37 protein-coding genes and 2 riboswitches (2 of these 39 only partly in view) are annotated in these 57,671 nt (G+C 74.9%); of the genes, 22 read left to right on the forward strand and 15 right to left on the reverse strand.

Features of this window, described 5'->3' with window-relative positions; all coding sequences use genetic code 11:
• The 4 genes from NMK34_RS13285 to NMK34_RS13300 all read right to left on the reverse strand — a co-directional run.
• A protein-coding gene (locus NMK34_RS13285) for an IucA/IucC family siderophore biosynthesis protein (protein ID WP_318333631.1) crosses the window boundary here: on the reverse strand, window positions 1-1,301 show its 5' portion. Its footprint begins 484 nt before the window's first position; the window shows 1,301 of its 1,785 coding nt (coding positions 1-1,301); its start codon is at window positions 1,299-1,301; its stop codon lies off the left edge, out of view.
• Window positions 1,298-1,882: a GNAT family N-acetyltransferase gene (locus NMK34_RS13290; protein ID WP_412098952.1), complete on the reverse strand. Its 585-nt coding sequence runs from the start codon at window positions 1,880-1,882 to the stop codon at window positions 1,298-1,300. The genes NMK34_RS13285 and NMK34_RS13290 overlap by 4 nt, the downstream gene beginning before the upstream one ends.
• 65 nt (window positions 1,883-1,947) lie before the next feature.
• Complete coding sequence (locus NMK34_RS13295; RefSeq protein WP_318333632.1) at window positions 1,948-3,234, reverse strand: lysine N(6)-hydroxylase/L-ornithine N(5)-oxygenase family protein; 1,287 nt, start codon at window positions 3,232-3,234, stop codon at window positions 1,948-1,950.
• Between the two features lie 26 nt (window positions 3,235-3,260).
• On the reverse strand, window positions 3,261-4,817 hold the full coding sequence (locus tag NMK34_RS13300; protein WP_318333633.1) for an aspartate aminotransferase family protein: 1,557 nt from the start codon (window positions 4,815-4,817) through the stop codon (window positions 3,261-3,263).
• A gap of 226 nt (window positions 4,818-5,043) precedes the next feature.
• On the opposite strand from NMK34_RS13300, the gene NMK34_RS13305 reads away from it, so the two are divergent.
• Window positions 5,044-7,080 (forward strand): penicillin acylase family protein, encoded by a 2,037-nt coding sequence (locus tag NMK34_RS13305; protein ID WP_318333634.1) that lies wholly within the window; start codon window positions 5,044-5,046, stop codon window positions 7,078-7,080.
• On the forward strand, window positions 7,077-7,634 hold the full coding sequence (locus tag NMK34_RS13310; protein WP_318333635.1) for a GNAT family N-acetyltransferase: 558 nt from the start codon (window positions 7,077-7,079) through the stop codon (window positions 7,632-7,634). The genes NMK34_RS13305 and NMK34_RS13310 overlap by 4 nt, the downstream gene beginning before the upstream one ends.
• Before the next feature lie 13 nt (window positions 7,635-7,647).
• Here the strand turns inward: NMK34_RS13310 and NMK34_RS13315 are convergent, their stop codons facing one another.
• The 3 genes from NMK34_RS13315 to NMK34_RS13325 form a co-directional block, all read right to left on the reverse strand.
• Window positions 7,648-9,873, reverse strand: coding sequence for a hypothetical protein (locus NMK34_RS13315; protein WP_318333636.1), 2,226 nt, complete (start codon window positions 9,871-9,873; stop codon window positions 7,648-7,650).
• Window positions 9,874-10,118: 245 nt separating this feature from the next.
• A complete protein-coding gene (locus NMK34_RS13320) occupies window positions 10,119-11,084 on the reverse strand; it encodes an N-acetylmuramoyl-L-alanine amidase (RefSeq protein ID WP_318333637.1) in 966 nt (321 codons plus the stop codon).
• Entirely contained in the window at window positions 11,084-11,236 is a 153-nt protein-coding gene (locus NMK34_RS13325; RefSeq protein WP_013285768.1) for a hypothetical protein, read from the reverse strand. The genes NMK34_RS13320 and NMK34_RS13325 overlap by 1 nt, the downstream gene beginning before the upstream one ends.
• Window positions 11,237-11,446: 210 nt before the next feature.
• Here NMK34_RS13325 and NMK34_RS13330 point away from each other — a divergent pair, with 210 nt between their 5' ends.
• Window positions 11,447-12,700, forward strand: coding sequence for a glycoside hydrolase domain-containing protein (locus NMK34_RS13330; protein ID WP_318333638.1), 1,254 nt, complete (start codon window positions 11,447-11,449; stop codon window positions 12,698-12,700).
• A 55-nt stretch (window positions 12,701-12,755) separates the two neighbouring features.
• Here the strand turns inward: NMK34_RS13330 and NMK34_RS13335 are convergent, their stop codons facing one another.
• Window positions 12,756-13,646 carry an SGNH/GDSL hydrolase family protein gene (locus NMK34_RS13335; protein WP_318333639.1) on the reverse strand — a complete coding sequence of 297 codons (891 nt, stop codon included), beginning with the start codon at window positions 13,644-13,646 and terminating at the stop codon, window positions 12,756-12,758.
• Between the two features lie 399 nt (window positions 13,647-14,045).
• Between NMK34_RS13335 and NMK34_RS13340 the strand changes: the two genes are divergently transcribed.
• A complete protein-coding gene (locus NMK34_RS13340) occupies window positions 14,046-15,080 on the forward strand; it encodes a hypothetical protein (RefSeq protein WP_318333640.1) in 1,035 nt (344 codons plus the stop codon).
• Window positions 15,081-15,158: 78 nt separating this feature from the next.
• Here the strand turns inward: NMK34_RS13340 and NMK34_RS13345 are convergent, their stop codons facing one another.
• Window positions 15,159-16,187 (reverse strand): ribonucleotide-diphosphate reductase subunit beta, encoded by a 1,029-nt coding sequence (locus NMK34_RS13345; protein ID WP_318333641.1) that lies wholly within the window; start codon window positions 16,185-16,187, stop codon window positions 15,159-15,161.
• Window positions 16,178-18,574 carry a ribonucleoside-diphosphate reductase subunit alpha gene (locus NMK34_RS13350; RefSeq protein ID WP_412098877.1) on the reverse strand — a complete coding sequence of 799 codons (2,397 nt, stop codon included), beginning with the start codon at window positions 18,572-18,574 and terminating at the stop codon, window positions 16,178-16,180. Before NMK34_RS13350 ends, NMK34_RS13345 begins: the two co-directional genes overlap by 10 nt.
• 112 nt (window positions 18,575-18,686) lie before the next feature.
• A riboswitch (cobalamin riboswitch) is annotated at window positions 18,687-18,903 on the reverse strand.
• Window positions 18,904-19,023: 120 nt separating this feature from the next.
• On the opposite strand from NMK34_RS13350, the gene NMK34_RS13355 reads away from it, so the two are divergent.
• Window positions 19,024-19,839: a PrsW family glutamic-type intramembrane protease gene (locus NMK34_RS13355; RefSeq protein WP_318333642.1), complete on the forward strand. Its 816-nt coding sequence runs from the start codon at window positions 19,024-19,026 to the stop codon at window positions 19,837-19,839.
• A gap of 42 nt (window positions 19,840-19,881) precedes the next feature.
• Here NMK34_RS13355 and NMK34_RS13360 read toward each other — a convergent pair whose 3' ends face one another.
• The 3 genes from NMK34_RS13360 to NMK34_RS13370 form a co-directional block, all read right to left on the reverse strand.
• Window positions 19,882-20,505 carry a LysE family translocator gene (locus NMK34_RS13360; protein ID WP_318333643.1) on the reverse strand — a complete coding sequence of 208 codons (624 nt, stop codon included), beginning with the start codon at window positions 20,503-20,505 and terminating at the stop codon, window positions 19,882-19,884.
• A gap of 3 nt (window positions 20,506-20,508) precedes the next feature.
• Window positions 20,509-21,021, reverse strand: coding sequence for an acyl-CoA thioesterase (locus tag NMK34_RS13365; RefSeq protein WP_030268885.1), 513 nt, complete (start codon window positions 21,019-21,021; stop codon window positions 20,509-20,511).
• 129 nt (window positions 21,022-21,150) lie between these two features.
• Window positions 21,151-21,358, reverse strand: a riboswitch (cobalamin riboswitch).
• 30 nt (window positions 21,359-21,388) lie between these two features.
• The gene (locus tag NMK34_RS13370) at window positions 21,389-21,955 is read right to left on the reverse strand and encodes a DM13 domain-containing protein (protein WP_318333644.1); all 567 of its coding nucleotides are present in this window, start codon (window positions 21,953-21,955) and stop codon (window positions 21,389-21,391) included.
• Between the two features lie 101 nt (window positions 21,956-22,056).
• Here NMK34_RS13370 and NMK34_RS13375 point away from each other — a divergent pair, with 101 nt between their 5' ends.
• Together NMK34_RS13375 and NMK34_RS13380 are read left to right on the forward strand one after the other, a co-directional pair.
• The gene (locus NMK34_RS13375) at window positions 22,057-22,755 is read left to right on the forward strand and encodes a response regulator transcription factor (RefSeq protein ID WP_318333645.1); all 699 of its coding nucleotides are present in this window, start codon (window positions 22,057-22,059) and stop codon (window positions 22,753-22,755) included.
• A gap of 8 nt (window positions 22,756-22,763) precedes the next feature.
• Complete coding sequence (locus NMK34_RS13380) at window positions 22,764-23,780, forward strand: sensor histidine kinase (protein ID WP_162881604.1); 1,017 nt, start codon at window positions 22,764-22,766, stop codon at window positions 23,778-23,780.
• Window positions 23,781-23,789: 9 nt separating this feature from the next.
• On the opposite strand, the gene NMK34_RS13385 is transcribed toward NMK34_RS13380, so the two are convergent.
• Window positions 23,790-25,427 (reverse strand): ABC-F family ATP-binding cassette domain-containing protein, encoded by a 1,638-nt coding sequence (locus NMK34_RS13385; protein WP_318333647.1) that lies wholly within the window; start codon window positions 25,425-25,427, stop codon window positions 23,790-23,792.
• 295 nt (window positions 25,428-25,722) lie between these two features.
• Here NMK34_RS13385 and NMK34_RS13390 point away from each other — a divergent pair, with 295 nt between their 5' ends.
• From NMK34_RS13390 to NMK34_RS13440, 11 genes are all read left to right on the forward strand, one after another.
• Window positions 25,723-26,487, forward strand: coding sequence for a thioesterase II family protein (locus tag NMK34_RS13390; protein WP_318333648.1), 765 nt, complete (start codon window positions 25,723-25,725; stop codon window positions 26,485-26,487).
• Between the two features lie 161 nt (window positions 26,488-26,648).
• Window positions 26,649-27,653: a class I SAM-dependent methyltransferase gene (locus NMK34_RS13395; RefSeq protein ID WP_318333649.1), complete on the forward strand. Its 1,005-nt coding sequence runs from the start codon at window positions 26,649-26,651 to the stop codon at window positions 27,651-27,653.
• Window positions 27,650-30,304, forward strand: coding sequence for an amino acid adenylation domain-containing protein (locus tag NMK34_RS13400; RefSeq protein WP_318333650.1), 2,655 nt, complete (start codon window positions 27,650-27,652; stop codon window positions 30,302-30,304). Before NMK34_RS13395 ends, NMK34_RS13400 begins: the two co-directional genes overlap by 4 nt.
• On the forward strand, window positions 30,285-31,436 hold the full coding sequence (locus NMK34_RS13405; protein WP_318333651.1) for a potassium transporter TrkA: 1,152 nt from the start codon (window positions 30,285-30,287) through the stop codon (window positions 31,434-31,436). The genes NMK34_RS13400 and NMK34_RS13405 overlap by 20 nt, the downstream gene beginning before the upstream one ends.
• Window positions 31,433-32,788, forward strand: coding sequence for a DUF6002 family protein (locus NMK34_RS13410; RefSeq protein WP_318333652.1), 1,356 nt, complete (start codon window positions 31,433-31,435; stop codon window positions 32,786-32,788). The genes NMK34_RS13405 and NMK34_RS13410 overlap by 4 nt, the downstream gene beginning before the upstream one ends.
• Window positions 32,785-35,103 (forward strand): amino acid adenylation domain-containing protein, encoded by a 2,319-nt coding sequence (locus NMK34_RS13415; RefSeq protein ID WP_318333653.1) that lies wholly within the window; start codon window positions 32,785-32,787, stop codon window positions 35,101-35,103. Before NMK34_RS13410 ends, NMK34_RS13415 begins: the two co-directional genes overlap by 4 nt.
• Window positions 35,100-36,749 carry a beta-ketoacyl synthase N-terminal-like domain-containing protein gene (locus tag NMK34_RS13420; RefSeq protein WP_318333654.1) on the forward strand — a complete coding sequence of 550 codons (1,650 nt, stop codon included), beginning with the start codon at window positions 35,100-35,102 and terminating at the stop codon, window positions 36,747-36,749. The genes NMK34_RS13415 and NMK34_RS13420 overlap by 4 nt, the downstream gene beginning before the upstream one ends.
• Window positions 36,746-40,258, forward strand: coding sequence for an amino acid adenylation domain-containing protein (locus tag NMK34_RS13425; RefSeq protein WP_318333655.1), 3,513 nt, complete (start codon window positions 36,746-36,748; stop codon window positions 40,256-40,258). The genes NMK34_RS13420 and NMK34_RS13425 overlap by 4 nt, the downstream gene beginning before the upstream one ends.
• A complete protein-coding gene (locus tag NMK34_RS13430; protein WP_318333656.1) occupies window positions 40,255-42,570 on the forward strand; it encodes a lantibiotic dehydratase in 2,316 nt (771 codons plus the stop codon). The genes NMK34_RS13425 and NMK34_RS13430 overlap by 4 nt, the downstream gene beginning before the upstream one ends.
• Complete coding sequence (locus NMK34_RS13435) at window positions 42,567-46,916, forward strand: SDR family NAD(P)-dependent oxidoreductase (protein WP_318333657.1); 4,350 nt, start codon at window positions 42,567-42,569, stop codon at window positions 46,914-46,916. Before NMK34_RS13430 ends, NMK34_RS13435 begins: the two co-directional genes overlap by 4 nt.
• Window positions 46,913-52,213 (forward strand): non-ribosomal peptide synthetase, encoded by a 5,301-nt coding sequence (locus NMK34_RS13440; RefSeq protein ID WP_318333658.1) that lies wholly within the window; start codon window positions 46,913-46,915, stop codon window positions 52,211-52,213. The genes NMK34_RS13435 and NMK34_RS13440 overlap by 4 nt, the downstream gene beginning before the upstream one ends.
• Here NMK34_RS13440 and NMK34_RS13445 read toward each other — a convergent pair.
• Complete coding sequence (locus NMK34_RS13445; RefSeq protein WP_318333659.1) at window positions 52,181-54,403, reverse strand: lantibiotic dehydratase; 2,223 nt, start codon at window positions 54,401-54,403, stop codon at window positions 52,181-52,183. The two genes, NMK34_RS13440 and NMK34_RS13445, sit on opposite strands and share 33 nt — an antisense overlap.
• A 138-nt stretch (window positions 54,404-54,541) precedes the next feature.
• On the opposite strand from NMK34_RS13445, the gene NMK34_RS13450 reads away from it, so the two are divergent.
• The 4 genes in view from NMK34_RS13450 to NMK34_RS13465 are tightly spaced (each overlapping or abutting the next) and all read left to right on the forward strand, a layout consistent with a single transcriptional unit that may run on beyond the window.
• The gene (locus tag NMK34_RS13450; RefSeq protein ID WP_318333660.1) at window positions 54,542-55,552 is read left to right on the forward strand and encodes a 3-oxoacyl-ACP synthase III family protein; all 1,011 of its coding nucleotides are present in this window, start codon (window positions 54,542-54,544) and stop codon (window positions 55,550-55,552) included.
• Window positions 55,549-55,788 (forward strand): acyl carrier protein, encoded by a 240-nt coding sequence (locus NMK34_RS13455; RefSeq protein ID WP_018786864.1) that lies wholly within the window; start codon window positions 55,549-55,551, stop codon window positions 55,786-55,788. The genes NMK34_RS13450 and NMK34_RS13455 overlap by 4 nt, the downstream gene beginning before the upstream one ends.
• Window positions 55,785-56,687, forward strand: coding sequence for a thiamine pyrophosphate-dependent dehydrogenase E1 component subunit alpha (locus NMK34_RS13460; protein WP_318333661.1), 903 nt, complete (start codon window positions 55,785-55,787; stop codon window positions 56,685-56,687). Before NMK34_RS13455 ends, NMK34_RS13460 begins: the two co-directional genes overlap by 4 nt.
• Window positions 56,684-57,671 carry the beginning of a 2-oxo acid dehydrogenase subunit E2 gene (locus tag NMK34_RS13465; RefSeq protein ID WP_318333662.1) on the forward strand. Its footprint extends 1,076 nt past the window's final position, so the window shows 988 of its 2,064 coding nt (coding positions 1-988); it begins with the start codon at window positions 56,684-56,686; its stop codon lies beyond the right edge, outside the window. Before NMK34_RS13460 ends, NMK34_RS13465 begins: the two co-directional genes overlap by 4 nt.

The raw sequence follows: 57,671 nt of genomic DNA on the forward strand, positions 1-57,671 counted from the left end.
GCCAGGTCGTAGGCGTACAGGCTGTGCAGCAGCGGCACCAGGTAGGCGTCCAGGTAGCGGCGCAGCCAGTCGGCCGGCGCCAGACCCGACTCGTCGATCAGCGCCGCGGCCAGCGACCGCCCGTCGCGGTCCAGGTGCAGCAGCGAGGCCATGGTGGCCGGCCGCCGCCCGGGTTCCAGCCCGGGGACCGGGCTCTCCCGCCACAGCGCCGCCAGCATCTTCCGGTACGGGGAGTACCTGTCGGTGGCCGCCTCGTACTGCCGGTGCCGGTAACCGATCGCGGCCCGCTCCCGGATGATCGACAGGCCGGTGCGCTTGAGCACCGGGTCGCCCTCGATCAGCCCGGCCAGCCAGTCGTTGATGGCCGGCGTCGCCTCCATGTACGCGGCGGACAGCCCGCGCATGAAGCCCATGTTCAGCACCGACAGCGCGGTCTTCACGTAGTGCTTCGCCGGGTCGCTGACGTTGAAGAAGGTCCGGATGGACTGCTGCGCGAGGTACTCGTCCGGCCCCTCGCCGAGGCAGACCAGCCGGCGCGCGGCCACCTCACCGGCGAACGTTACGGCGAGCTTGTTCCACCACTGCCACGGGTGCACCGGGACGAACAGGTAGTCGGCCGGGTCGAGGCCCAGCCCGGTGAGCGTGGCGGTGAACCCGGCCCGCGTCTGCTCGCCCAGCTCGGCCCGGACCAGCGTGTCGTAGTCCAGGTCGTCGGCGCAGGTGAACGTGGTGTGGTCGCGGTGCGCGGCGAGCCAGATCAGCCGTACCGGCGTGGCGGCCTCCGGGGCGTACGCGTGGTACTCGTGCACGCCGAAGCCGATGCGGCCGTTGTTCGCCACGAAGCAGGGGTGTCCCTCGGTCATGCCGGTCTCGATCGCCTGGAACCCGGCGACGGCCAGCTCGGCGGCACTCACCGCGGGCTTGGCCAGCTTGTACGCGGTCCCGGCGAGCGTGGAGGTGATCTCCTCCAGGTAGACCGGCAGGATCGCGTCGGTGAGGCCGAGCGCGCCGCGCAGCTCCACGCAGAGGTCCACGGCGTCGGGCGGCAGGTCAGCACCGTCGCGGCGGCGCACGATGCTGTCCGCGTCGACCTCCCAGTGGTCCAGCGCCAGCCGCCGCGCGGCGAACCGGTACTCCACGGCGCCGTCGTCGCTGCGCACGAGCCACTGCCCGGGGGCGATGGGCTCGGGGGTGATCAGGCGCTCGTGGGCGAACTCGGCGAGCGCCTTCCGCACCAGCAGCCGGTTGGCCGTCGCCCACGCCTCGGGGGTCAGGTGGTCCACGGATGCGCTGGCGTTCACGCCGGTGCCCCTTCCTCGCCTGTGGGCGCGCCGGTGGCGGCCCGGAACTGGTCCCGCGTGCAGACGCTGAGCAGCGCCTCCTTCTCGGGCTTGCGGATCGGGCCGACGACGGTGAAGCCGACTGCCGCGTTGAGTGCGTGCACCGCCGTGTTGCGCACGTCCGGCTCGACCACCACCCGGCGGGTCGCCGGGTCGGCGAACAGCCAGGCCATCACCGTGGTGATGACGGCACGGGTGAAGCCGTGCACCGGCGTGTCGGCGGGGGCGCAGAGGAAGTGCATGCCGACGTCGCCGGGCTCCGGGTCGTACAGGCCGGCCAGCTCGACGTGCGCCGGGTCGTACCGCTCGGCCAGGAACGCCGGGGCGCCGCGCCACGACCCCAGGTACGCGTCGTGGTGCGGGTGGCCGGCGATGCGACGGTACTCGGCGGCGACCGCCGCCACGTCGGCGTCCTGCATCAGCCAGAACGCCGACTTGGGATGGGTGACCCAGCGGTGCAGCAGGGCGGCGTCGGCGTCCGGGTCCAGCGGGCGCAGCGTGAACTCGCCCAGCGCGTCGTCGACGCGGATGAAGGTGGTCATGCGGGCGCTCATGCCGGGCCGGTTGGGCATGCGCTCGCGGCCCTCGCTTCGCTCGGTGCGCTCGCTCATGCCGGCGCCCCGGCGGGCGCGCCGAACTCCTGGAACGCGATCGCCTTCTCGATCGGGTAGTGCTCCCGGCCGGTCATCTCCCGGATCAGCCACGAGTTGCGGTACGGGCCCATGCCCAGGTCGGGTGAGGTGATGCTGTGCGTGTGGGTGCCGCCGTTCTGCAGGAACACGCCCCGGCCGGTGTGGTCGACGCTGTAGTTGCGGGCCACGTCGAAGCGGCCGTGCGCGTCGAAGCGCAGCCGGTCGCGTACCGGCGCGAGGAACTCCGGCACCCGGTAGTGGTAGCCGGTGGCCAGCACCAGCCCTTCGGTGTCCAGCGTGAACGCGCGGTCCTGCTCGATGTGGCGCAGCCCAAGCCGGTAGCGGCCGTCGGCGTACGCCGCCTCGATCAGCTCGGTGTTGGTGAGCAGGCGGGTGGGCACCGGCCCGGGCAGGCTCTTGGCGTACAACAGGTCGTAGATGTCGTTGATCAGGTCGGCGTTGATGCCCTTGAACAGCGGCTTCTGCGCGGCCTCCAGCGCGTAGCGGGTCGGCTCGGGCAGCGCGTGGAAGTAGTCCACGTAGTCCGGCGAGGTCATCTCCAGCGTGAGCTTGGTGTACTCCAGCGGGAAGAACCGGGGCGAGCGGGTCACCCAGGTGAGCTGGTAGCCGTACGTGTCGATGTCGCCGAGCAGGTCGTGGTAGATCTCGGCGGCGCTCTGGCCGCTGCCGACGATGGTGATGCTGTCCTTGGCCCGCAGCGCCTCCCGGTGTTCCAGGTAGCGCGAGTTGTGGATCATGTCACCGCCGAGCCCGGCGCAGGCCGGCGGCAGGTTCGGCGGGGTGCCGGTGCCGAGCACGAGATGCCGGGCCCGGTGCGTGACCGGCCCGTCCGGCGTGTCCGCGTGCACCACGTACCTGTCGTCGGTCTCGTCGTACTCGACGGCGGTGACGGCGTGCCGGAAGCGCAGGTTCGGCAGCTTGGCGGCGGCCCAGCGGCAGTAGTCGTTGTACTCGGCGCGCAGCGGGAAGAAGCTCTCCCGGATGTAGAACGGGTAGAGCCGGCCGGTCTCCTTCAGGTAGCTCAGGAACGAGTACGGCGAGGTCGGGTCCGCGAGCGTGACCAGGTCGGCGATGAACGGCGTCTGGAGCCGAGTCGATTCGAGCAGCATGCCGGGATGCCAGTCGAAGCTGTCCCGGGCCTCCAGGAACAGCCCGTCGAGGTCGTCGATCGGGGCGGTGAGGCAGGCCAGGCCGAGGTTGTAGGGGCCCAGCCCGACGGCGATGAAGTCGTGGGTCGACATGGGGTTCTCGTTCTCCTCGGCGGGGGTCAGCCGACCGGGCAGGACAGCTCGGTGGCGGTGGCGGTTCGGGCGTACCAGGCGGCGTGGTCGGCGATGAGGTCCAGCACGTGGGCGATGTCGTCCGGCGTGGTCTCGGGGTTGAGCAATGTGAGCTTCAGGTGGTGCGCGCCGTCGACCTTGGTGCCGGCGACGAGGGCGGCGCCGGAGGCGGCCAGCGCCTCGCGGGCGTGCAGGTTGGCCTCGTCGACCAGGTCGGCGGCGAGGCCGGCGGGCCGGTACCGGAAGACCACTGTGCTCAGCTGCGACGGCGCGGCCACCTCGAAGCGCGGGTCGGCGTCGAGCCGCCGCCACGCCTGCGCCGCGAGGTCGACGACCTGGTCGAACAGTGCGCCGATCGCGTCCGGCCCCATGATCCGCAGGGTCAGCCACAGCTTGCACGCGTCGAACCGGCGGGTCGTCTGGATGCTCTTGTCGACCTGGTTCGGGATGCCCTGCTCGACCGCGCGGACCGGGTTGAGGTAGTCGGCGTGCCAGGTGGCGTGGCGCAGCGTCCGGCCGTCGCGGACCAGCAGCGCGCTGGAGCTGACCGGCTGGAAGAACGACTTGTGGTAGTCGACAGTCACCGAGGCGGCGCGCTCGATACCGTCGAGCAGGTGCCGGCGGGTGGGGGAGACCAGCAGCCCGCAGCCGTACGCGGCGTCGACGTGCAGCCAGACGCCCGCGGCGGCGCAGATGTCGGCGATCTCCGGCAGCGGGTCGACGGTGCCGAAGTCGGTGGTGCCGGCGGTGGCGACGACGGCCATCACCACCTGACCGTCGCGGTGGCAGTTGTCGATCGCGCGGACCAGCTCGTCGGTGCGCATCCGCCGACCCGCGTCGGTGGGCACGGTGAGCACCGCGTCAGCGGCCAGGCCGAGCAGCTTGGCGGCCTTCTGCACGCTGAAGTGCCCGGCTGCGGAGGTGAGGATCCGCAGCCGGGACAGCACCAGCGGCCGGTCCGGCCGGCCGTCGGCGCCGCCCACCACAGTGCGGTACGCCTCCTCGCGCGCCAGCAGCAGCGCCTGGAGGTTCGACTGGGTGCCGCCGCTGGTGAAGACCCCGTCGGCGCCGGCGCCGAGCCCGATGCGCCCGGCCGTCCACTCGATCAGGCGGCGCTCCATCAGCGTCGCGCCGGCGCTCTGGTCCCAGGTGTCCAGTGAGGAGTTCACCGCGCTGAGCACCGCCTCGCCGAGCAGCGCCGGGATGACCACCGGGCAGTTCAGGTGGGCCAGGTAGCGCGGGTGGTGGAAGTAGACGGCGTCGCGCAGCCACACGTCGTGCAGCTCGTCCAGGGCGGCGTCGGTGTCGCCGAGCGGCCGGTCCAGGTCGATGGCGCCGACGAGCGGGGCCAGTTCCTCGGGCGTGACGCCGGTGAACGGGCGGTCCGCCTCGGCCACCCGGCGGGCCACCCGGTCCACGCCGCGCGCCAGCACGTCCCGGTAGCGCCCGAGCGAGTCGGCGTTGAACAGGTGGTCGCGTGCCGTGGCGGCGGCGCGGCCGGTCTCGGCGGGTGCGGCGCCGGTCGGGCTCCCGATCGAACTCATGCGACATCCCAGCGGTCGTACGGACAGGACGCGGCCAGAGCCGCGGCGATCAGGTTAGGTTAGGCTCGCCTAACTATCAAGCGCGACTCGGGATGCTTTGTCCCGGATGTGCCGCCGGTTGGCGCCCCGCCCCCGTCGCGGTAAGGTCGCCCTCGGTTAGGGGAGGTTATCCTAAGTTGACTGTCGAACGGAACCGTCGCCCGGCGCGCCGAGGCGGCGCGAGACGATGACACGCGTCGATCGCGATCAGTGGGGCGTGCCCCAACTGTGGGCCGGCGACGTCGACGCGCTGGCGCGTCTGCAGGGGCGTGTCGCCGCGCTGGACCGGGCCTGGCAGATCAGCGTCGAGCGGTGGCGCGCCGAGGGCCGCCTGGCCGCCCACGTCGGCCCGGCCGAGCTGGCGTGGGACCGGTTCGCCCGCCGCGTACGGCTGGACGACACCGCCCGGCGCTGCTACGAACGGCTGGACCCTGATACCCGGCGGTGGGTCGAGGCGTACGTCGACGGGGTCAACTCCGGACTCGCCGAGGGCGCCGCCGCCGCGCCCGAGTTCGCCGCCACCGGCACCGCGCCCGAACCGTGGCACCCCTGGTCGCCGCTCGGCGTCTTCCTCGTCCAGCACGTGCTGTTCTCCACGTTCCCGAACAAGCTCTGGCACGCGCACGTGGCCCGCACGCTCGGCCCCGAGGCGGCCGGGCTGTTCGCGGTCGAGGGACCGGCCTCGTCCGGCAGCAACGCCTGGGCCCTGCCCGCCGACCCGGCCACCGGGCGCGGCCCGCTGATCGCCGGTGACCCGCACCGGCTGCTCGAACTCCCCGGCGTCTACCAGCAGGTCCGCCTGGCCTGCCCGGAGTTCGACGTGGTCGGTCTCGCCTTCCCCGGCGTACCCGGCGTGCCGCACTTCGGCCACACCGGCCACGTGGCCTGGGCCGTCACCAACGCGATGGCCGACTACCAGGATCTCTACCGCGAACGGCTGCGCCGCGACGGCGACCGGGTGCTGGTCCGCGACGCCGACGGCTGGACGCCCGCCGCGTGCCACGTCGAGGAGATCGAGGTGCGCGGCGGCGCCCCCGAGGCGGTCGAGGTGATCGAGACGCCGCGCGGGCCGGTGATCGACCACGACCGGGTCACCGGCGAGGCGATCGCGCTGCGCTCCCCGAGCCGGGTCGAGGCCCGGCTCGGCTTCGAGGCGTTGCTGCCGCTGCTGCGCGCCCGGCGTACCGGCGACGTCGCCGACGCGCTGCGCCACTGGGTCGAGCCGGTCAACAGCGTGCTCGCCGCCGACACCGGGGGAGGCGTCCGCCGCCTGGTCGCGGGCCTGGTCCCGGTACGCGACGAACGGTGCCGCCGCGAACCCGTGCCGGCCTGGGAGACGGCCTACCGGTGGCGGGGCGACTACCTGCCGCTGGTCGACGAGGGGGTCGACGGCGTGGCGGTGTGCGCCAACGACCGGCGCGACGACGTCGCCGCGCACGGCGCCGACTTCGCCCCGCCGCACCGGGCCCGCCGGATCCGGGCGCTGCTCGCCGACGGCACCGAGCCGTCCACAGTGCACACCGACGACCGGCTCCCGGCCGGACCGCTGTACCGGCTGCTCGACCGGCTCGACCCGGGCCGGCTCGACGAACCCGCCCGCGCGCTGCTGCTGCGGCTGCGCGGATGGGACCGGGCGATGGCGGTCGGCTCGGCCGAGGCCGGCGCGTACGCGGCCTGGCGGGCGGCGCTGGCCCGGCGGTTGCGCGTACACCCGGGGTTGCGTGCCCTCGATCAGCCGTGCGGGTTCGACGAGCTGTTCGCCCCCTGGACCGACCCGGCCGCCCGGATCGGCCTGGCGCTGGACCACCTGGCCGCCGCGTTCGACCTCGCGGAGCCGGCGGCCGAGGCGCTGGCCGAGGTGGCGGCCGGCCCCGCGCCCGGTGAGTGGGGCAGCCGGCACCTGCTGCACCCGGTGCACCTCGGCGTCGCCCCCGCGGTCACCGACGCGGTCGCCGCGATGCGGCGGCGGGTGGCACTCGCCGGTGACACCGACTGCGTGCTCGCCACCTCCAGCGTGCCGGGCGTGTCCGACGCCTGCTGGCGCGGCCCGGTGGCCCGCTACGTGTGGGACCTGACCGACCGGGCGGCCAGCCGCTGGGTCGTCCCCTTCGGCGCGTCCGGGCGCCCCGGCGACACGCACTTCGCCGACCAACTGACCCACTGGGCCGCCGGGACGCTGATCCCGGTGCCCGCCGGCCCCCTGACGGGAGACGAGACGACGTGATCCACCTGGAGGGCCTCCCCGGCCTCGGCGAGCTGGCGCTGGAGCCGGTACGCCCCGACCGGGACGCCGGCCTGCTGCACGGCTGGGTGATCCGGCCCCGCAACCGGTTCTGGGGCATGGGCTCGCACACCGTCGACGAGGTACGTGAGATCTACGCGTTCGTCGACGGGCTGGACACCCACCACGCGTACCTGATCCGGCTCGACGGCGAGCCGATCGGGCTGTTCCAGACCTACCAGCCGGAGGCGGACCCGGTCGGCGAGCGTTACCCGGTGCAGCCCGGCGACGTGGGGACGCATCTGCTGCTCGACGCGCCCCGGCCGTACCCGGGTTCGCTGACCGGCGCGGTCTTCCCGGCCCTGATCCGGTTCCTGCTGCGCGACCCGGCCGCGCGCCGGGTGGTGGTCGAGCCGGACGTGCGCAACGACGCCATGCTGCGCCGCCTGCGCATCGAGGGCTTCACGTTCGGCGACGAGATCGACATGCCGGACAAGCGGGCGAGGCTGGCGTTCCTCACCCGGGAACGGTTCGAGGCGGACCACCCGGCGGCGTGACACCCGGCCCGCGTCACGGCTCGGCGGCGCGCAGCCGCCCGGCCAGGTTCCGCACCGTCTCGGCGTACGCCGGGTCGTCCTCCGACGGGAGGTGACCCTTGATCGGTGGCGGGACGCTGTCCCAGGGCGGCGCCACCAGGCTATCCGGATCCCGGAGACGACGGTCCACAGTCGCCTCCGGGCCGGTGACGCGGGCCGGCTCGTCCGCGCGGTGCGGAGAGAAGATCCATCCGCCCAGCGCGTCGGTGTCGCGCCACAGGTTGCGCCACCGCCAGCCGACCCGGCCGCCGATCCCGCGCAGCATCTCGCCGCCGACGTAGGCGGGGAACAGCCGGGCGTAGAGCCGGCGCAGCGGCGAGCTGTAGGTGAGCAGGGCGACCCGCGCGCTGACCTCCGCCGGTAGTTGCAGGACGGTGGCGGCGACGAGCACCGAGCCGTGGCTGTAGCCGGACAGCAGCACCCCGTTGCCGCTGTGCACCAGGTACGTGATGCGCCGGGCCAGCTCCGGCACGGCCCGCTCGGCGTAGCAGGGCGGGGCGAACGGGTGCGCCGCCCGGGGCCAGAACGTGGCCAGGTCGAAGAGCACGCCGACGTGGTGCCGGAACCCGGGACTGCGGTAGGCGAAGATCCCGGCGAGGATGAGGGCCAGCACCGCCGCCGAGATCGCCACCCCGCCCACCTCGATGCCGAACATGACCAGCTCCGCCGGCACGTGCGTGCGGTGCTCCAGCGTGTCGCCCGGATCGGAACGGACCAGCGCCATCGCGGTGGTCGCCGCGCCCAGTCCGGCCATGACGGCGAACAGCACCGCCAGCGGCACCAGCAGGTCGGTGAACCGGGCCCGGACGATCATCGTCCGGACCTGCCGCAGCCGGGGCGCCGCCTCGGCCGGCGGCGACGGGAAGTCCCGCGCGACGATCGCCTCGGCGGCCCGCGTCCGGCCGCGCCGGGACACCAGCGCCACCACGGCCGCGACCACCAGGGTGACCAGCAGCGCCCGGAAGAAGCCGTAGATCGCCCAGGTGTACGCGTGCGCCGGGCCCGGTATGTCGTCCGCCGGGGACACGCCCCGGTCCAGCAGGTCGGCGGTGCGCTGGACCAGCTCGGCGGAGTAGGCCACCGCGAGCCCGCCCGCCGCCGCGGCGACCACGAGCGCCCCGAGCCCGTTCGGCGGCTGGTGGCCGCGGACCCGCAGGCGGTGCCAGATCAGCACCGCGGCCAGGCCGCCGAGCAGTACCGCGTGCGTGACCAGCAGCCAGGTCAGGATCGAGCCGTAGCCGGGCAGCCCGCCGCCGGTACGCCAGCGGGCCGGGGCGAGCAGCAGGTAGCCGGCCACCACGACGGTGAGCCCGATCGCGGTGCCGCGCAGCACCCGGGCGACCCGGTCACGTCGCGGGTCGGTGGGCGCCCGGTCGACGAGCGGCGGCACGCAGACCAGGACCAGGCAGGCGAGCAGCACCGCGCCGGTGACCGCCAGCAGCACCGCCACCGTGGGCGGGACGCCCTGCGCGGCCCGGGCGGCGAGGAGACAGCCGTCGAGGGTGGCGAAGGCCGCCGCGATGTGGATCGAGCGCAACCGGCCCATCAGCGGCTCGGTGTCCCACTGGCCGATCGTGCTCAGCGGGGGCCCGGCCGATGCCCGCTCCGGCGCCCGGAACGCGGTGAACGAGCGTCCCGGCCGCCGGGAGCCCCACCAGACCAGGCTCACCGCGGCCGCCGGGACGAGCGCCAGCACCACGAGCCGCAGCCCGACCGGCCGCCCGCCCATCCAGGACAGCCACTCCCGGTCGGCGACGCAGGCCGGCACGGACAGGCACTGCCAGGCCACCAGATCCAGTGCGACCCCGGCCCCGGCGAGCACGTACAGCGCGGTCAGGCTCAACCCCAGCACCCGGCACAGCGCCCGCACCACCGCGCCGCCGACCGCGTCCCCCGGCCGCATCCACACGGCCACGTTGAGCAGCATGAAGGGCATCAGGAACAGCAGCGACAGGGTACGCAGCGCGGTGCCGGACGGCAGGTCGTTCCACTGGTACGCCTCCAGCGTCACCCCGCCCGCGCCGCGCCCGTCGGCCAGGTCCGGACGAGGACGGTAGAAGCCCGCGCTGCGGTCGCCCGCGACCTGCCGGACCAGCGGCCGGCCCAGCACCTCGGCGGCCCCGCCCGCGGAGACCCCGTGCACCCGCAGCTCCACCACCTCGCCCGGCGGGGCGTGTGCCCGCCCTGGTCCAGCCGTCATCGACCCTCCGCGACGTCCCGGCCGCCCACGCCGCCTGCACGGCCCGCCCTCGGGTGGCGCAGCGTCCTACCCGGCGGGGCCGGAGGCAAACGCCCGGCAGCGGTCCGGGTGCTGGTGGACCGGAGACCGGCCGGTGACGCGCGGCGCCGACGTGGGCCCGCACGGCCGGGCCGCCGGTCGCTGCGGTGACCGGCGGCGGACGCGGCCGGGTGGGCGCCCACCCGGCCGCGTCGGTACGCCCGAACTCAGACCTCGGTCAGCCGGACCGCGTCGGCGATGACCAGGCCGGCGGCGGAGCTCCACCGGCTGACCGCGACGCGGTTGGCGTCCCCGGCCGGCAGCGTGAACGTGCCGAGGGAGCGCCACTGCCCGCCGGTCGCCCGCTGGTCGACCACCACCGTCCGGTTGCCGGTGGTCGTGGCGACGATGTACGGCGTGGCCGCGTTGTAGCCCGCGTTCGCCGGCCACCACGCCTCGACCCGGTAGTTGCCGGTGCGGGGGACGTTGAACCTGTACCAGGCCGCGTCGCTCGCGGCGACCGGGTCCGCGTAGCGGTAGTCGGCGCCGTAGCGCTGCCCGGAGTACGTCGAGGTGCCCCAGTTGGCGCTCGCGGTGAACCGGCCCGCGGTGGCGTTGTCCACGATCGACGTCCAGCCGGTGCCACCACCGGCCATCTTGGCGGCCACGTCGGCGCGCATCGTGTTCAGGTCGATGAAGGACGGGTCGATCTTGCCGGTCGTGCTGGTCTCCCGGTGGCCGCGGGCGTAGCTGGAGTCCCGGCCGAGCCGCTTGAGCACGGCGGCGGTGGCCGCGATGCTCGCGTTGTACTGGGCGGTGGTCATCCGCTGGTCGACGCCGTTGTAGTCGATCTCCCACCCGATCATCAGGGTGTTGCCGTCCCCGGCCGGGATCGGGCCGCTGCCGCCGCTGGTGCCGGCGTGGTTGCACCGGCCGGCGGAGATCACGTGGAACACGCCGTGGTAGTCCACGAGGGCCTGGCAGAGCGGGCCGGGCAGGTCGGACCGGCCGTTGATGCAGATGTTCAGTGCCGGGTGCGGGTTGGTGGCGCTGGACGTGGCGGCGGTGTGGTGCCAGAGCACGCCGATCGGGTCGAACGAGCCGGGGCGCATCCGGTTGAGCCAGTCGCCCTCTACCACGACCTGTACGCCGGCGCCGCGCAGCACGTCCACCAGCCAGGGAATGGTGGCCATCACTGCTCCCCGAGCAGGTCGGCGAGGCACTCGGCCTTCGGCGCGGCGTGCGCCGTACCGGGACGGACGGCCACTGCGAGGGCGGCGGCCACCAGGGCGGGTACGCCGAGCAGACCTCGGCGTCGCAGACGGGGGGATCGTGACGTGGGCATGGCGCTCCTCGGGTGACGGCGCTTCACCGATCGACGGATGTGAGTGCGGGCACGCTATACCGGCACCTGCCGTTCTGTCGATACCCTTCAATGATCGTTTCTGCCGTGAAAACTTTCGCCACCGCCATCTGTCGTCATCCGTCGATGCGTGGTAGAAATCCTGCCCAAGTCTCGCCGTCGAGCGAGGAATCCTTCACGGGAGGGGCGCCGATGAGAGCGATCGCCACGGCCCTGACACTTCTCGCCGTGCTCGCGGCCACGGCTCCGGCCGCGCCTGCCGCCGCGGCCGGGACGCCTGCCGCGGCCGAGGCGCCTGCCGCCGTCGCCGCGGTCGGCCCGCAGCCGGGCACCTTCACCGGCAAGGGCTTCGACACGTGCACCGCGCCGTCGCAGGCCGCGATGGACGCCTGGCTGACCGCGTCGCCGTACCGCGCGGTCGGCGTCTACATCAGCGGCGGCAGCCGCACGTGCGCACAGCCGAACCTGACCGCGACCTGGGTCGCCGACCAGACCCGCAAGGGCTGGCGGCTCATCCCGATCGAACTGGGCTACCAGGCGCCGTGCGGCACCCGTACCCCGAAGATGTCCGCCGACCCGGCCACCGCCCGCGGGCAGGGGAGGACCGCGGCGGACAGCGCGGCCGCCGCCGCGGCGGCGCTCGGCATCGGCACGGGCAGCACGCTCTACAACGACATCGAGCAGTACCCGTCGAACGCGAGCTGCCGGGCCGCCGTGCTCTCCTTCCTCTCCGGCTGGGTCGAGCGGCTGCACACGCGCGGCTACCTCGCCGGCATGTACTCCAGCGGATCGTCCGGCATCACCGACGTCTGCGCCGCCTACGACGACACCCGGTACCTGCGCCTGGACCAGATCTGGATCGCCTGGTGGAACGGCGTCGCGGACACCGACGGGGGCACGTACTGCGCCGACGACCGCTACGCCGACCAGCAGCGCCTGCACCAGTACGCCGGGGACGTCACCGAGACGTGGGGCGGCGTGACCATGAAGATCGACCGCAACTACCTGGACGTACGGGCCGGCGCCCCGCCCGCCACGTGGAGCGTCACCGTCGACAACGCCACGTCGGGCGGGTTCAGCGCGGGCGCGGCGTGGGGCACCTCCGCGTACTCCGGGCAGCGCCACGGCGCCGACTACCGCTTCGCCACCCCGGTGGCGTCCAGCGACGTGGCCTGGTTCCGGGCGAGCCTGCCCGCGACCGGCTCCTACGAGGTGTCGGTGTGGTACCCGGCCGACCCCGGCTACAACGACCGCACCCCGTACCTCGTCGCCACCACGACCGGCAATCGGTCGGTGGCGGTCGACCAGCGCACCGGCGGCGGACGCTGGGTCTCGCTCGGCGTGTTCACGCTCCCCGCCGGGACCGGGGACAAGGTCGGGGTGAGCCGCTGGAGCGCCGGCGCCGGCTACGTGGTCGCCGACGCGGTCCGCATCACCCGGGTGTGAGGCCGCGAACCGTGAGCCGGCTCCGCCTCGGCGAGGGCCGGCTCACGGCGTGCGGTCAGCTCAGGTGCGCCAGCAGGGCGGTGGCCATGCCCTGCTCGCCCCGGGCGTTCGGGTGGAACGGCGCGGCGGAGTTCTGCGGCACCAGTCCCTCCACCCAGCGGGTGCCGCTGCTCTTGCACGCGTCCCGCCCGATCGACGGCGTGTAGACGTCGGCGTAGCTCGCCCCGCCCGCCGCCGCCGTGTCGGCCAGCATCGTGTTCAGCGCCTTCTGGACACCGCGCAGGTACGGCACGTCCTGGTAGGCGATCGGCACCACCGGCCAGCAGCCGTACCCGCTGTCGGGCAGGATCGCCGGGTAGCCGAGCACCACCACGCGCGCGTTCGGCGCGGCCTGGCGGACCGCCCGCAACACTGCTGTCACCTTGGGCGCGGTGGCAGCGATCCGGGCCCGCAACTGGTCGGTGCCGCCCGCGGTGAACCGGTCCTTGCAGGGCGAGCCGAGGGGACTGCTCACGCTCGCCTCGGCGCAGTCGCCGATGATGCCGGAGAAGCCGATGTCGTTGCCGCCGATCTGGACGGTCACCAGCGCGGTGGCCGAGGTGACGGCGCTGACCTGCGGCGGCAGCGGGATGCCCAGCGCCCCGTCGCCGCCGGACAGGATGTCCTCGGTGGTGGCCCCGGAGCAGCTCACGTCGGCGAACGACGACGAGCCGGCGGACGCGGCGACCAGGGACGGGTAGTTGCGGTTGGAACGCAGGCAGTTCAGGTCGATCTGGGTGGGCACGAGCGGGGCGGAGGTGTAGGAGTCGCCGAGCGCGACGTAGCGGCCGGCGGGCGCGGCGGCGACGGCGGGTGCGGTGACCGCGAGCAGCACGCCGGCGGTGGCCGCGGCGACCGCGGCAAGTCTGGTGGCGGTCCGCATCAGCGGCAGGCGGGGACGGATCATGGGGCCCTCCCGGAGGGGTCCTGGTGGTGGTGCTGGGATTCTGTCCGCGCCTGTGACGTGCGTCAATATCGACGAACCTCATTAAAAGGTGGTCCAGGATGTGGTCCGCCGCCGCACCGCCGAGTGTCGGTAGGTGTCGCGTACGTCACACTTTTCGGCGTCGGGGATGTCGGGTACAGGTCGATCGCCGATCGGTCGATTCGTTGCGTCACAACGGTCCCCGGCCCGTCCCGCCTGATAGGCGGCCGGATACCGGATCCGGGCACGCACGCACCGGAGTGACCTCGGCACGGCTGGTGAAGAACGTATCGAATGTCGGCGATCGTGAATTTGCAGGCGTCATTACGCTGCGGGGTGGTTGATCGCCGGAACCACGGACGACAGGTGGAAGAACCTCAGATGAGTGACAATCACCCTCCCTACGGAGGCTATCCGGACCCGAACGCCGGAGCGTGGGGCAACCAGCCCGACCCGAACGCCCCGTACGGTGCGCAGCCGGCCTCCGGCGCGCCCTACGGCTCGCAGCCGGCGTCGGGTGCGCCCTACGGTGCCCAGCCCGCGTCGGGCGCCCCCTACGGCGCCCAGCCGGGGTCGGGTGCCCCGTACGGCGCGCAGCCGGGGTCGGGTGCCCCGTACGGCGCGCAGCCCGCGGCGCCGTTCCCCGGCCAGCCGGGCTACCCCGGGCCGGCGCCGTACGCGCCCACCCCGCCCCCGAGCGGCGGCAAGAGCAAGGGCCTCATCGTCGGCCTCGCTGCCGGCGCGGTCACGCTGACGCTGCTGTGCTGCGGCGGCGGCCTCGCCTACGTCGCCTTCAACGGCGACGAGGAGGACCCGAAGCCGGTGGCGTCGGGCAGCGCCACCCCCGGGCCGGACAACAGCCCGTCCGCGACCCCCAGTGCGGGCGGGCCGGAGTCGACCGGGCCGGACGGGCCCACCAACAACGACTCGATCACCGCGCGGTACGCCAGCGAGATGTCGGCGGTCTGCGACGGCGGAGCGATCCTCAACGCCGCGCCGTACACCGCGCCGGCGGGCTCGAAGGCGTACGTCTTCTCCAACTCCCCGGACCGGCCGTCGTTCTGGTCGCAGAAGACGATCAGCTCGGCCAAGCCGTACTACGCGAAGTCGGCGGACTTCGCCACGGTGTCGGTCATCGGCTGCCTCAAGATGGTCGAGGGCAGCGAGGGCACGCCGAAGAAGTGCCAGTACAAGAACAGCGAGGACAAGGTCGTCACCGTCGACTACATCTCCTCGCGGTACACCCTGACCTTCCACGCCGCCAAGACCGGCGAGAAGGTCGGTGACGGCGGCACGGTGACCGCGCCCGCCGCCCGGTGCCCGAGCTTCATCTCCTACAACAAGGTGACGATGAAGTCGTACGCGTCCCCGGACAGCGGCACCATCGAGGCCGCGCTGGACCGCTTCCTGCGGTAACGGACGCCACGCACGTACGGAGCCGGCCGGCCGGGGCGATCCCCGGCCGGCCGGCTCCGTCATGTCGTGCCGCGCGGATCAGAAGTCGTCGTCGAACGTGACGCTGCCGGTCACCCCGACCTGGTACGCCGACACCCGGCGTTCGAAGAAGTTGGACAGCTCCTGCACGTCCTGCAACTCCATGAACGCGAACGGGTTGCCGCTGCCGTACATCGGGGCGATGCCGAGCACGGCGAGGCGCCGGTCGGCCACGTGCTGGAGGTACTCGCGCATGTCCGCCGGCGACATCCCCGGTACGCCCTGCCCGAGCAGGTCCGCGGCGAAGCTCACCTCGCACTCCACCGCCTCGGCCAGCATCTCCTTCACCTGCTTCTCCATCTCGTCGTCGAACAGGTCCGGCTCCTCGGCGCGGACGGTCTCCACCACGTCGAAGGCGAACGCCATGTGCATCGACTCGTCTCGGAACACCCAGTTGGTGCCGGAGGCCAGCCCGTTGAGCAGGCCCCGGGACCGCAGGAAGTAGACGTAGGCGAACGCGCCGTAGAAGAACAGGCCCTCGATGCACGCGGCGAAGCAGATCAGGTTGAGCAGGAACGCCCGGCGGTCCGCGCGGGTCCGCAGCTCGCGCAGCTCGAAGATCGAGTCGATCCACCGGAAGCAGAACTCGGCCTTGCGGGCGATCGACGGGATGTTCTCCACCGCGGCGAACGCGGCGAACCGCTCCTTCTCGTCCGGCACGTACGTGTCGAGCAGGTTCAGGTAGAACTGGACGTGCACCGCCTCCTCGAACAACTGCCGGGACAGGTACAGCCGGCCCTCGGGCGAGTTGACGTGCTGGTAGAGGTTGAGCACCAGGTTGTTGGCGACGATGGTGTCGCCGGTCGCGAAGAACGCCACCAGCCGCGACACCAGGTGCCGTTCGGCCGGGGACAGCGTCGCCAGGTCGGCGAGGTCCGAGTGCAGGTCCACCTCCTCGACCGTCCAGGTGTTCTTGATCGCGTCCTTGAACCGGTCGAAGAAGCGCGGGTAGCGCATCGGCCGCAGGGTCAGGTCCATGCCGGGGTCGAGCAGCATGTGCCGGGTCGGTGCGGTGGTGGTCACTGGCATGCCTCGCAGCTCTCGGGGTTCTCCAGGGAACAGGCCAGCGCCTCGTCGTCGCTCACGGCGGAGACCACGCCGGAGACCGGGGCGAGCACCGGGGCGACGGTGGCCTGCTGGATGCGGGTGGCGGGACGGGAACGCAGGTAGTACGTGGTCTTCAGCCCGGCCTTCCAGGCGTACAGGTACATCGAGGACAGCTTGCCGATGGTCGGCGCGCTCAGGAACAGGTTCAGCGACTGGGACTGGTCGACGAACGGCGCCCGCGCGGCGGCCAGGTCGATCAGCGCCCGCTGCGGCAGCTCCCAGGCGGTGCGGAACAGCTCCCGCACCGGCGCGGGCAGCTCGGCGATGTCCTGCACCGAGCCCTCGGCCCGCTTGATCCGGTCGCGGACCTGCGGCGTCCACAGCCCGCGCGCCTTCAGCTCCCGCACCAGGTACGTGTTGACCTGGAGGAACTCCCCGGACATGGTCTCGCGCTTGAACAGGTTGGACACCTGCGGCTCGACGCACTCGTAGCAACCGGCGATGGAGGCGATGGTGGCGGTCGGCGCGATCGCCACCAGCAGCGAGTTGCGCAGCCCGTGGGCGGCGATCCGCTCGCGCAGCGCCGCCCACCGTCCGGCCTGCGCCGGCTCCGCGCCCCACAGGTCCGGGTGCAGGTCACCCTTCGCGGCCCGGGTCTGCGGGTACGCCGGATGCGGCCCGAACCGCTCGGCCAGCCCGGCGGACGTCTCCAGCGCGGTCAGCAGGATCTCCTCCTGCACGCGGGTGGACAACTCCTTGGCCTGCGCCGAGTCGAACGGCAGGCGCAGCGTGAAGAACGCGTCCTGCAACCCCATCAGCCCCAGCCCGACCGGCCGCCAGCGCGGGTTCGACGCCGCCGCCTGCGCGGCCGGGTAGTAGTTGATGTCGATCACCCGGTCGAGGAACACCACGGCCGTGCGTACCGTGGCGCGCAGCCGCTCCCAGTCCACGCCGTCGGCGGTGACGTGGGCGCCGAGGTTCACCGAGCCGAGGTTGCACACCGCCGTCTCGGTGTCGTCGTTGACCTCCAGGATCTCGGTGCACAGGTTGGACAGGTGGATCACGTTGCCCGGCTCGCCGGTCTGGTTGGACAGGCGGTTCGCGGCGTCCTTGAACGTCATCCAGCCGTTGCCGGTCTGCGCGAGCGTGCGCATCATCCGCCCGTACAGATCCCGGGCCCGGACCGTGCGGATCGCGTTCTTCTCCGCCGCCCGGTACGCGGCGTCGAACGCCTCGCCGTACAGGTCGGGCAGCTCCGGGGCGTCCGACGGGTCGACGAGCGACCACTCGCCGTCGGCCTCGACCCGGCGCATGAACTCGTCCGGGATCCAGTTGGCCAGGTTGAGGTTGTGCGTACGCCGGGACTCCTCGCCGGTGTTGTCCCGCAGCTCCAGGAACTCCTCCACGTCCGGGTGCCACGGCTCCAGGTAGACGCAGGCCGCGCCCTTGCGCCGGCCGCCCTGGTTGACCGCGGCCACCCCGGCGTCGAGCGTCTTGAGGAACGGCACGATGCCGTTGGAGCGGCCGTTCGTGCCCCGGATCAGCGCGCCCCGGCCGCGCACCCGCGACCAGGAGATGCCGATGCCGCCGGAGAACTTCGACAGCTTCGCCACCTGGTGGTACCGCTCGTAGATCGAGTCCAGCTCGTCGCGCGGCGAGTCGACCAGGAAGCACGACGACATCTGGGTGTGCCGGGTGCCGGAGTTGAACAGCGTGGGGGAGCTGGGCAGGTACGCCAGGCTGGACATCAGCCGGTAGAAGCCGACCGCCTCGCCGGGGGTGCGGGACAGCCCGCAGGCCACCCGCAGCAGCCAGTACTGCGGCGTCTCCACCACCAGCCGCGACTGCGGGTGCCGCAGCAGGTAGCGGTCGGCGACCGTACGCAGTCCGAAGTACTCGAACCGCCGGTCGCCGTCCGGGTCCACGGCGTCGTCGAGCTTGCGGGCGTGCCGGGCCACGAACGCGGCCGTCTCGTCGCCGATCAGTCCCAGCCCGTGCGCGTACGCGATCGACTGGCTGAAGCTCGCCACGCCCTGACCGCGGACCTCCTTGTCCACGTACGCGGCCAGCAGCCGCGCCGCGAGCTTCGAGTACTGCGGCTCCTCGCCGATCAGCTCCGCCGCGGTCTGGATCGACAACCGGTCCAGCTCGGCGGTGGTCGCCCCGTCGTAGAGCCCGCTGATCGTCTTCGTGGCCACCCGCAGCGGGTCCACCTCGTCCAGGTCGGCGACCCAGCGCTCGACCGCCCGGACGATCTTGCCGACGTCCACCGGCTCGGTGTCGCCGTCCCGCTTGCGTACCCGCATCGCGAGCCGGCGGGGTTCGGACCCCCCGCCGGTGGACGGGGGACTCTCCTGCACGACAGTCATGACCTCTCCTCGCTGTCACCGTCTGGAGACGGCGGGAGACGCCAACGGGCACGGCGCGGCCGGCCCGGCTGCTGGCGTCGGTCGTCCCGCGCGACCTCCGGCCGCCGTACGCGGAGGCGTACGGCGCGCTGGCAGGTCTTCGGACTCGCGGGCCCGACCGGGGTCGCCGGTCGCCTACCGGCCGTCGCTTCCCAGGCCGGTGGCCCAGTGCTGTTGACGGCTGTCGTTCCCACTCACCGCTGCGGGGCAGTCCCGGATTCCCACCGGGTTCCCTCTTGCCTCGGCCCCGCCCCGGAGGGCTCGGCCGAACCAGCTGCGGCACCACCATATATGGCGGTGAGGGCTTCCACGCAACACCAGATGTCGTGTCGGCGTGTTGGAATGATCTCACCGTCCACAGTGCCTACCCCCGATTCCGGCGCGACCCGGCGGACGCGATACTCGGCGGTATGGGGAATACCGGACGCCGCTGGGCGTGGGTGGCGGTCCTGCTCGTCGGCGTCGGGCTTCACCTGCTGGTGCTGGAGACACTCGCCGGCACCGGGACCGTCACGTTCGTCCCGGCGCTGATCGTGCTCGGCGCGTGCGTCGCGCCCGCCACGTTCCTGGCCTTCGCCCAGGGACGGCCGGCCCGCCGCCCGGTCCCCGGCTCCGTCGTCGGCGTCGCCGCGCTCCTCGGCGGCGTGGTCGGTGTGGTCGCCGCCGGCTGGCTGGAGTACGGCACGCTGCACCGCCTCGGCGTCCTGCCGATGACGCTCGTCGGCCTGGCCGAGGAGACCGCCAAGCTGATCGTGCCGGCCGGCATCCTGCTGCTGTGGCGGCGGCACCCCTCCCCGGCGCAGGGCCTGGTGATCGGCGTGGCCTCCGGCGCCGGGTTCGCCGCGCTGGAGACCATGGGGTACGCGTTCGCCGCCTTCGTCGGGTCGGAGGGCAACCTCGGCGCGGTCGAGCGGACGCTGCTGGTACGCGGTCTCACCGCGCCCGCCGCGCACCTGGCCTGGACCGGGCTGACCGCCGCCGCGTTGTTCGCGTTCGCCGCCGCGCCCGGTGGCCGGAAGCTGGCGGCGTTCCTGCTCACCTTCGCCGCCGCCGTCACGCTGCACACCTGCTGGGACACGTTCGGCACCCAGCCCGCGTACGTGTTCATCGGCGCCGTGTCGCTGGGCTGGGTGCTGTTGCGCCTGCACCTGGACCGCGAGCGGCCGGCCCCGTCCGGGGCGCCGGTGGTGCCGGCATCCCGGGAGACGGCAGCGCACGCCGGCTGAGCCGGGCGGCCGGCCGTCCGGCGCCGCGCCGTCCGGTGCGTCTCAGCCGGCGGCCAGCCGGACGCCGAGCGCGACGAAGGCGACAGCGCAGAGCCGGTCGACGCGCCGCGACCAGCGGCTGTCGCCCCACCGCCTGGCGAACCGCCCGGCGCCCACGCCGAGCGCCAGGTCCACGGCGAGCTGCACCGCGACGAACAGCACCCCGAGCAGCACCAGCTGCGCCGCCACCGGGCCCGCCTCGGGCCGGACGAACTGCGGCAGGAACGCCACGCTGAACAGGATCATCTTCGGGTTGAGCAGGTTCGTCAGCAGGCCGCGCCGGAAGGCCCGCCCGGCGCCGCCGTCCGGCCGGTCCGCCGGTGCGCCGGGCCGGCCGGTGCCGCGCAGCGCCCGCAGGCCCAGCACGATGAGGTACGCCGCACCGGCCCACCGGATCGCGGTGAACAGCACCGGGGACGCGGCGATCAGCGTGGCGAGCCCGGCCACCACGGCGGCGACGTGCACCGCCTCCCCGGCGGCGACCCCGAGCGCGGCCACCGCGCCCGCCCGTGCGCCGTACCGGGTGGCGTTCGCGAGCACGAACATCATGTCCGGCCCCGGGGTGAGCATGAGCACCACGATCGCGGCCAGGTAACCCGCGAGCGTGGCCGCCGACAGTCCGAGCACCGCTCAGCCCTCCCCGGCGCCGTCGAGCAGCGCCCGGCGCAGCGCCAGCCGGTGCTCGCGCCGGATCTGCGCCTCCCGGTAGCGCCGCCGGTCGCCGTCGGTCTCGGCGTGCAGCGGCGGCACCGGCCGGGGCTGCCCGTCGTCGTCGACCGCCACCATCACCAGGTGCGCGGTCGCCACGTCCACCGGCGGCACGGCGCGGTCCCACCGGTCCGCGCTGACCTTCACCGCCACCTCCATCGAGCTGCGGCCGGCCCAGGTGATCCGGGCGTCCACGTGGACCACGTCCCCGACGCGTACCGCGCGCAGGAACGCGGTCTCGTCGATGGCGGCGGTGACGGCCGGGCCGTCGGAGTGGCGGGCGGCGACCACACCGGCGACCGAGTCGATCAGGTTGAGGATGCGTCCGCCGTGGACCGTGCCCATCAGGTTGGTGTGGTGCTGGTCCATGATCTGCGACAGGGTCAGGTGCGAGGCCGACGGTGGTCGGCCGGTGAGCGTGATGGTGTCGGGCACTGTGCGGTTCCGTCCTCGCAGAAGCGGACCGCCGACCGGCCGGGGTGTGCACGTCGAGGACACGCCGACGGCCTGCGTACGACGTGTCACCCGCCCGACCCACCCGCGAGGTCGACGGCGGCGCGCACCGGTGGTACGCGCGACGCGGGCAGGTCTTCGGACTCGCGGGCGTGACACGAGGTCGCCTACCGGCCGTCGCTTCCCAGGCCGTGGCCCAGTGCTGTTGACGGCTGTCGTTCCCACTCACCGCTGCGGGGCAGTCCCGGATTCCCACCGGGTTCCCTCTTACGACACCCGGCCGTCGCCGACCAGGTGAACCAGCGCTTCCCGCAGCGTAGCCCAGCGTCCGAGGGCGGCGGCACAGGCGTCAGGCCGGCGCCGATCCCGTCACAGCGGCCAGCGGCGCCGCGCCGAACGACACCGCGAACCGCTTGCACCAGATCGACACGCTGCGCAGACCGTCCAGGTCCACCGACGCCGGGATGTCGTACGCCTGGTCGCCGATGTTGCCCTTGAGCCGGCCCAGCTCGACCCAGCGTCCGTCGTCGAACACCTGCCAGCCGGCCCGGCCGGTCAGCACCTTCCGGTCGGTGAGCCACACCCGCAGATCGGGCCCGTCGGAGGTGTCCAGTCCGCGCAGGAGCAGCTGACGGCGGCCGTCGGCGAGGCGGACGAGCTGCGCCCGGCCGGACGTGTCGTGCTCGTGGGTGACGAAGTCCCCGGCGGCGAGCACCACGTCGGCGGGCGCCGCGCCGGTCGGCGACGAGCCGGTCGTGCCGGCCGGCGCCGGTGAGGGCTCCGCCACAGTGGGCAGCGTCTCGCGTACCTCGCGGTCGGTCACCAGCCGCCACGGCTGGAACAGGTACAGGCTCACCCCGAGACCGGTGACGGTCACCACGGCGAGCACCGACAACACCACACGTCTTCTGCCCATGCCCCGACGGTAGGCGCGGACCCGGCGGAAAGATCTTTCCGTCCGCTTACGGCTCGACCGCGGGCCGCCGCGCCGGGACGCCGATGGGTAGCGTCTGCCGCATGGGGCGCTACGTGCTCGTCGTCGACGACGACCGGACGGTGAGCGACGTCGTCCGGCGCTATCTGGAGCAGGACGGCTGCCGGGTCCGGCTGTCCTTCGACGGGCCGGCCGCGCTCGCCGCGGCCGAGGAGGAGCCGCCCGACCTGGTGGTCCTCGACCTGATGATGCCGGGCCTCGACGGCATAGAGGTGTGCCGGCGGCTGCGGCGCCGGCTGCCCGGCCTGCCCGTCGTCATGCTCACCGCGCTCGGGGACGAGGCCGACCGGGTCGCCGGGCTGGAGGTCGGCGCGGACGACTACGTGACCAAGCCGTTCTCGCCGCGCGAACTGGTGCTGCGCATCAGGTCGGTGCTCCGGCGCGCGGCCCCGCAGGACCGGGGACCGGCAGGGGTGCTGCGCGACGGCGACCTCACCGCGGACACCGGCCGGCGCGTCGCCGAGCGCGGCGGGCAGCAGCTGTCGCTGACCGTACGGGAGTTCGACCTGCTCGCGTTCCTGCTGGCGAACCCGGGACGCGCCTGGTCGCGGGCCGAGCTGCTGGACCGCGTGTGGGGCTGGCGGTTCGGCGACCAGTCCACTGTCACCGTCCACGTCCGGCGGCTGCGGGAGAAGATCGAGGACCACCCGGCGCAGCCGCGCCGCATCGTCACCGTGTGGGGCGTCGGTTACCGGTACGAACCGTCGGAGGCGTCCCGGTGAAGGAACTGATGGTCATCGGGCTCTACGCCCTGCTCGCCGGCGCTGCCGTCGGCGCGCTCGGCGTCGGCGCGCTGCGGCTGGTGCGCCACCGGTCGATCCTCGCGCACATCGCGGTGCTGCTCGCGGTCACCATCGCCTCGGTGACGGCCGGCGTCACCGCCGTCGCCCAGGCCATGTTCCTGTCCGCGCACGACCTCCAGGTGGTCCTCGTCACGGTCGCGGCGTCCGCGGCGCTCAGCCTGGCCGTCGGGGTGGCGTTCGCCCGCCGCCTCGCCCAGGCGGCGGTCTGGGCCGACCAGGCCCGGCAGCGGGAACGGCAGCTGGAGGCCGGCCGCCGCGAGCTTGTCGCATGGGTCTCCCACGATCTGCGTACGCCGCTGGCCGGGCTGCGGGCGATGGCGGAGGCGCTGGAGGACCGGGTGGTCGACGAGCCGGCGGCGGTGGCCGAGTACCACCGCCGGATCCGGGTCGAGACGGACCGGATGACGCGCCTGGTCGACGACCTGTTCGAGCTGTCCCGGATCACCGCCGGAGCGCTGCGGCCCGCGCTGTCCCCGGTGCCGCTCGGCGACGTGGTCTCCGACGCGATCGCCGCCACCGCGCCGCTGGCCGCCGACCGGCGGGTCCGGGTGCTCGCCCCGGAGACCGGCTGGCCGACCGTCCGGGCCGCCGAGGCCGAACTCGCCCGCGTCGTGACGAACCTGCTTGTCAACTCGGTGCGGTACACGCCACCGGACGGCACGGTCCGCATCGACGCCGGGCGGGACGACGCCGACGCGTGGCTCGCCGTCTCCGACACCTGCGGCGGCATCCCCGAGGCGGACCTGCCCCGGGTGTTCGACGTGGCGTTCCGGGGCACCCGGGCCCGTACCCCCGCACCGGCCGGCGCCGACGAGGCGGCGCCGGCCGGCGGCGGGCTGGGCCTGGCGATCGTGCGCGGACTGGTCGAGGCGCACGGCGGGCGGGTGCACGCGCACAACGTGACCGGCGGGTGCCGGTTCGTGGTCCGCCTGCCGGCGGTCTGACCGGGCCGGTCAGGCGGCGCCCGGGGGACCGGTCTCCACCAGGCGTCCGTCCGCCAGGCGCAGCCAGCGGCCCACGTCGATCGCGGCGAGGAACCGCTCGTCGTGGCTGACCACCAGCAACGCACCCCGGTAGGCGTGCAGCGCGCTCTCCAACTGGCCGACGCTGACCAGGTCGAGGTTGTTCGTCGGCTCGTCGAGCAGCAGGAGATGCGGGGCCGGTTCGGCGCCCAGCACGCACGCGAGCGTGGCACGCAGCCGCTCTCCGCCGGAGAGCACCCCGACCGGAAGATGCGCGCGCGGGCCGCGGAACAGGAAGCGGGCGAGCAGGTTCATCCGCTGCGCGTCCGGGGCCTGCGGCGCGAACGCGGCCAGGTTCTCCGCCACGGTACGGTCCAGATCCAGCAGGTCCAGCCGCTGCGACAGGTACGCGATCCGGCCGTCCGCGCGGGTGATCCGGCCGCTCTCCGGCTCCAGGTCGCCGTCGATCAGCCGCAGCAGCGTCGACTTGCCCGCGCCGTTGTCGCCGAGCAGGGCGATCCGCTCCGGACCACGGATCGTCAGGTCGACACCGTCGGCGGCGAACAGCGACCGCTCGCCGTGCCGGACCCGGACCCGTTCGGCGGTCAGCAGCGTACGTCCGGCCGGGACGGTGGTGGCGGGCAGCTCCACCGTGATCGTCTTCTCGTTGCGCAGCGCCCGCTCGGCCTCGTCGAGGCGCGCCCGGGCGTCGTCGACCCGCCCGGAGTGCATCTCGTTCGCCTTGCCCGCCGCCACCTGCGCGTCCCGCTTCAAGCCGCCGGCGACGATCCTCGCCAGACCCGCGTTCTTCAGGTTGCGGGAGGCGTTGCCGGCTCGCCGGGCCGCCCGTTCGCGGGCCTCCTGCAACTCCCGCTTCTCCCGCTTGAGATCCTGTTCGGCGCTGCGGACGTTCTTCTCCGCCACGTCCTGCGCGGCCCGCACAGCCGCCTCGTAGGAGGTGAAGTCGCCGCCGTGGAAGCGCATCTCACCGCGATCGAGTTCGGCGATGCGGTCCATCCGGTCCAGCAGCGCCCGGTCGTGACTGACCAGCAGAAGACAGCCGTGCCACTGTTCCAGCACGTCGTAGAGCCGGTGCCGGGCGCCCAGGTCGAGGTTGTTCGTGGGTTCGTCCAGCAGCAGCACGTCGGGCTGCTTGAGCAGTTGCGCCGCCAGGCCGAGGGAGACCACCTGCCCGCCGCTGAGCGTGCCCAGGCGTCTGCCGAAGGCGAGGTCGCCGAGGCCGAGCCGGTCGAGTTGCGCGCGGGTGCGCTCCTCGATGTCCCAGTCGGCGCCGATCGTGGTGAAGTGCCTCTCGTCGGCGTCGCCGGCCTCGATGGCGTGCAGCGCCGCGATCAGCGGGGCGATCTCCAGGACCTCGGCCACGGTGACGTCGGCGGCCAGCGGCAGGCTCTGCGGGAGGTAGCCCAGCACCCCGTCGACGGTCACCGACCCGGCGGCCGGGCGGTACTCACCGGCGATCAGCTTGAGCAGCGTGCTCTTGCCGGCGCCGTTCGGCGCGACCAGACCGGTCCGGCCGCCGCCGAGGGTGAAGGACAGGTTCTGGAAGACCGGGGTGTCATCCGGCCAGGAGAAGGTCAGGTTCGAGCAGACGACGAAGGAATCGGACATCAGGAAGACGACCTCGACGATGAGGGCGGGCGGACCTCAGCCGCCCGGCGGGGACACGGTCTCGGGGATACGACGACACGACCACGGCGTTCGCCTGCGGTCGGTCACATGTCCGGTCTCACCCGGAGATGTCGTCGTCACCCGCCATGTCTGCTCTCCCTGTGCGATCTTCGCGCTCGGACGGCCTCGCCCGGCGCGCCCGGTCCACCGTAGCACCGGCCGGTGCCCGGCGCGGGCGTGCCGGACCGGCGTCCGCGCGGAGGTCCGGCGCGCCGCGCGCCCTATGCTCCTGGCCATGTCCCAGGTGACTGCGAGCCGCTGGTTCGGACCGGCCGGATCCTCGACCGGCGACGCCCAGGTGTTCGTCTTCCCGTACGCCGGCGGCGTCGCCGCCTCCTTCGCGCCGTGGCGGGATCTGGCCGCGCCGGAACTGTCGGTGCAGGTCGCGCTGATGCCGGGCCGGGGTGCCCGGCTGCACGAGCCGCCGGTGGACGACCTCGCGGAGCTGGTGGACGCGCTGGCCACAGCCGTCGCCGAGCGGGCGTCCGGGCCGTTCCTGCTGTTCGGCCACAGCCTGGGGGCGCTCGTGGCGTTCGAGGTGACCCGGGAGCTGCGCCGCCGGGGCGCGCCCTCGCCCCTGGCGTTGCTGGTCGGCGGCGCCGAGGCGCCGGGAACCCGGCTGGTACGGCGGCGTGTCCACGACCTCGACGACGCCGGTCTGATCGACGCGCTGCGCGACTTCGGCGCCACGCCGGCCGCGCTGCTGGCCGACCGTGACCTGATGGAGCTGATCCTGCCCGGGGTACGGGCCGACTTCGCGCTGTCCGAGCGGTACGCCTACCGCCAGGGGCCGCCGCTGGAGGTGCCGGTGCACGTGCTGCTCGGCGACCGGGACGAGCACGTGGACCCGGACCGGGCCGCGGGGTGGTCGCGGGAATGCGTCACCGAGCCGCAGTGGCACGTGTTTCCCGGCGGGCATTTCTTCCTTACCGACCATCTGCCGGAAATCATCGACCTAATACGACACATCGTCGCCAGTCACACCCCTGTGGCGGAATAGGCGACAAAGAACGGGTAAGGACTCGTACCCGTACCGGACCTTCCACAATGTCCGGTATTCGACCTGGTGAACGGCCGAGAAGCGGTGTTAAAGTCTGCCATCCGTTCGCCGAAGGGACGTCGCTGACGAGGCGGCATACTGTCGCGTGCGCCGAGGTGCCCATGAGCCGGCCGTACCTTCCGTCCCTGGTCCTGCGCGATTACCTGCACACCGTGGCGACCCTCCATCCGCAACTGCGCGAGCTGCTCGACTTCGGCCGTCCCGGCGCGGACGCGGCACTCGCGGAACTGGCCGGCACGGTCAGCGAGTTCGACACCGACTCCACCGGCCGGGGCGATTCCTACCGCCGGGCCCAGCGGGACACGCTCGTCCGCTGGACCGGCATGCGGCGGCTGCTGGACCTCGCCACCCCGGACGCCGCCGCCCCGGTCACGCTCATCCTCGACGTGCTCGGCGGCGACGGCACTGTGGCCCGCGCCGCGAGCAGCCAGTCCGCCTGCTTCGAGTCCAAACTGGCGTTCATCACCGGCGACCTGTCCGGCCACATGGTCGACAAGGCGCTCGCGCACGGCCTGCCCGCCGTCCGCCAGGCCGCGCACTTCCTGTTCCTGCGCGACTCCGGCGTGGACGCGGTGCTGCTCGCGTACGGCACGCACCACATCCCGGCGGCCCGGCGGCCGCAGGCGGTCGCGGAGGCGGCCCGGGTGGTCCGCCCCGGCGGCCGGATCGTGCTGCACGACTTCGACGAGTCCAGCCCGATGGCCGGGTTCTTCGGCGAGGTGGTGCACCCGCACGCCGCCGGCGGCCACGACTACCGGCACTTCAGCCGCGCCGAGCTGACCGGCCTGTTCACCGCGGCCGGGCTGCCGGTACGCGTCGTCGACCTGTACGACCCGCTGATCGTGCGCGCCGACAGCGCCGAGTCCGCCTCCGCCGGCATGCGCGACTACGTCGGCGACATGTACGGCGTGCGCGACTACTTCGCGACGCTCACCGACGACGAGGTGTGGCAACTGCTGACCCGCCACTTCGACCACACCGGCTACCTGGCCGGGATCGGTCGCGACGACGTGCCGGCCCGTCCGCTGGTCTACCGGGCCGACGGGCAGTTCGTCGCCGAGGTGCCCCGGATGGCGATCGTCGCGGTCGCGACGAGGACGCGGTGACCGCCGTGACCGGCCCGCGCCACCTGACCGGCCCGCGCTATCTGACCGACCTGGTGCACCGGCCCACCGGCGCCGACGGCGACCGGCCCGCGATCGTCGGCCCGGACGGCGAGGTGAGCTACTCCGCGCTGTGGGAGCGGGTCGGCGCGACGGCCGAGCTGCTGCGCCGCGCCCGCGTGCGGCCGGGTGACCTGGTGGGCCTGTACCTGCACCGGTCCGCCGACTACGTGACAGCGTTGCTGGCGACGCTCGCGGTGGGCGCGGTGGCGGTGCCGGTCGACCCCGAGCTGCCGTCGGGCCGGGCCGAGCAGATGCTCGCGGCGGCCGCGCCCCGGCTCGTCCTGTACGCCGACCGCCCGCCCGCCGTCGCCGCGCCCGCGTCCACCGGGTGGCGGGACGTGCGTACCGCGCGGGCCGGGTCGACGGCCGACCTGACCGATCGCGCCGGCTGGCTGCCGCCGGGTGAGCACGCCGCGCTGGTGCTGTTCACCTCCGGCTCCACCGGCCGGCCGAAGGGCGTCGTGCTGCACCACGCCGGGCTGGTCAACCGGCTGACCTGGGGTCACGAGTGGTTCGGCTTCACCGCCGACGACCGGGTGCTGCACAAGGCGTCGATCGGGTTCGACGCGTCGGTGCACGAGATCCTCTCCCCGCTGGTCGCGGGCGGCGCCGTGGTCGTCGCCGGGCCGGGCCTGCAGTTCGACAGCCTCGGGCTGGTCCGGCTGATCCAGCGGGAGGCGGTCACCACCGCGCACTTCGTACCGACCATGTTGCGGCACGTGCTCGACGAGCCGGAGTTCGCCGGCTGCGTCACGCTGCGGCGGGTGCTGTGCGGCGGCGAGGCGCTGGACATGCGGCTGGTCCGGCGGCTGCGCGAGGTGCTGCCGTGCGGGCTGTTCAACGGGTACGGCCCGAGCGAGACGTCGATCAACGTGTCCTACTGGGACTGCGCCGAGCCGTACGCGGGCAGCATCGCCCCGATCGGCCGGATCATCGACGGCGTCACCGCCCACGTGCTCGACGACGACCTGCGCCCGGTGGCCGAGGGCGGGACCGGCGAGCTGTGGATCGGCGGGGTCGCGGTCGGGCTGGGCTACCTGAGCGACGACGAGCGGACGGCGGAGCGCTTCCGTCCCGATCCGGCGCGGCCGGGCGCGCGGCTCTACCGCACCGGCGACCTGGTCCGGGTCGCGCCGCAGGGCTTCCTGGAGTTCCGCGGCCGGGCCGACGACCAGGTCAAGATCCGCGGGGTCCGGGTGGAGCCGGGCGAGGTGGCCGCCGTACTGCGCGAGCATCCGGCCGTGCACGACGCGGTGGTGGTGACGGTCCCGGACGCCGACGACGGCCCCCGCCTGGTCGGCTACGTGGTGCCGCAGCCCCGGCAGGCCCCGGCGGTGGGCGGGCTGCCGCGGTTCCCGCTGCCGAACGGCATGGCGGTCACCGCGGCGTCGCCGGACGAGGCGGTCTTCCTCTACCGGCAGATCTTCGACCAGGCCGAGTACGCCCGCTTCGGCGTGCGCGTCGGCGACGGCGCCGTGGTCCTCGACGTCGGCGCCAACATCGGGCTGTTCTCGCTCTGGGCGTCCCGGCAGGCACGCGACGTGCGGCTCGTGGCGGTCGAACCGAACCCGGACACGCTGCCGTACCTGCGCGCCAACCTCGGCCTCTACGCCGGGTCCGCGTCGGTCGTCGAGGCCGCCGTGACCGACGCGGCCGGCACAGCCGAGCTGACCTCGTTCCCCGAGCTGAGCTACCTGTCCGGCCTCGGTGCCGACCGGGCCGGCGCCGCCTCCGACCTGGTCCGGTCGCACTACCGCCACGGCGGCGGCGACGCCGACGAGACCGAGCAGGCGGCGCTCCTGGCGGACGCCCGCCGCCGCCTCGCCCCGGTGGCGCACGTGGTGCCGACGGTGACGCTGTCGGACCTGCTGGACCGCCTCGGGCTGGACCGCGTCGACCTGTTGAAGATCAACACCGAGGGTGCCGAGCTGAGCGTGCTGCGCGGGCTGCGCCCCGAGCACTGGCCGCGGATCCGCCAGGTCTGTCTGGAGGTCGAGCGCAGCAGCGTGACCACCCCGCAGGTGCGCGAGCTGCTGTGCGCGGCCGGGTTCGAGGTGCACGACATCGGCGACTGGAACGTCGGCGCGGACGCCGACGTCAGCTACGTCTACGCCGTACGGCCGCAGGAACCGCCACCCGCGGCGACGCCGCGGGACGAGCCCGCCGACCACCTGCTGACCACCGGGCTGCTCCAGGGCTACCTGGCCTCGGCGTTGCCGCCCGCGATGCGCCCGGACCAGATCGTCCTGGTCGACCGGCTGCCCCGCCTGCCCAACGGCAAGGTCGCGCGGCTGGAGCTGCCACCGCCGCCGCCCCGGCCCGCCGGGGTCGCGGCGGAACCGGCCGGTGGCGCCCTCACCGACCGGCTGCGCGAGGCGTGGCGGGCCACGCTCGGCGTCGACGCGGTGCACGACGACGACACGTTCGTCGCGCTCGGCGGGCACTCGCTGACCGCGCTGCGGATGGCGCTGCGGGTACGGGAGATGGCCGGGCTGGAGGTGTCCCCGGCGAGCTGCCTGCGCGCCGGGTCGTTCGCCGACTGGGTCGACCGGGTCACGGAGGCGGGACGCGATGTCAGCCCGGTCCGCTGACGCGCGGCACGTCGTCGTGGTGGGCGCCGGCCGGCTGGCCCGCTCGCTGTGCCACACCCTGGCCGCGACGCCCACCCCGGTGCCGCTGCGCGTGACGGTCCTGGCCCGCGACCCGGACGCGGCGCACGCGCTCGCCCGGGCCGCGCGGGTGCGCGCCACAGTCGCCGGAACACCCGTCGCCGTCACCGCCCGGCCGTTCACCGCCGAACCCGGCGCCGACCCGCGGGAGGGGTACGCCGCCGACGCCGCCTCGATGGCCCGGCTCCGGCCCGACGTGCTGGTCTGCGCCGCGTCCGCGCAGTCGCCGTACGAGCGGGCGGCGACGCCGTCGGCCTGGACGGACCTGATCGCCGCGGCCGGCTTCGGGGTGACGCTGGCGTTGCAGGCCGAACTGGTGTCCCGGCTGGCCGCCGCGCTGGCCGGCGGCGCGCCCGGCGCGACGCTCGTCAACGGCGCGTTCCCGGACGCGGTCAACCCGCTGCTCGCCGCGTTGGACCTGCCGGTGCGCTGCGGCATCGGCAACGTGGCGACGCTCGCCGCGTGCCTGGACGCCGCGCTCGGCCGTCCCGGCCAGCGCCGTCTGGCGGTGCTCGGCCACCACGCCCACCTCGCCGCGCCCGGCCCGGGCGACGAGGACACCGCCGAGGTACGCGCCTGGCTGGACGGCCGGCCCGTCCCGGACGTCACCGGGCTGCTCGCCGGCTACCGCGCGCTGCCCCGGCCGGAGCTGAACGCGCTCGCCGGCCACGCCGGGGCCGCCCTGGTGGCGGCGCTCGCCACCGGTGACGAGGTGACGGCGAGCCTGCCCGGGCCGCTGGGACTGCCGGGCGGCTATCCGGTCCGGCTCACCGGCGGCCGGACCGAGCTGCGGCTGCCGGCCGAGCTGCCGGTGGCGCAGGCGGTCGCCTGGAACACTGCCGCCGGGCGCCGCGACGGCGTCGAGGTCGGCGGCGGCCACGTCCGCTACCCGGAGCGCGCCCGGGCGGCGCTGGCGGCGTACCGGCCGGACCTGGCCGGCGGCTGGCACGCGAGCGAGCTGCCCGAGATCGCCTGCCGGTTCACCGCCCTGCGTGACCATCTGCGAACGGTGCCGCCGGCACCGGCCCGGAGTGTGTTGGAGGAAGCCCGATGACCGTGACCACCCCGGCCACCCGCAACATGATCACCGACTACTACGACGTGATCGCGTCGGCGGTGCGCCGGTGCGGCGCGGTCCCCGGCGACGCGCCCGGCACGCCCGGCTTCGCGCCCGGCTTCGACCTGCCCGAGCTGACCCCGCAGGTACGCGAGTTCTACGCCGCCGCCACGGTCAGATGGTCCCCGCTGGGTCACTACGGCGGGCACGACCTGACGATGCTCGACCTGACCGCCAACCCGGGCACCCGGACCACGAAGACGTTCGCCTCGATGATGATCGTCGCCCGCGCGGTGGAACACATCCGGCGTACCGGTGAGCGGCTGTGCATCGTCACCCCGACCTCCGGCAACAAGGGCGTCGCGCTGCGCGACTCGGTGGCGCGCGCGTACGCGGCCGGGCTGGTGACCCCGGAGCAGCTGTCCATCGTGGTGCTGGCTCCGGCGGCGACCCGGCACAAGTTCCGCCACGACGCGCTCGCGGACGATCCCGCGACCCGTGCGGTCAACCCGCTGCTGCGGTACACCGGCGCGGACCCGGAGGGCGTGAAGGCGCTCGGCCGCGCGTTCGTCGACGAGTACGCCGCCACCGCGTACGACAAGCACGGCGTCACCCTCTGGTACACGCTCGACCTGCGCAACTACCTGGTCGCCGACGCCGCCCGGGCCGCGTTCGAGGCCGACGTGTCGCCGGCCACCGGTGCGCGCTGGCACGTGCACGCCGTGTCCAGCGCGTTCGGCCTGCTCGGCTACAACCTGGGCCGCGACGTGCTGGAGGCGGCCGGCGACGCCGACCCGGCCGACCGGCCCGGTTTCCTGCTCGTGCAGCACCTCGGCACGCCGGACATGGTGCTCAGCCTGCGCCACGGCTCGTTCGAGCGGGACCACTGCCCGGCGTACACGCTCGACGAGAGCCGGGGCGTCTGGACGCAGGACGCCGACGTGCGCTTCCCGGCCGTCACCGACGACCCGGCGGAAGTGCTCGACCCGACGTTCTACACCCACCGGCCGGTGACCTCCCCGGCCATGAACGCGCTCATCGAACGGCACGGCGGCGACGGCATCGTGGTGTCGCGGCGCGAGTGCGTCCGGCGCTACCCGGTCGCCCGGCAGTGGCTCGCCGACGCCGGTCTGACACTGCCCGAGGATCCGGCCCGGCTGCGGGAGTGGTCGATCCTGATGGCGCTGACCGGCGTCTGCAACGCCGTCGACCGGGGCCTGGTGCCGGCCGGGTACGAGATCGTGGTGCACGGCACCGGCAGCTACTGCGACGACTTCCGGATCGCCGAGGCCGACGCCGAGGTGTCCACGCTCGCCGACGTGGTCGCCGCCGTCCTGGACCAGCGGTGAGCCCGTCTCCGCAGCCGCTCGGCCTGCCGCCGCGGCTCGCCGCCCGGGCGCGCGCCGCGGGCGTCGACCCGGCCGCCGTCGTCCTCACCGCCACCGCCCTGGTGGTACGCCGGTACACCGGATCCCCCGTGGTGACGCTGCGGCACGGCGGCGACCCGGTGACGCTCGACCTGACCGCCGACGCGCCGATCCGGGAGTTGTGCCGGTCGCTGTGCCCGGCGCCGCCCGACCACCCGGCCGACGCCACCGTCGAGGTGAGCGCCGACCTGGCCGGCGTCACCGTGTCCGGGCTGCCCGCCGCGTACGCCGACGACCTCCGCGCCGACCTGGCCGACGTCCTGTCCACACTGGACCCGGACGACCCGTCGGCGGGGGTGCTGCCGTCGGCCCGCTACGAGCGGCGTCCGGCGCCGGACCTGTGGCGGCTGCACGGCGGCGACGGCACCGAGGCCGGCCGGGTATGCGGCGACACCATCCCGGCCGCGTTCGCCGCGGCGGTGCGGGCGTACCCGGAACGGCCGGCGGTGCTCGCCGACGACGCGACGGTGACCTACCGGGAACTCGGTGCGGCAGTCGCCGCGACCGCCGAAGCGCTGGCCGGGCCGGGTGACGTCACGGGGCCGGTGGCGGTGCTGTGCCGCCACGGCGTCGCCACGATCACCGGCATCCTGGCGGCGCTGGCGTCGGGGTCGCCGTATGTGCCGCTGGACCCGGCGTACCCGGCGGCCCGGCTGGCCGCGATGCTGCGCGACGCAGGCGTACGGGCGATCGTCGCGGACCCCGGCCACGAAGAGCGGGCCGCCACGCTCGCGGCCGGCGCCGGGCTGGAGCTGCCTGTCGTGTCGTTGCGCCGGGGCGAGCCCGGCATGCCGGTGCCGGCCGGGCCCGCGCGCCCGGACGACCCGGCGTACGTGCTCTACACCTCCGGGTCCACCGGGAAGCCGAAGGGCGTGGTGCAGAGCCACCGCAACGTCCTGTTCGGCGTCCGCAACCACGTGCGCAACCTCGCCGTCCGGCCGGACGACCGCACGAGCGTGCTCACCTCGTTCGGCTACGACATGGCGGTCACCGACACGTTCAGCGCGCTGCTGTCCGGCGCCGCCGCCGTCCCGGTCGACGTCCGCACGCACGGCCTCGGCCACCTCACCGGTGCGCTCGCCGACCGGGGCGTCACCGTCTACCACTCCACCCCCACCGTCTTCCGGTACGTGGTGGCGAGCCTCGGCGAGCTCGGGCGGCTGCCGTCGGTCCGCGCCGTGGTCCTCGGCGGCGAGGAGGTCACCCGGCACGATGTGACGCTGGCCCGGCGGGCGTTCGCGCCGGGCGTGGTGTTCGTCAACGGGTACGGCACCACCGAGATCAGCTTCGCCGCGCAGCACCATCTGCCGCCGGACGCCGACCCGGGGCGCGCCGTCGTGCCGATCGGGCACCCGCTGCCGGGCGTCGAGGTGGTGCTGACCGACCCGGCCGGACGTCCCGCCTGCCTCACCGGCGAGGTGGTCGTGCGCACCCCGCACGTCGCGCTCGGCTACCTGGGCCTGCCGGAGCTGACCGCGGCCCGGTTCACCGAGTACGACGGGGTGCGCGCGTACCGGACCGGGGACGTCGCGCGGCGGCTGCCCGACGGCACGCTCGTCTACCTGGGCCGCGGCGACCGGATGGTGAAGATCCGCGGCTACCGGGTGGAGCTGGGCGAGGTCGAGGCGTGCCTGGCGGCGCAGCCCGGGGTGGCCCACGCGGCGGTGGTGGCGCGGCGCGGCGCGTCCGGCGCGGGCGAGCAGGAGATCGTCGCGTACGTGGTCGCCGCCGCCGGGACGGTCGTCGAGCCGCCGGCGCTGCGGGAACGGCTGGCCGCCGTGCTGCCGGACTTCATGGTGCCCCGGGCGGTGGTGGCGGTGCCGGAGCTGCCGATCGGGCCGACCGGCAAGCTCGACCAGGCCGCCCTGCCCGACCCGGACGCCGGAGGACCGGTCACCTCCGGGCCACCGCCCGGTCCGGTCGAGCAGGCCATCGCGGCCGGCTGGTGCACGGTGCTCGGACTGCCCACAGTGGATCGGCTGACGAACTTCTTCGAGGCGGGCGGGCACTCGCTCCAGCTCGCCCTGGTGCAGGGTTACCTGGAGGAACACCTCGGCCGCCGGGTGCCGCTGGCCCGGCTGGTGGAGTTCCCGACCGTGGCGGCGCTGGCCGCGTACCTGGAGACGTCAGGGGACGCCGCGGGCGTACCGGAGGACGGCCGGCTGGCCTCGGTCGGACGCCGGATGGCCCGCCGCGCCGCCGCGCGGACCGCGGGCGGCGGGGAGGGGCGGGCGTGAGCGAGGACGACCGGATCGCGGTGGTGGGCCTGTCCTGCCGGGTGCCCGGCGCGGACGACGCACCGGCGCTGTGGCGCAACCTGCTGTCCGGGGTGCACTCGGTGCGCCGGACCCCGGCCGGCGAGGGCGTGCCGGACGGCCCGGACTGGGTGCCGGCGTTCGGCCGGCTCGACGACCTGGAGGGTTTCGACGCGGACCTGTTCGGCTATCCCGCCACCGCGGCGGCGCTGCTCGACCCGCAGCACCGGCTGTTCCTGGAGGTCGCCTGGCACGCCCTGGAGGACGCCGGGATCGACCCGGACCGCGACCCGGCCCAGATCGGCGTGTTCGCCGGATGCGCGCCCAACCGCTACCTGCACCACCACCTGCTCGGCAACCCTGCGCTGGCACCGGCGGCGGGCACGCTCGCCGAGGACTGGGACGACGCGCTGACCGGTTCCGGCTGCGACTACCTGCCGACGCGGACCGCGTTCGCGCTCGGGCTGTCCGGCCCGGCCGTGGCGGTCCAGACCGCCTGCTCGACCTCGCTCGTCGCGGTGTGCCAGGCCGGGCAGAGCCTGCTGGACTACCGCTGCGACGTGGCGATAGCGGGCGGCGCGGCGGTGGTGTCCACCCGGCAGGCCGGGTACCGGCTGCGGCCCGGTGGGCTGCTGGCCACCGACGGGGTGTGCCGCCCGTACGACGCCGCCGCCACCGGGCAGGTGTTCGGCAACGGCGCCGGGGCGGTGGTGCTCAAGCGGCTCGCCGACGCCCGCGCCGACGGCGACCACGTGTACGCCGTGCTCGCCGGTTGGGCGGTGAACAACGACGGCGCCGACCGGCCCGGCTTCACAGTGCCGGGCGTGTCCGGGCAGGCGGCGGTGCTGGCGGAGGCGCTGGCGGCGGTCGGCTGGGACGCGGCCGACGTGGGCTACCTGGAGGGGCACGGCACCGGCACGCCGGTCGGCGACGCGATCGAGGTGGACGCGCTGGCCCGGGTACGCCGGGGCGCCCGCGCACCGCTGCTGCTCGGCTCGGTGAAGGGCAACCTCGGCAACCTGGACGCCGCGGCGGGCGTGGTCTCGCTGATCAAGGCCGTGTACGCGGTCCGCACCGGGCAGGTGCCGGGTACCGCGCACTTCACCGCCGCGCACGGCGACATCGACCTGGCCGCAGCGGGTGCCGAAGTGGACGCGCAGACCCGGCCGTGGGCCGGACAGCGGCGCGCGGGTGTCAGCTCGTTCGGCCTCGGCGGCACCAACGCGCACGTACTCGTCGAACCCGCGCCCGCGCCGCACGAGCCGGACGCCGGGTCACCCGGCCCGGTGGTGCTGGGTCTGTCCGCGGGCAGCCCGGCGGCGCTGCGGGAACTGGCCCGGCGGCTGGCCGTCCGGCTGGCCGACGGCGACCTGGCGGTGGCCGACGTGGCGCACACGTTCGCGGTGGGACGGCGGCGGCTGGCGTACCGGGACGCGGTCGCGTGCGCCGACGCCGGGGAGGCGGTGGCCGGGTTGACCGCGCTCGCGGCCGGCGACCCGGTCGACGGCGACGAGACAGTCCGCGCCTGGCGCGCCGGTGCCGACCTGCCCGTGCCGCCGGGCCGGCGGGTGCCGCTGCCCGGCTACCCGTTCCGGCGGACCCGGCACTGGATCGAGGCGCGACGATGACCGTCCGCGACGATCAGCGCGACCAGCAGGTCGGTCCCGAGCTGCCCTACCCGCAGGAGTGTCTGCCCGACCTGGTCGCGGCGCACGCCCGGCGGCGTCCCGGCGCGCCGGCCGTGGTGCAGGGCGACCTGACGCTCAGCTATGCCGGCCTGGTCGGCCGGGCCGCCGCGCTGGCCGCGTCGCTGCACGCGCACGGCATCGGCGCGGACGACCTCGTCGGCGTCTGCGTGGACCGTCGCCCGGACCTGGTGGTCGCGCTGCTCGGCGTGCAGGCGGCCGGCGCCGGGTACGTCCCGCTCGACCCGGCGCTGCCGGCCGGGCGGTTGCGGGAGCTGGCCGCCGAGGCCCGCCTGCGCGTCGTCGTGGGTACGCCCGCCGCCGAGGCGCTCACCGGCCGGACCGTGCTGGACGTTCCCGCCGGCACCGCGCCCTGGCAGCCGACCCCGGCGACGCTCGCCACCACGGCGTACGCGATGTTCACGTCCGGGTCGACCGGGCAACCGAAGGGCGCGGTGATCGAACACCGGGCGCTGACCGAGAAGGTCACCTCGATCGCGGAGTTCTCCGGGTTCGACGCGGCGACCCGGTGCCTGGCGTTCGCCTCGATCGGGTTCGACGCGTCGGTGGCCGACATGCTCGCCCCGCTCGCCGCCGGGGGCACCGTCGTGCTCGCCGGTGACGCCGAGCGGGCCGACCCGGCCCGGCTCTACCGGATCTGCGCCGAGCAGGCAGTCGACGTGGTGGTGCTGCCGCCGCCGATCCTGCCGCTGCTGGACCCGGCCCGGCTTCCCGGCGTACGGCTGGTCATCACCGGCGGCGAGGCCACCGGCCCGGAACAGGTCGGCCGCTGGACCGCCGGTGGGCGCCGCTTCATCAGCGTGTACGGCCCGACCGAGGCGACGGTGCTGGTGACCTGGTTCGAGGGCAGCGGCGAGTGGACCCGGCCCATCCCGATCGGCCGGCCCGCCGCCAACCACCGCATCCACCTGGTCGACGACGAGCTGCGCGAGGTCGGCCCGGGGGAGATCGGCGAGGTGCTCGCCGGTGGTCCCGGGCTCGGCCGCGGATACCTCTTCGACGCCGCCCGTACGGCGGCACGGTTCCTCCCGGACCCGTTCTCCGGCAAGCCCGGGGAGCGGCTCTACCGCACCGGTGACCTGGCCCGGTGGCTGCCGGGCGGGAGCCTGGAGTTCCTCGGCCGGGCCGACCGGCAGGTGAAGATCCGCGGGCAGCGGATCGAGCTGGGCGAGGTCGAGGCGGTGCTGCGCCGCCACCCGGACGTCGACCTGGCCAGCGTCCAGGTCCGCGCCGGCGCCGGCGGTCAGGAACTCGTCGCGTACGTGGCGACCGGCCTGGACGCCGCCGAGCTGCGTGACTACTGCGCCCGGCTGCTGCCGCCCGCCGCCGTACCGGCCCGGATGCACACCATGCCCGCGCTGCCGATCACCATCAACGGAAAGATCGACACCGAGCGGCTGGCCGCGTTCGACGTCGCCGGACCGGCTCCCGGGCCGTCCGGCGAGCCGCCCGCCACCGACACCGAGCGCCTCGTCGCGCAGGCGTGGGCGGCGCTGCTGGACGTGCCCGCGGTCGGCCGCGACGACGACTTCTTCCACCAGGGCGGGCACTCGATCACCGCGATGCGGCTGGTCGCGGACCTGCGCGAGCGGCTGGGCCGCGACCTCGCCATCGAGGACGTGCTGGTCGGGCGGACACCACGCGGCATCGCCGCCCGCGCCGACGCCGCCGCCGGAACCGGACCGGCCGACGCCGCCGTGCGGGGACGGCCACCGGCGCTGTCCCCGGCCCAGCAGCGGCTGTGGTTCCTCGACCGCTACTTCCCGGCCGCCGCGTCGGCGTACAACGTCGCGTTCGCCGAACGGATCACCGGCCCGCTCGACGTGGCGGCGCTCGCCACGGCGCTCACCGCCGTGGCGGACCGCCAGCAGATCCTGCGCTGGCGCATCCCGGAGCGCGACGGCGTGCCGTACGCGGTCGCCGACCCGGCCGCACCGGTGCCGCTGCCGGTACGCGACCTCGCCCCGGGCACCGACCTCGCCGGCCACCTCGCGGCGAGCGCCGCCAGACCGTTCGCGCTGGGCACCGACACGCTGTGGCGGGCCGAGCTGATCCGCACCGGCGCCGACGAGCACGTGCTGGCCGTCTACGCCCACCACGCCGTGTTCGACGGCTGGTCGCAGTCGCTGTTCTACGCCGACCTCGCCGCCGCGTACCGGGCCGCGCTCGGGGACGGGCCGCCGCTGCCGCCGCTGCCCGCCACGTACGGCGACTACGTGGCCTGGCGCGCCGACCGTGCCCGGCGCCGCGCCGCCGCCGACCTCGACTGGTGGCTGGACCACCTGACCGGGGCGCCTGTGGTGCTGCGGCTCCCCGGAGGGCGGGACCGGCCGGCCGAACAGACGTACACCAGCGCGACGGTGCGTACCCGGCTGGACCGGGCCGCCACCGCCGCGCTCACCGACCTCGCCGCCGGGCTCGGCGCGACCCCGGCGGCCGCCGTACTCGCCGCGTTCGCGCTGGTGCTGGCCCGGCGTACCGGCCTGCCCGACCTGGTGGTCGGCACGCCCACGGTGGACCGGCGGGCGGCCGACTTCGAGGCGATGGTCGGCTTCTTCATCGAGATCGCGCCGCTGCGGCTGCGCCGGACGCCCGGGGCGGGCTTCGCGGCGCACGTCCGCGCCGCCTGGGAGGAGCTGCTCGCCGCGCTCGCCCACCCGGAGGCACCTGTCGAACGCATCGTCGGCGGCCTCGGGCTGGGCGGTCTGCTCGACCGCAGCCCGCTGGTGCAGGTGCTGTTCAACATGTACACGTTCGACGAGCCCCGGCTCGACCTGGCCGGCCTGTCCGCCGAGCCGGTGCCGGTGCCCGCGCCCGGCTCACCGTTCGACCTCACGCTCTACGGCATCACCCGGGACGGGCGGCTGCGCGTGGAGATCGTCTTCAACCCGGACGTCTACGGCGAGGCCCTGATCACCGACGTGCTCAGCGACGTCGAGCGGTTGCTGCGGGCCGGCGCCGCCGACCCGGAGCGGCCGGTGGCCGAGCTGCCCGCCTGGACCGCCGTCCCGGCCGGAACGGCCGACGACGTGCCCCGGGCCGCCCGGGTGAACCGGGCCGGACGCCACCCCGGGGTGCCCGCCGTCCGCCCGGCCACCGCCACCGAGCGGCGGATCGCCTCGGTCTGGTGCGACGTGCTCGGCGTACCGGAGGTGGCCGCGACGGACAGCTTCTTCGACGTCGGCGGCGGCTCGCTCGCGGTCGCGGTCGTGCAACGGCAGCTCAACCGGCTGCTCGGCACGAACCTGCGGGTCGTGGACCTGTTCCACCACCCGACCGTCCGCGCGCTCGCCGCGCACCTCGACAGCCTCGGCGCGTCATCGTCCGGCGAGGACGCCGAGGACGAGGCGGTGGAACGGGCCGCGCGCCGGGGCGCGCTGCGCCGCCAGCGGGTCCAGCGCCGCCCGGCGGTGGAGGAGGATCCGCGGTGACGTACCTGGTCCCCCTCGGCGACACCGGCTGGTCGGTGTGGCGGGACGTGCTGCTGCGCAGCGCTGGGTTCCCCGCCGACGGACTGGACCGGTTCGCCGCGCCGGACTGCGCCGACGCCGCCGACCGGCATCTGTCCGGCGAGTTGGACGAGACGGCGTTCAGCGCCGCGTACGCCACCGCCGTCCGGGCGTCGTCGGCGGCGCTGTGCGGGATCGCCGCCGACCCGCTGTTCCGCGAGGCCGTCGCCTGGCAGAACCCGGAGGCGCTGGTGGCGCTGGACGGGCTGCTCCGCGACGGCCCGGACGCACCCCGCAACGTCCGCCGCCGGGGCCGGGAGAACGTCGTCGCCGGGTACTGGCAGCGCTACGTCGCCAAGTGCGAGACCATCGGCTTCTTCGGGCCGGTGTGCTGGGGCACCGTGGCACCGGGCGCGCCCGGCGTCACCGCCGTGCCCGGCCCCGGACTGCTCCGCCGCCGCGCCGTCCACCTCGAACACTGGGCGCTCGCCGCGTACGCGGACCGGCTGGCCGCCGACCCGCAGGTCCGGCAGTGGCTGGCCCCGGTCCGGGCGCCGCACGTCCACCTGGCGGACCGGGTCGTGCACCGGCCGGCCCAGCGCCCGGAACCGGTGTCGCTGAGCGAGTCGACAGCGCTGTGCCGGTGCGACGGCACCCGCCCGGCCCGGGACGTCGTCGACGACCTGGTGCGCGACGGGCAGACCGGCGTGCGCCGCGCCGCAGAGGGGTTCCTGCTGCTCGCGCAGCTCGTCGAGCGAGGGCTGCTGCGCTGGGACTTCGACCTGCCGCAGGGCTTCACCGCACAGGACCACCTGCGGGAGCGGATCGCCGCGATCGGTGACACGGAGTGCCGCACGCGGGCGCTGGCCGGGCTGGACCGGCTGGCCGCCGCCCGCACCCGGGTCGCCGACGCCGCCGATGACCCGGCCGCGCTCACCGCCGCGCTGTCCGCGCTGGACGCCGAGTTCACCGCGCTCACCGGGTTGCCGCCGCGCCGCCGGGCCGGGCAGAACTACGCCGGGCGGGCGCTGTGCCACGAGGAGACCGCACGCGACGTGGACCTCACCGTCGGCGGCGGCCTGCTCGACTCCCTGGCCCCGGCGCTGGACCTGCCGCTGCGGGCGGCGCGCTGGCTCACCGCCGAGCTCGCCACGGCGTACGGCGACGCGCTGCGCGACCTGTACGACGACCTGCGCGGCGACGGGCCGGTCCGGCTCGGTGACCTGTGGTTCGTCGCGCAGGGGCCGCTGTTCGGGCCCGGTGACCGGCCGGTGGACCGGGTCGCGGCCGAGTTCGCCGCCCGCTGGGAAGGGGTGCTCGGACTGGCCGGACTGCCCGAGGGAACGACCCGGGTGGAGGTCGCTGCGGCCGAGCTGGCGCCCCTGGTGGCCGACCGCTTCCCGGCGACCCGCCCCGGCTGGAGCGCGGGCCGGGTGCACAGCCCCGACCTGCAACTGTTCGCCGAGTCACCCGAGGCGCTGGCCGCCGGCGAGTTCGGGGCGGTGCTCGGCGAGCTGCACGCCGCGTACGCCACGTTCAACGCCGAGCTGTTCACGCACTGCCACCCCGACCTGGACCGGCTGCGGCGCGCGTACGCGGCCGACCTGGGCCCGGGGCGGCTGCGCCCGCTCTACCCGGTCGACTTCCCCCGCGTCGGCGGGCGGCTGTCCGCGTCCCTGCACGGGCCCGACGACCACCGGCTCGCGTTCGCCGACGCGCCCGGCGCGCCGCGCGACCGGCTCGTGCCGGCGAACGCGGCGATCGTGTCCGAGGTGGACGGGGTCTTGGTGGCGACCGGCCCGGACGGCACGCGCTGGCCGCTGGTCGAGGTGTTCTCCGACCTGATCGCGGTGCACGCGGGCGATGCGTTCAAGCTGATGACCGACCGCCCGCACAGTCCCCGGGTGACAGTCGACCGGCTGGTGCTGGCGCGGGAGACCTGGCGCACCACCGTCGGGGCGACCGGCCTGGCCGACGCCGTCGACCAGGCGCGGCGCTACCTCGCGGTACGCCGCTGGCGGGCCGCGCTGAGCCTGCCGGAGCGGGTCTTCGTCCGGGTGGCCACCGAACTCAAGCCCACCTACGTGGACCTGACCAGCCCGCTCTACGCCAACCGGCTCTGCCTGCTGCTGCGCGCCGCCCGGCGGGCCGGCGGCGACGACGTGGCGGTGACCGTGTCGGAGCTGCTGCCCGCGCTCGGGCAGGCGTGGCTGCCCGACCGCGCGGGCCGCCGCTACGTCAGCGAACTGCGCCTGCACATCAGCGATTCGGCCGAGCCGGAGGTCATGGCGTGAACGAGACAGTGGAGCCGATCGCGATCGTCGGGCTCAGCCTGCGCGTGCCGGGGGCGGCGTCGGCGGAGGAGTTCTGGCGCAACCTGGTCGTCGGCGCCGAGTCGCTCACCCGGTTCACCCGCGCGGAGTTGCTGGCCCGGGGCGTCCCGGCGGAGCAGCTCGACGACCCGGCGTACGTGCCGGTGGCCGCCGTGCTCGACGGCGTGGACCGGTTCGACGCGGAGCTGTTCGGGATGAGCCCCCGCGACGCGGAGCTGACCGACCCGCAGCAGCGGCTGTTCCTGGAACACGCGCACGCCGCGCTCACCGACGCGGGCTGCGACCCGGCCCGCTACGACGGCGAGATCGGCGTGTACGCGGGCGGCAACGCCGACCTGTACCAGTGGCTCAACGTCCGGCGGAACCCGCGGGCGCTCGCGGACGCCGGTGAGCTGCGCGTGTCGCTCGGCAACAAGCCGGACTACCTGGCCAGCACCGTCGCGTTCCGGCTCGGCCTGCGCGGCCCGGCGATGACGGTGCAGACCGCCTGCTCGTCGTCGCTCGTCGCGGTGCACCTGGCCGCCGAGGCGCTGCGCAGCGGCGAGTGCGACACGGCGCTCGCCGGCGGCGTGTGCGTGGAACTGCCGCACGGCGTCGGGTACGTCGCCGACGAGGGCTACACCTCCGCCGACGGGCACTGCCGCCCGTTCGACGCGGACGCCGACGGCACCGTCTACGGCAGCGGCGTCGGGGTGGTCGTGCTCAAGCGGCTCTCCGACGCGCTCGCCGACGGCGACGACATCCGGGCGCTGGTCATCGGCAACGCGGTGAACAACGACGGGTCGGCCAAGGCGAGCTTCACCGCGCCTAGCGTCACCGGGCAGGTGGAGGTGGTCACGCAGGCGCTCGCCGTCGCCGGCGTCGCCCCGCGTTCGGTCGGGTACGTCGAGGCGCACGGCACCGGCACCGTCCTCGGCGACTCGATCGAGCTGGCGGCGCTGAGCACGGCGTACGGGCGGCGCACCGCCGAGCGGGGCTGGTGCGGCGTCGGCTCCACGAAGGCCAACATCGGTCACCTCAGCGCGGCCGGCGGCGTGATCGGCCTGATCAAGACCGTGCTGTCGATGCGGCACCGGCTCATCCCGCCCACCGTCAACCACGACCGGCCGCACCCGGACATCGACATCGAGGCGAGCCCGTTCTACGTGGTGTCCACGCTGACCAAGTGGGAGCCCGAGGACCAGCGCCCGCTGCGGGCCGGTGTCAGCTCGCTCGGCCTCGGCGGCACCAACGCGCACCTGGTGCTCCAGGAGGCGCCGCCGCGCGTACCCCCGGAGCCGGATCGCGGCGGCGGCGAGCTGCTCCAGGTGTCCGCCGCGACCCCCGACGCGCTGGCCGCCGCCTGTGCCCGGCTGGCCGAGCGGCTCACCGGCGCGCCCGATGTGGAGCTGCGCGACGTGGCGTACACGCTGCGGGAGGGCCGGCCGGCCTACCGGCACCGGGCCGCCGTCGTCGTCGTGGACCGGGCCCGGGCGGCGGCGGCGCTCACCGACCCGAAACGCCGGGCCGCCGGGGACGCCGCGACGCCGCCCCGGGTGGGCCTGCTCCTGCCCGGCCAGGGCGCGCAACACCCCGGCATGGGCGCGCACCTGGCCGCGACCGAGCCGGTGTTCGCCGCCGCCTTGGACGAGTGCGCCGCGATCCTCGGCTGGGACGCGGGCGAGATGATCTTCGACGCGGGGCCCGGCGCGGACGATCGGCTGGCCGGACCGGCGGTGGCGCAGCCCGCGCTGTTCGCCGTCGAGTACGCGCTGGCGGCGCTGTGGCGGCACTGGGGCGTCACGCCCGCCGCGATGATCGGTCACTCCGTCGGCGAACTGGTCGCCGCGACCGTGGCCGGGGTGTTCGACCTGCCGGACGCGCTGCGGCTCGCCGCCGCCCGGGGCCGCCTCGTGCAGGCCGCGCCGGAGGGCCGGATGCTCGCCGTGCAGCGCGGCACCGACGAGATCGCGCCGCTGCTGCCCGACGGTGTCGCGGTGGCGATCAGCAACGGCCCGCACACCTGCGTGGTGGGCGGCGCGCCGGAACCGGTCGCCGCCGCCGAGGCCCTCCTGCGCGAGCGCGGCATCGGCTGCACGCCGCTGCGGTCGCCGTACGCGATGCACGTGCCGCTGCTGGCGGCGGTGCGCGACGAGTTCGCGGCGCTCGTGGCGGCGGTGCCGCGCCGGGCGCCGGACCTGCCGGTGTTCTCGGCCGCGACCGCCGCGCCGTTCACCGACGAGCAGATCACCGACCCGGCGTACTGGGCCGACCAGCTCTGCCGGCCGGTGCGGTTCGGCGCCACAGTGGCCGCGCTCACCGCGACCGGCGCCGCCGACGACTGGCTGCTGCTGGAGTGCGGCCCCGGCCGGCAGCTCGCCGGTCTGGCCCGGCTCAGCCTGCCGGCGGGAGCCCGGGCGCCGCTGCGCACGCTGCCCGCGCCGGGGGAGCGGCTGACCGACAGGCAGACCGCGTACGAGGCGGCGGGCCGGCTGTGGACCGCCGGGGTGCCGGTGCGGCTGCCCGCCTCCGGCACGCCGCGCCGGGTGCCGCTGCCCGGCTACCCTTACCAGCGCGCCCGGTACTGGATCGACCCGGAACCGGTGGCCGCGCCCGCCGGACCGGCCACCGACGAGCGGTACGACGACGGCGTGGTCGAGGTGCCGGTCTGGCGCCAACTGCCCGACCTCGCACCCGCCGAGGCACCCGGGCCGCTGCTGCTGTTCGCCGCCGGTGAGCGCGGCACGGCGCTCGCGGACCGGCTGCGCGAGCGCGGCGCGGACGTCACAGTGGTCCGCCCCGGGCCGGCCTTCGCGGTCCGCCCGGACGGCTACCGGCTGCGCCCGGCCGGCGTCACCGACCACCAGCGCCTGCTCGACGAGTGCGCCGACGACGGCCGGGCCGCCCGGATCGTGCACGCGTGGGCGCTCGACGGCGACCCGGCCGGCCCGGACGCCGACGCCGTGGCGGCGGCCCAGGAACACGGGTACCTCGCACTGCTGACGCTGCTGGAGGCGCTGCCGGCCGCCGATGTGACGCTGGACGTGGTGACCGCCGGGACGGCCGACGTGACCGGCACCGACCTGCTGCGCCCGGAACACGCCACAGTCGCCGGGGTGGTGCGCTCGGCGCCGCTGGAACGACCGGGCCTGCGCTGCCACTGGGTCGACGCCGACCCGGCCGACCCGGGCGCGGACGCGCTGGCGGACGAACTGCTCGGCGCCGAGCGGGCCGAGGCGGTCGCGCTGCGGCTGGGCGGGCGCCGCTGGACACGCGGGTTCACGGCGGCGCCGGCGCGCCGGCGTACCGGGCCGGCGCTGCGCGACGGCGGGCGCTACCTGATCACCGGCGGACTGGGCCGGGTGGGAGGGGCGTTCGCCGCCGAACTGGCCCGCCGGGGCGCCCGGCTGGTGCTGGTCGGCCGGACCGCCCGGCCGGACCTGGTCGAGGCGCTGGAACGGGCCGGGGCACAGGTCCGCCACGTGCGCGCCGACGTGACGGACGCGGACGCGCTGCGGGCGGTACGCGCCGGCATCGAGGACGACCTCGGCGGACTCGACGGCATCGTGCACGCCGCGCGGCTGCCCGACACCGGGCTGTCCGCCGGGTCGCGGCCGGCCGAGGCGACCGCCGAACTGCTGCCGAAGGTCACCGGCACGCTGGCGCTGCGCGAGGTCTTCGGCGACCTGCCGCTCGACTTCGTGCTGCTCAGCTCCTCGGTCACCGCGCTCGCCGGTGGCCTGGGCCGCACCGACGACACGGCCGCCAACGCGTTCCTCGACGCGTACGCGCGCAGCCCGCACGGCTGGCGGGCCCCGGTGCTGTCGGTGGCCTGGGGCGCGTGGCGGGAGGAGGGCGTACCCGACCACGACGGACTGGCCCCGGACGCGGCGGTACGCGCGGCGTGCCGGGCCCTCGCCGAGGGACGGGCCGGCTCGGTGGCGGTCGGCGCCTACACGGTGGAGGCGGTCGCCGGGCACGAGCGGCGGCTCGCCGCGACCACGGCGGCCACCGCCTCGACGGTGACCGCCGCCGACGGCGACCTCACCGCCACCGTCGCCCGGATCTGGCGTGACGTGCTGGGCGTGGCCGAGGTCGGCCCGCACGACGACTTCTTCCGGCTCGGCGGCACCTCGCTCGTAGCAGCGCAGCTGGTGCTGCGCATCCGGCAGGCGGTGGGCGCACGGCTGTCCATGCGGGTGCTGTTCGACGCGCCCACCGTCGCGGCGATGGCCGCCCGGATCGAGTCGCTGCGCGCCGCCCCGTCCGCCTCCGCACCTGCCGAGGCGCCCATCCCGCGCCTGCGCCGGCCGGGACGGCCGGGATGACCGAGTCACGCCACGACGTCACACCGGTGGACGACGTCTACACCGTTCCCGCCTCGTACGCCCAGGAGCGGGTCTGGTTCACCGCCCAGCTCAGCCCCGGGCAGCCGCTGTTCACGATGACCGACGCGGTCACCCTGCCGGCGGGTGCCGGGCCGGAGCAGGCGCTCGCCGCGCTGCGGGCGGTCACCGACCGGCACGAGGCCCTGCGCACGACGCTGCGCCTGCACGACGGGCGGCTCTACCAGGACATCCACCCCACGGTCCCGGTGGAGCTGCCGGTCACCGACCTGTCCGCGCTGCCCGGGCCGGAGCGGGACGCCGCCCGCGCCCGGATCGTCGCCGAGTACGCAGGTCTCGACCTGCCGATGGACACGGCCCCGCTGTGGCGGGCCCGGCTGCTGCGGCTCGGCCCGGACACCTGGTGGCTGCTGTTCGCCGGGCACCACGTCATCCTCGACGGCACGTCCCTGCTCCACCTGCGCGCCGAGCTGACCGAGCTGTGCGCCGCCGCCGTCGCGGGCCGCGCCCCGGACCTGCCCGAGCTGCCGATCCAGTACGCCGACTACGCGGCCTGGGAACGCGACCGCCTCGACGGCCCCCGGTGGGACGAGCTGCGCGAATACTGGCGGGAGGCGCTGACCGGCCTGCCCGCCGTGCACGCGCTGACCACCGACCGGCCGCGCCCGGCGACGCTCACGTTCGACGGCGCCGACGTCCGCCGGACGCTGCCCGGGCCCGTGACTGCGGCGCTGCCCGAGCTGTCCCAGCAGACTGCCGCGACCCCGTTCATGGTGCAGCTCGCCGCCTACGTGGCGCTGCTGCACCGGCTGTCCGGAAGCGACGACGTGGTGGTCGGCATGCCGGTGGCCGGCCGGGACCGGGCCGAGCTGGAACCGCTGCTCGGCATGTTCATGAACATGCTGGTGCTGCGCGTCGACGTGTCGGGCGATCCACCGTTCCTGACGCTCGTGCGCCGGGTCCGCCGGGTCGTGCTCGGCGCCTGGGACCACCAGGACATGCCGTTCCAGAAGCTCGTCGAGGAGCTGGCGGTACGACGCGACCCGGGCGTGCCGCCGCTCTACCAGCTCACGTTCCACCACCTGCCTACCGGCCGGGGTGAGGCGTTCGGCGGCGCCATGGACGACCTGTCCCTGGAGATCGCCGGGGACGAGCTGCGGCTGGAGTACCGCACCGCGCTGTTCGAGCGCGCCGCGATGGAGGCGTTCGCGGACCGCTACCTGCTGCTGTTCGCCGCCGCCGTGGCGGCGCCCCGGACCCGGGTGAGCGCGCTGCCGGTCATGCCGGACGCCGAGCACGCGGCGGTCGTGACCGGCTGGAACGCCACCGCCGCCCCGGTGCGCCGGACCACGCTGGCGGAGCTGTTCGACGCCCAGGCCCGCCGCACGCCGGACGCGGTCGCTCTGGTCGACGGCGACACCCGGATGACGTACGCGCAGTTGTCCGACGCCGCCGAGCAGGTGGCGCGGCGGCTGGTCGCGCACGGCGTGGGACCGGAGTCGGTGGTCGCGATCCACGAGCCCCGCTCCCGACGCCTGATCGCCGGGCTGCTCGGCATCCACCGGGCCGGTGCGGCGTACCTGCCGCTGGACCCGGACCACCCGCCGCAGCGGCTGGCCTTCATGCTCGCCGACGCCGGCGCCGGGGTGCTGCTGGCCGACGAGGTGCCGGACGGGCTGACCGTCCCGGGCACCGTGCTGCCGCTGACCGCGCCGGACCAGTCGCCCACCGCCGGCGGCACTGCCGCCGGGCCGGGGAACGCGGCGTACGTGATCTACACGTCGGGCTCCACCGGGCGGCCGAAGGGCGTGGTCAACGAGCACGCGGCGATCGTCAACCGGCTCGACTGGATGCAGGACGCCTTCGCGCTCGGACCGGACGACGCGGTGCTGCACAAGACGCCGATCGGGTTCGACGTGTCGGTGTGGGAGGTGTTCTGGCCGCTGCTCGTGGGCGCGCGGCTGGTGCTGGCCGCGCCGGGCGGGCACCGCGACCCGGCGTACCTGCGGGAGCTGATCGAACGGGAGCGGATCACCACGGTCCACTTCGTGCCGTCGATGCTCGACGCGTTCCTGTCCGCCGCCGGCCCGGCCGACCCGGCCCGCTGCGGGTCGCTGCGGCGGATCGTGTGCAGCGGCGAGGAACTGCCCGCCGACCTGGCCCGCCGCGCCGTGACCGCGATCCCGTCCGCGGCGCTGCACAACCTGTACGGACCCACCGAGGCGGCGATCGACGTCACCGCCTGGGCGGCCACGCCCGACGCGCTGACCGGCGTGACCCGGGTGCCGATCGGCGGGCCGATCCGCAACGTCCGCACCTACGTGCTCGACGAGGCGATGCGCCCGGTCCCGGCCGGCGTGGCCGGGCAGCTGCACCTCGGCGGCGTGCAGGTGGCCCGCGGCTACCTGAACCGCCCCGGACTCACCGCCGCCTCGTTCGTCCCCGACCCGTTCGGCGAGCCCGGCGGCCGGCTGTACGCCACCGGCGATCTGGCCCGCTGGCGTACCGACGGGACGCTGGAGTTCCTCGGCCGCATCGACGACCAGGTGAAACTGCGGGGCCTGCGGATCGAGCTGGGGGAGATCGCCGCGGTGCTGCGCGAACAGCCGGGCGTCGGCTCCGCCGCCGTCGTCGTGCGCGGCGCCACGCCCGCCGAGCAGCGTCTCGTGGCGTACCTGACGGGGGAGGCCCCGGACCCGGCGGAGCTGCGGGCGGCGCTGAAGCGGCGGTTGCCCGAGTACATGGTGCCGTCGGCGTTCGTCACGCTCGACGCGCTGCCGCTGTCCGCGAACGGCAAACTCGACACCGCCGCGCTGCCCGCACCCTCGTCCGGCGTCGCCCCCGCGCAGCGCCGTCCGCCGGTGACCCCGGTCGAGCAGACGGTGGCCGCGACCTGGCGCGACGTACTCGGCGTGCCCGAGGTCGGCCTGGACGACGACTTCTTCGAGATGGGCGGTCACTCGCTGCTGGCGATCCGGATGCTGGCGCTGCTGCGCGAGGCGTACGGGCAGGTCGACGTCGGCGTGATGGACGTGTTCGCGCACCCGACGGTGCAGGGGCTGGCCGCGTTGATCGACGCCCCGGCGGACGGCGACCGGCAGCGCCCGCTGCTGTACGAGCTGACCCGGCCGGTCCCGGCGGACCAGCGGGTGCGCTCGTACGTGTGCGTGCCGTACGGCGGCGGGCTCGCCAGCATCTACCAGCCGCTCGCGGACGCGCTGCCGGCCGGGCACACGCTGTTCTCCGTGGCGGTCCCCGGTCACGACGTCGGCGTCCGCGACACCGAGCTGCCCTTCGACGAGCTGGTCGAGCGGTGCGTGGCCGAGATCCAGGAGCGGGTGGACGGCCCGCTGGTCCTGTACGGCCACTGCGTCGGCGGCGCGCTGCTGACCGGCATCGCCCGGCGGCTGCACGAGCGGGGCCGCCCGATCGAGGCGATCTACGCCGGTGGCGTGTTCCCGACCGCCCGGCCGGACAACATGCTCGGCCGGCTCGTCGACTGGGCCGACTCGCGGGGCGCGGACCGGCGGTACGAGACGTTCCTGCGCTCGATCGGCGCGGAACTGGCCGGCCTGGACCAGGCGCAGGTCGATCGGTTCGTGCACCACGTACGCCGGGAGGCAGCCGAGGCGCAGGAGCGGTTCACCGAGTGGCTGGACGGCGAACCGGTCCGGGTGCCCGCACCGGTGATCTCCGTCGTCGGCACCCACGACGTGCTCACCGAGTACTACGAGGAGCGGTACCGCGAGTGGAGCTTCCTCGGCGAGTCCACCGCGCTCGTGGTGCTGGACGAGGCCGGGCACTACTTCGTCAAGCAGCGGGCCGAGGCGCTCGCCGAGGTGCTCACCCGCACCCATCCCCGGCTCGCCGAGCCGTCCGCCGCGCCGCGACAGGGTGACGGCTGGGCACTGGCGGCCACCAGCACCGATCCGGTCACCGCCGAGACCGGCGTGCAACCGGGCGTACGCCGGTTCCTGGCGATCACCGCGAGCCAGCTCATCTCGTCGACCGGCTCGGCGCTGACCCAGTGGGCGGTGCCGGTCTGGGTCTACCTGGAGACCGGCTCGATGCTGTGGTTCGGCCTGTCCGGGGTGATCGCCTACCTGCCGGCGCTGCTGACGCTGCCGGTCGCCGGCGCGGTCGCGGACCGGTTCGACAGGCGCCGGGTGCTGCTGGCCGCGTGCGCGACGGCGGTGACAGCCGAGGCGCTGCTGGCGCTGCTGCTCTGGACCGACCGGCTGGGGCTGGCGGCCGTCTACACGCTCGTGTGCGTGCTCGGCGCGGCGTCGGTGTTCCAACGCATCACCTACCTGGCCGCGATCCCGCAGGTGGTGCCGAAGCGCTACCTGGGACACGCCAACGGCATCGCGCAGCTCGCCGTCGGGCTCAGCTCGCTCGCGGTGCCGCTGCTGGCTGCGGGCCTGCTCGCCGCGATCGGCCTGGCCGGCGTCCTGGTGATCGACATCGTCAGCTACGTGGTGGCGATCGGTGTGCTGGCCGCGGTGCGGTTCCCCGACCTGCTCGGCCGGCGCCGCAAGGAGCCGTTCCTGGCCGAGCTGATCGGCGGCGCGCGGATGGCGTGGGCCGAGCCGGGCTTCCGGGCCATGCTGGGCTTCTTCTCGCTCTACAACCTGTGCCTGGCGAGCCTGCTGCTGGTGCCGCCGATGGTGCTCGCGTTCGGCACGATGGGCCAGGTCGGCACCGTGGCGTTCGCCGAGGCGCTCGGCGCCGTCCTCGGCGGGCTCGCCATCGCGATCTGGGGCGGCCCCACCCGCCGCCGGATGCCCGCGCTGATCGCCATCGCGTTCGGCGTGGCGGTCAGCCTGGTGCTCAGCGGCGTCCGCCCGAGCCTGCTGCTGGTGGCGCTCGGCAGCTTCGGCGTGGGGCTGGGCCTGGGCCTGCACAACGGCATCTACCTGTCGATCATCCAGGTGAAGGTGCCGCAGCGGTTCCACGGCCGGGTGCTGGCGATCATCCAGACGCTGACCTGGGCGACGCTGCCGCTGGGCTTCGCCGTGCTGGTGCCACTGAGCGGGTCGCTGCTGGAACCGATGTTCGCCCCTGGCGGCGCGCTGGCCGGCAGCGTCGGCGCGCTGATCGGCACCGGCCCCGGCCGGGGACTCGGGTTCGCGTTCGTGGTGTCCGGGCTGGCCCTTGCCGTGGTGGCGCTCGGCGCCTACGGCGTCCGCCGGCTGCGCCTGTTCGACACCGAGACCCCCGACGCGCCGGCGGACGCCACCGAGTGGCTACCGCACCTGCGCCGGGTCGACGATCTGTAGCCGCAGCTCCGAGGCGTACGCCCGGCCGGCCCCGTCGGTCAGCCAGGCGTCGTCCGGGCCGGGCAGCAGCTCGGTGACGGTGAGCCCGACGCCGTCGCCGCCCTTGGCGTGCGCGCCGCGCAGCAGCGTGCACAGCAGCCGGGTGTAGACGCCGCTGGTCAGGTCCACGTAGCTGGGTTTGAGTTCGGTGTCGACCCGCACGAAGATCCGCTCGGGCAGGCCGAGCGCGAGCCGCCAGCGCCGTACCGCGAGGTAGCGTTCCCGCTCACCCTTGACCGTGTGCAGGCCGGTCTCGCCCACTGTGGTGCGCCACGTCTCGCGGACCAGCACCAGGTCGTCGACTGTGACGCGCGGCGTGCGCCCGGCGTTGCCGGCCAGCTTCCACGTGTCGAGCACCTGGTAGTCGAACAACGGCGCGAACACCTCCAGCAGCGGCCACCGCCGCCCGTCGTCGGCGTGCGCGGTCAGCGTGCCGTCGTCGTCCGGCCGCACGGTCAGGGTGGTGATCGGCACGAGGCGGTCCGGGTCGGCGCCGGGAGCGTCGACGAACCCGAGCTGGGCGTCGGCGGGCCCGTGCAGCCACTCCGCGATCCGGGCGGTGTGCCGGGGCCAGTCCACCGGCGGCAGCAGCCGGACCCGGCCGCCGGGCAGGTCGGCGCGCATCCCGTCGCGCAGCCGCTGCGGGTCCGGGTGCCCGTACGCGAAGAAGTGCGTGTCGAACGCCGCCAGGGCCACGTGCAGCTCGCCGAGCACGACTGTGAAGTCCCCGCGCAGCAGCGCCGCCTCGTCCGGGGCGCACACGTGCACGTCCGGGCTGTGGATGCGGGCGGCGGCCCAGCCGGGCGCGTCGGCGGGGAACGCGGCGGTGACCCGCTCGGTCAGCTCGGCGGCGTCGAACCGCAGCTCCCGGGCGTCGGAGTCGGCGTCGGCCAGGCCGAGCACCTTCGCCCACCGGTCCAGGAACTCGGCGGTGACGGCGGCGGCGGGCGGGTCCGCCCCGAACACCACCGCCTGCGCCAGGAACCACAGGTCGGCCACCGGTACGTCGCCGGTGGCCGACTCCGCCGCCAGGTCGCGGTACAGGGCGGCCAGCGCGTCGGCGTACGCCTGCCCGATCGCCGCGGTCAGCCACCGCGCCGACAGCAGCAGCGGTTCCAGCGGCGCGAGCCGTGCCAGCAGCGCGTCACCGAAGCGGACGTCCAGGTCGCGGACCGTCTCCAGGTGGCACAGCGTACGCCCGGCGTACACCTCGCCGGGCTGCTGCCGCGCGTCCCGGCCGGTCAGTTCCACGAACCGCCGGTCCAGCGCGGACATCGCGGCGGCCAGCGCGTCCGGGCCGCCGGCGGCGGCCACCGCGTCGCGCAGGTCGCTCACCGTCGCGAGGTCGCCGAGCACCCGCTCGCGGACCGTGTCGTCGCCGATCGCGGCGAGCTGCTCGCGCAACGCGTCCTCGGCGGTGAGGTCGACCGGCAGGTCGAAGCCGATCCGCAGCACGCCGCGCCCGGCCAGGTCGTCGAGCTGCGCGTGCACGTCAGCGGCCCGGCGGAAGCCGCTCGCCGGGTCCGCGAGCAGCGCGGCGACCAGGTCGGCAACGCGCGGCCCGCGTCGCGCCAGCGAGAGCAGCGCGGCGGTCGCCGCCGGGAGCGTCTGCGGCGGATGGTGCGGGTGCCGCAGCACACGGTCGCGTAGGCTCAGGTGCGGGGCCAGCCGGACCGGCAGCCAGTCGCGCACGCCGGGCACGCGGGCGAAGGCCTCCGCGAGCGCGTCCAGGCCCCACCGCTCCAGGAACACCTTCCGGGTACGCGTCAGCGCCGCGCCGGGACGCACCGTCGCGATCGGACCGCTGCCGCCCAGCTCGGTCCAGCAGATCGGGCCGAAGAAGCCCACCGTGTCGTTCTTCAGGCAGTACCGCTGCCAGTACTTCGCGACGACCTCCTCCCGGTGCCGCCGGCGCAGGTTGCGCGGGGCCTGCGGGCCGTCACGCCGGATCGCGTCGACGGCGAGCAGGACCGCCGGGTTCTGCCAGGTCAGCGCCGTACGGAAGGCGTCGTCGCAGGCGATGTCGTGGACCGCCTGCCCGAGGTCGGCAGCGGCGGCGTCGAACGCCGCGGCGAACTCCGCCGCGTCGCCGTCCCCGCGCAGGTGCCGGTCGGCCGCCTCCGCGAGCGCCGGAGCGGCGAACCGGTTCATCCCGCCGGCCGGAAATCCGGCCGACCGGAGCAACGCGGAACGCCATACGTGCCAAGGGGTTCCGGGCAGGGACGTGAGATGCTCTCGGGGCATGGGGGAATGGTAAGCAGCGGCGGATCTGCGGCGGGACGGTCGAGCATGAGCTTCGGGCTGGTGTCCTTCGGTGAGGCGCTCGGTGACCCGGCGTCCGTCGCCGACGTGGTGGCGCAGTACACCGACGACGTCAACCGCGTCCTCGGGTACGGCTACCGGCAGGTGCACCGCGCCGCGCCGGACGTCGGCCTGACCGACCTCGCCGAGCGGGCCGCCCGCCGCGCCCTGGACGCCGCCACGCTGCCCGCCGCGCAGGTGGACCTGCTGGTGCTCGCCGTCACCGACCTCACCGAACACCTCTACTGGGACGCCGCCGCCGACCTGGCGTACCGGCTCGGCGCGGCCGGCGCCGAAGCGGTGCTGCTCACCCAGGCGTGCACCACCGGCGTGCTCAGCCTCGACACCGTCGCCGGCAAGTTCGCCACCCACCCGGAGTACGCCACCGCGCTCGTGGTGGCCGCGAACCGGACCTGCGAGGCGTACTGGAACCGGATGGACACCCAGCCGATGGTGTTCTCCGACGGCGCGGTGGCCACAGTGGCCCGGCGCGGGCATCCCCGGCTGCGCTGGCAGGTCACCGAGGCGGCCACCGACGGCCGCTACGCCGGGTTCTACCGGCTCGACGGCGGTGGCGCGGCGGCGCCGTTCGCACCCGGCGCCGAGCCGCCCGCCGCCCGCGACGTGTGGCACGTGATGGAGTTCTTCGACTACGACCCCGAGCAGTTCGCGCAGTACGCCCGCCACCTCGACGAGCGGATGGTGCGGGTCACCGAACGCGCCTGCGAGCGGGCCGGCGTCACAGTCGCCGACCTGGCGCGGCTGATCCTGGTCGCCGACAACGAACGCGCCATGACGTCGCTCGCCGAGGCCCACAAGGTGCCGCCGGAGCGGACCAACCGGGAGCTGGCGGCCGAGTACGGGCATCTCGGCGCGGCGGATCAACTGTTCGGACTGAGCCGCCTGTTCGACGCCGGTGAGCTGCACGACGGCGACCGGGTCGCGTTGATCTCGTTGGGCCGGGGCACCCACTGGGCCTGTACGATCATCGAGGTATGAGCATGTCCAGCCGGCTGGTGCGGCTCGTCGCCGACGTGCTGGAACTGCCCGTCGACCAGGTCGACGCGCAGACCGGCCCCGCGACCACCGCCGCGTGGGTGAGCCTGCGGCACCTCCAGATCGTCGCGGCCGTCGAGGACGCGTACCGGATCTCGCTGACGCCCCGGGAAATCCGCACCGTGCGGTCGGTGGCCGACCTGCGCGCGCTGCTCGCCCAGCGGGGAGTGCCGGAGTGAGCGCCGCGCCGGCCCCGCTCGACGACGCCGACCTGCACGCGGGGCTGCTCATCCGCCGCTTCGAGGAGCACCTGCTGCGCCTGTACGCCGACGGCCACCTCGCCGGCACCACGCACACCTGCCTCGGCCAGGAGTACGTCCCGGTCGCGCTGGCCCCGCTGCTGACCGGCGACTTCGTGTTCAGCAACCACCGCGGCCACGGGCACTACCTGGCGCACTGCGGCGACCCGGAGGGCCTGATGGCGGAACTGCTCGGCCGCGAGGGCGGGGTGTGCCACGGGTACGGCGGCAGCCAGCACCTGCGCCGGGACCGGTTCCTGTCCACCGGCGTGCAGGGGGAGAGCCTGCCCGCCGCTGTCGGCGTGGGGCTGCACCTCAACCGCACCGGGCAGGACGCGATGGTGGTGGCGTACATCGGCGACGGCACCTGGGGTGAGGGCGCTGTCTACGAGGCGCTGAACATGGCCGCGCTGTGGCGGGTGCCGCTGCTGGTGGTGGTCGAGCACAACCGGATCGCCCAGTCCACCCCGACCACCGCGCAACTCGCCGGCACCATCGCCGGCCGGGTCGCCGGGTTCGGCATCACCGTCAGCGAGTCCGACTCGCTCGACCTCAACGAGGTACGCGCCGCCGCCGCGCCGCACGTCGAGCGGGTCCGCGCCACCCGGACGCCGCACGTGCTCGTGCAGCACACGGTCCGGCTCGGCCCGCACAGCAAGGGCGACGACACCCGGCCCGCCGGCGAACTCGACCGGCTGGGCCGCCTCGACTGGCTCCAGCGGTACGCCGAGGCGTACCCGGAGCGGTTCGCGGCCGCCGACGCGCGGGCCCGGCGGCGGGTCGCGGAGGTCTCGGCCGAGGTGCTGGCCCGGCCGCTCGCGGGCGGAGCGGCGGCGTGACGCGCGCCGAACGGGTCAGCCGCAACCTCAACCGGGCCCTGCACGCGCTGTTCGCCGCCGACGAGCGGGCCTGGCTGCTGGGCGAGGACGTCGCCGACCCGTACGGCGGGGCGTTCAAGGTGACCCAGGGACTCTCCACCGCCTACCCGGACCGGGTGCTGTCGACGCCGCTGAGCGAGAACGGCATCACCGGCGTCGCGGGTGGCCTGGCGCTGTGCGGCGACACGGTGATCGTCGAGATCATGTTCGGGGACTTCGCCGGTCTCGCCTTCGACCCGATCCTCAACCTGATCACCAAGTCCGTCGCCATGTACGGCGAGCGCACCCCCATGCGGGTGGTGATCCGCTGCCCGGTCGGCGGCGGGCGCGGCTACGGCGCGACGCACAGCCAGAGCCCGCAGAAGCACTTCATCGGCATCCCGCACCTCGCGCTCTACGAGCTGTCCCCGCTGCACGACGCGGCCGACGTGCTGGCCGCCGCGCTGCGCCGCGACGAGCCGGCGATGCTGTTCGAGGACAAGGTCCTCTACACCCGGCGGCGGTACGTGGACGGCCGCGTCGACGACCGCCTCGCCTTCGAGCTGCGCGGCGCGGACGGCAACTGGGCCCGCGTCCACGACCCGGACGCCACCGGCGCGCCGACGCTCGTCATCGCGCCGGGCGGGGTCGCCGACCGGGCGATAGCCGCCGCCACGCGGGCCGCCGAGCGGGGACGTCCGGTCGAGGTGCTGGTCCCGGCGCGGCTCTACCCGGTGGACGTGGACGGCCTGCGCGACCTGCTCGACGGCGCGCACGGCGTGATCGTCGCCGAGGAGAGCACCGCGGGCGGTACGTGGGGGAGTGAGGTCGCCGCCCGGCTGCACGCCGAGGCGTGGCCGCTGCTGCGCGGCCCGGTCGAGCTGGTCAGCTCCGCCGACCGGGTCATCCCGTCCGCGCCGCACCTGGAGCAGGCGGTGCTGCTCGGCACCGACGCGATCCTGGACC

The sequence above is a fragment of the Micromonospora sp. BRA006-A genome (assembly GCF_033433935.1).
GTDB classification, from domain to species: domain Bacteria; phylum Actinomycetota; class Actinomycetes; order Mycobacteriales; family Micromonosporaceae; genus Micromonospora; species Micromonospora aurantiaca.

Excerpts from the sequence above, each read along its gene's own strand:
- NMK34_RS13405 (WP_318333651.1), top strand. The coding sequence starts at position 30,285 with ATGTCAGCCCGGTCCGCTGACGCGCGGCACGTCGTCGTGGTGGGCGCC.
- NMK34_RS13300 (WP_318333633.1), bottom strand. The coding sequence starts at position 4,817 with ATGAGTTCGATCGGGAGCCCGACCGGCGCCGCACCCGCCGAGACCGGC.
- NMK34_RS13450 (WP_318333660.1), top strand. The coding sequence starts at position 54,542 with ATGAGCTTCGGGCTGGTGTCCTTCGGTGAGGCGCTCGGTGACCCGGCG.
- NMK34_RS13330 (WP_318333638.1), top strand. The coding sequence starts at position 11,447 with ATGAGAGCGATCGCCACGGCCCTGACACTTCTCGCCGTGCTCGCGGCC.
- NMK34_RS13320 (WP_318333637.1), bottom strand. The coding sequence starts at position 11,084 with ATGGCCACCATTCCCTGGCTGGTGGACGTGCTGCGCGGCGCCGGCGTA.
- NMK34_RS13370 (WP_318333644.1), bottom strand. The coding sequence starts at position 21,955 with ATGGGCAGAAGACGTGTGGTGTTGTCGGTGCTCGCCGTGGTGACCGTC.
- NMK34_RS13440 (WP_318333658.1), top strand. The coding sequence starts at position 46,913 with ATGACCGAGTCACGCCACGACGTCACACCGGTGGACGACGTCTACACC.
- NMK34_RS13315 (WP_318333636.1), bottom strand. The coding sequence starts at position 9,873 with ATGACGGCTGGACCAGGGCGGGCACACGCCCCGCCGGGCGAGGTGGTG.
- NMK34_RS13385 (WP_318333647.1), bottom strand. The coding sequence starts at position 25,427 with ATGTCCGATTCCTTCGTCGTCTGCTCGAACCTGACCTTCTCCTGGCCG.
- NMK34_RS13425 (WP_318333655.1), top strand. The coding sequence starts at position 36,746 with ATGACCGTCCGCGACGATCAGCGCGACCAGCAGGTCGGTCCCGAGCTG.
- NMK34_RS13410 (WP_318333652.1), top strand. The coding sequence starts at position 31,433 with ATGACCGTGACCACCCCGGCCACCCGCAACATGATCACCGACTACTAC.
- NMK34_RS13345 (WP_318333641.1), bottom strand. The coding sequence starts at position 16,187 with ATGCCAGTGACCACCACCGCACCGACCCGGCACATGCTGCTCGACCCC.
- NMK34_RS13395 (WP_318333649.1), top strand. The coding sequence starts at position 26,649 with ATGAGCCGGCCGTACCTTCCGTCCCTGGTCCTGCGCGATTACCTGCAC.
- NMK34_RS13340 (WP_318333640.1), top strand. The coding sequence starts at position 14,046 with ATGAGTGACAATCACCCTCCCTACGGAGGCTATCCGGACCCGAACGCC.
- NMK34_RS13455 (WP_018786864.1), top strand. The coding sequence starts at position 55,549 with ATGAGCATGTCCAGCCGGCTGGTGCGGCTCGTCGCCGACGTGCTGGAA.
- NMK34_RS13335 (WP_318333639.1), bottom strand. The coding sequence starts at position 13,646 with ATGATCCGTCCCCGCCTGCCGCTGATGCGGACCGCCACCAGACTTGCC.
- NMK34_RS13305 (WP_318333634.1), top strand. The coding sequence starts at position 5,044 with ATGACACGCGTCGATCGCGATCAGTGGGGCGTGCCCCAACTGTGGGCC.
- NMK34_RS13355 (WP_318333642.1), top strand. The coding sequence starts at position 19,024 with ATGGGGAATACCGGACGCCGCTGGGCGTGGGTGGCGGTCCTGCTCGTC.
- NMK34_RS13325 (WP_013285768.1), bottom strand. The coding sequence starts at position 11,236 with ATGCCCACGTCACGATCCCCCCGTCTGCGACGCCGAGGTCTGCTCGGC.
- NMK34_RS13350 (WP_412098877.1), bottom strand. The coding sequence starts at position 18,574 with ATGACTGTCGTGCAGGAGAGTCCCCCGTCCACCGGCGGGGGGTCCGAA.
- NMK34_RS13445 (WP_318333659.1), bottom strand. The coding sequence starts at position 54,403 with ATGAACCGGTTCGCCGCTCCGGCGCTCGCGGAGGCGGCCGACCGGCAC.
- NMK34_RS13390 (WP_318333648.1), top strand. The coding sequence starts at position 25,723 with ATGTCCCAGGTGACTGCGAGCCGCTGGTTCGGACCGGCCGGATCCTCG.
- NMK34_RS13295 (WP_318333632.1), bottom strand. The coding sequence starts at position 3,234 with ATGTCGACCCACGACTTCATCGCCGTCGGGCTGGGCCCCTACAACCTC.
- NMK34_RS13375 (WP_318333645.1), top strand. The coding sequence starts at position 22,057 with ATGGGGCGCTACGTGCTCGTCGTCGACGACGACCGGACGGTGAGCGAC.
- NMK34_RS13290 (WP_412098952.1), bottom strand. The coding sequence starts at position 1,882 with ATGACCACCTTCATCCGCGTCGACGACGCGCTGGGCGAGTTCACGCTG.
- NMK34_RS13380 (WP_162881604.1), top strand. The coding sequence starts at position 22,764 with ATGGTCATCGGGCTCTACGCCCTGCTCGCCGGCGCTGCCGTCGGCGCG.